The sequence below is a fragment of the Roseobacter sp. HKCCD6576-2 genome (assembly GCF_013179285.1).
Classification (GTDB): Bacteria; Pseudomonadota; Alphaproteobacteria; order Rhodobacterales; family Rhodobacteraceae; genus Rhodophyticola; species Rhodophyticola oceani.
Genome location: NZ_WVNW01000001.1, coordinates 845,403 through 901,649, shown reverse-complemented (window position 1 = coordinate 901,649; position 56,247 = coordinate 845,403). Strand labels below are relative to the sequence as shown.

Genomic DNA, 56,247 nt, shown 5'->3' with positions numbered 1-56,247 from the left:
CCGTCAGCCGATCCAAAATTGCACCTGCGGGTTCCAGCCGGTCGCACCAGGCGGCCGCCGGCCCAAGCGACAACACCCCTTGGCTCCAATCCCCGGTTTCATAGGCCTGGCGCTGCATGTAGCCGCCAATCAAAGGCCCCAGTGTTTCGTAGTCGCGCACGCCCTCAGCCTCCAACGCGGCCACCGCCGCCGCAGTGTCATTGGCAAGGCAGCGATAGGTATTTTTCAATGCGTGCAGGACGGTGGTTGAGCCGGTCTCGTCCAGGCTCAGCAAGTGCGTCTTATAGGCGTCATGCGCCCAAATTTCATCGGCCACCAGCATGCGCGAGCCAATCAAAACCCCATCTGCCCCAAGCGCCAACGCGGCGGCCAACTGCCGTCCCGACCCGATGCCACCGCCGACCAAAACGGGCACATCGATCTGCTCCAAAGCCCGTGCGGCCAAGACCATCGCCGGAATATCCCCCTGCCCTGGGTGACCACCGCATTCCGCGCCGATCAGCACCACCGCATCGACCCCCGCCTTTGCCGCCGATGCGGCATGGCGGACGCTGGTCGCCTTGTGCACAACCTGGCACCCCGCCGCCTTGAGCGCGGGCAAAAAGGCCACCGGGCTATACCCCGCGGTTTCAACGTGGCGCACACCTTCACCTGCCAGGATCTCGATCCATCGGCGCATCCGCGCGTTTTCCTCTGGTCGGGCCGAGATATAGAGATTGACGCCAAAGGGCCGCCCACCGGTCATCGCGCGACATCGGCGGAGCGCGTCGACAAAGGTCGCCTCGTCTGGATAGGAGCGTGGTGTGATATAGCCCATGGCCCCGGCATTCACGACCGCCGCGACATATTCCGCCGTCGCCAGCCACATCAGGCCACCGCAAAGGATCGGCTTTTCGATCCCAAAGCGCTCCGTGAGTCTTGTCTTCAACACCGCTGCGCTTGTCCCGTCTGCATTGCGTCGCCAATCTGTCCCACAAGCATAGCGCCATTATTCCGCAGTGCAAAATAATATTTCACAAAATATAGGCCACTACCGCTTTGCAAAAAATCGTTTCGCAACTTGAGAAACGGCTGGTTCTAATGTCTAGTGAGACACCCTTGACCCGAGAGGCAGCATGGCCCGACCCCGCGCGACACCAACAGACACCACGGAAGAGGATCCGAAATCCTCCCGCCAATTCGTGACCGCCGTGTCACGGGGCTTTGAGGTGCTGCGCAGTTTTGTGCCTGAGGGCAAACCGCTTGGAAACCAAGAGATCGCTGCCCGCTCCGGGCTGCCGAAACCCACCGTCAGCCGGATCGCCTTCACGCTGACCGAGCTTGGCTATCTCGTCTATTCCGCCGAGACCGAGAAGTATCGCCTCGGCCCCGGCGTTCTGGCCTTCGCGCAGGCGTTCGGAAACGGCACCGGCATAAAGGACCTGGCAAAAGGCCCCTTGCAACAACTGGCCGATGACACCCGTGGAACCGTGGCCATTGGTCAGGCCGACCGTCACGAGATGGTCTATATCGCGCTGCACCGATCAGTGTCGCGGATCATGCTGCGTCAGGATATCGGCAGCCGCATTCCAATGGCGACGACCGCGATGGGCCATGCCTATCTCCACGCCCTGCCCGCGCCGCGCCGCAAAGTCAGAGTTGAGAAACTCGCCGAGATCATGGGCGATGAACGCCAAAAGTTTCTGGAGATACATGAACGCACCGGTGAAGAACTGCAGACGCGCGGGTTTTGCGTGGTCGCCGGCGTTTGGGAACATGAGATCAACGGTGCCGCGACTGCCTTCAATCTGGATGACGGGCGTAGCGTTCTGGCGATGAATATCGGCGGCCCGTCCTTCTGGCTCACCGAAGAAAACCTCTATGGTGAGATCGGCGGCCGGATGATGGAGACACGGGAAGCCCTGATCGATGCAGGCATTTTGCGGCTGAACCTGATGTAGAGCACGGTCTTCGGCTTCACGTTATTGCGGGCTCGGTAAACCGCTCTGAACCGCGTGGCGCATCGCTCCGCACGGCACAGCTTCGGTCCGAGTTCTTCCGACAAATACCAAGACAACACGAAAAACCTATCGCGGGAAAAGGAACTTCCCTGGCGTCACGGTGAATATTCCTTCTTTTTCTTATGGCGGAATGGGCTAACCTCGGCGAAGGGGAGAAAAAGGGAGACACGATGTCGCGCGACGATCGTCCATGGACGGCCTTTTATGGCCCATCAGCCCGCACGGAAATCGAAGACCTAGCCTATCGCTCAATCGGCGACATGATCAGCTCGGTCGCCTCGGTGTATGGCAAGGCACCCGCCTTCACGGCTTGCCTGCCCAATGGCATGAACGGCACGCTCAGTTTCGACCAAGTCGACGAGATGTCGGACGCACTGGCGGTTTATCTGCGCGAGATCGCCGGATTGGCGCAAGGTGACCGAGTTGCGGTGCAACTGCCCAACGGTCTGTCCTTTCCCATCGCCGCCTTCGCAGTTCTGAAAGCTGGCTGCGTGTTAGTGAACGTGAACCCGCTCTACACCGCCGAAGAGATGGCGAAGCAGTTTGAAGACAGCGAACCCCACGCGCTGATCATCGTCGATATGTTCGCCGACAAACTGCCCGAAGCGATGCGCGGCCATCCGATCCCCAATATCATCGTCACGCGCGTGGCTGAGTTCCTCCCCGCGATGCCGCGCGGCATTGTCGGCCTGGTCCAGAAATACTGGGATCGGACAATCCAACCGATTGAGCTGGCTCATATTCGGCTGCCCGACGCCGTCGCAGCAGGGCGGCAGAAGCAACATGATGAGAGCATTGAGGTCGAGCCCTATCATTCCGGCATGTCGCCCGATGATACGGCGGTTTTGCAATATACCGGCGGTACCACCGGCGTGTCGAAAGGCGCGATGTTGAGCCATCGGAACCTGATCATGAACATGGAACAGACCATGGAATTGCTCGCCGGTGACGTCGAGAAGGGCCGCGAGGTCGCGCTGACCGCCCTGCCGATGTACCACGTCTTCGCCTTCACGGTGAACCTGCTCGGCTTCTACTGGCTGGGCGCGCGGAACATCTTGATCCCGAACCCGCGCCCGCTCACCAATCTCAAACGCGCGTTCGAGAATTACAAAATCACCTGGATGAGTGGCGTGAACACGCTGTTCAACGGGCTGACCAATGAGATTTGGTTCACCGACAGCCCGCCGAAACATCTGAAATTCGCCTCTGCCGGCGGCATGGCCCTGCAAACCGCCGTGGCCGAGCGGTGGGAAGAAATCACCGGCAAACCCGTGATCCAAGGCTATGGGCTGACCGAAACCTCGCCGGTTCTGACCTTCAACCCGCTTGGCAAGTCGCGGCCCAATTCCATTGGCGTGCCGGTGCCCTCAACCGAGGTGGCTTGTCTGGATGAAGACGGCAAGCCGGTGCCCCAGGGCGAGACCGGAGAGCTGGCCGCCAAAGGCCCGCAGATCATGACCGGCTATTGGAACAAACCCGAAGAGACCGCCAAAGTCATGAAAGAGGGGTGGTTCTTGACCGGCGATATCGGCGTGATGGACTCCGATGGCTATTTCCAGATCGTCGACCGCAAGAAAGACATGGTCGTCGTCTCGGGCTTCAACGTCTATCCCAATGAGGTGGAGGATTGTTTGGCGACCCATCCGGCGGTGTTGGAATCCGCTGTGATCGGGGTGCCGGATGATGGCACGGGTGAGGCCGTGAAAGCCTTTATCGTCAAACGCGATCAAGGCGTGACGGCCGAAGACATCCGCGCCCACTGCAAAGAGCATTTGACCGCATATAAGGTGCCCAAACGCGTGGAATTCCGCGACGAGCTGCCGAAATCCAATGTCGGCAAAATCCTCAGAAAAGACCTGCGCGCCGAAGAGCTGTCGCAGATCGCGGCGGAGTAGGCGCAGATGGTCGGAGCATTCGAACAGGCGCTTCTGGCGTTGATGATTTTCGTGATCATGCTGGGCATGGGCGCCTCGCTCACCCCGCGAGATTTCTTCTTGGCGCTGAAACGGCCCTATGGTTTGGCAATCGGCGTGATCAGCCAATATGGCTTCATGCCGTTTATCGGCTTTCTGCTGATCAGTTTCCTGACCTTGCCCGAGGCCATCGCCATCGGTGTCTTGATCATGGCTTGCATGCCGGGCGGCACCACCTCGAACATCTTCACGTATTTTTCCAAAGGGAATCTGGCGCTTTCGGTTCTGATGACCGTGACCTCCACGGTGTTCGGTGTGTTGCTGATCCCCGTGATCCTGGTGGTCTATTCCGCCGCGCTGGACCTGCAAATCCCGCGGGAAAACATCATCGCAACGCTGGTCTTGCTGCTGGTGCCTGTCGCCATCGGCATGGGGATGCGCAAGATCAACGCCAATGTCGGCGCGGTGACTGAGTTTCTGGGTTCAGCGCTGGCGCTGTTTTTCATCCTCTTCATCATGGTCTCCTGGGTGCCGCGGAACTGGCAGTTTCTGGTCACCACAACGCCCGCAACCTATGTCGCCGCCATTGGGCTGGGGCTTTTCGGGATCGCCATCGGCTATACCTTCGCGCGCACCTTGCGGCTGCATCCTCGAAACGCGCGCACGGTGGCATTGGAGACCGGCATTCAAAACGGACCACTGGCCATTGCCATCGTGGCCTTCACCTTCTCTGGTGAGCAGGCGCAGAGCTATATGGCCGTTCCCGCGCTCTATTCGCTTTTCATCGTCATCGTCTCGACCCTGGTCACCCTGATCTTCCGGCGCGCAAACACGGCGGCGGAGCAGAAAATGCCGGACGGGTTGCTCTAACCCTCTTGCCAGAGCGCCCTGCCCCGGCCCACCCTGACGCCCGTGCAACAGGGAGGCGGCAGCAATGGCGCAAGTGGATGGCTTTACCCAGATGATCGATGACAGCACCGCGTTTTTCGCGGAGCTGGCGCAGAACAACCGTAAAGACTGGTTCGATCCGCGCAAAGATCACTACACGCAAGCGATCAAGAAACCGGCGGAACTGTTTTCGGAGTTGATGGCCGAAGAACTGACGAAGCTCTTGGGCCGCTCGATGAAGGGCAAAGTCTTCCGCATCTATCGCGACGTCCGGTTTTCCAAGGACAAGACGCCTTACAACACGCACCTGCATATCCTCTGGTCCGGCACCGGCGATGGGCCGTTCAATCCCGGTGTATTTTTTGCCGCCGATACCGATGGCCTTTGGGTCGGCTATGGGTTGCCTGGTCTCAAAGGTGATGCGCTCACCCGGTTTCGGGCCTTCATTGACGCCAAAGGTGCGGCGTTGGCAGAGACGCTCGCCGCGACGGACATGACGCTGTCCACCTGGGGACCGGAGCCGTTGAAACGCGTGCCCGCACCATATGCAGCCGATCATCCGCAGGCCGATCTTTTGAAGCGAAAAAATCTGGTGATCGGTGCCCCGGTCGCCTCAGATTGGCGGGATCACTCCAACGGATTGATCGGCGCGGTGTTGGACGCCGTGCGGGTCACGCTCCCGCTCGATCGCCTGTTTGCCACGCATCTAATCGGTGGCTCCTAACCGCTGACGCGGCATCACCTCGGTCAAAACTTCCGCTATTTGGGCACCAAGCCTCGTCTTTTGGCCCAATTTGCGGTTTAACGGTGGGGACCCAAGGTCACATTTGCCAAACAAGCGGTCGAAGCCGCGCCGGAGAGTGACCGTTTAAAGAGTGAGCAGGAACCACCCCAAGGGGCGATATGGCCAAGCATCAATACACAATTCTGTCGATGATGAAGAATGAAGGCCACTGCCTTCTGGAATGGGTCGCCTATCATCACTTGATGGGGTTCGATAACATCTGCGTCTATACCAATAATTGCTCGGACGGCACCGATGAGATGCTGATCCGGCTCGAAGAAATGGGCATCACGCAGCATTTCCGCAATGACGTGCCTGAAGGCAAAAAACCCCAGCCCAACGCGCTCAACCTGGCGCAATCCAATCCTGAGGTCTGCGACAGCGAGTGGATCATGGTGATGGATGCCGATGAGTTCCTGAACATCAAGGCGGGCGACGGCACCGTCGGTGCTCTGATGGAGGCGATGCCGAAACCCATCGATGCGATCAATATCACCTGGCGCTTCTTCGGCTCCAACGATGTGACGCCATGGAACCCTGGACTCGTCACCGAAAGCCTCACGCGCGCCGCGCCCGATGCGTTCAAGAAGGGCTGGGGCGTGAAAACAATGTTCCGCCCGTATGACGAGATGAAGCTCGGCATCCACCGCCCGCATATCAAAAAAGCCAAGCTCTACCCCGAACGCCCCCGCGCGATGATGGCGCAGACCTGGGTCAACGGCTCGGGTAAGGAGATGCAGAATGATTTCAAGCTCTCCGGCTGGCGCTCGACCAAACCGACGCTTGGCTATGACCTTGTAGAGTTGAACCACTATGCGGTGAAAAGCTACGAGGCCTATCTGCTCCGCCGGATGCGCGGCAATGTGAACAACAAGACCGACAAATATAACGCCAGCTATTTCTCGATCTTCGACCGCAATGAGATCGAAGTGCGTGGCGCGGCCGACCGTGGCCCGGCGGTGCGCGCCAAGATGGATGAATGGCTGCAAGATGAGCAGCTGGCCCAGCTTCAGAAAGAAGCGCTGGCGTTCCATGAAGCCCAGGTCAAGAAACTGCGCGAAACTGGCGAATATGACGAGTGGTTGGCGCAGTTGAAACAGGCAGGCAAGCTCTCGATCAAAGAGCTCGATGAGGTGCTCTTCACCCTGCATCTGCCGATGAAATACCAAGAGGTCGTCAAACAACTGCGCGCACGCGGCGTGCCGGACAAGGTCATCGCAAAGATGATCAACTCCGAGCAAACCGGGCGCAAAGCGGCGGCCAGGCGGAGCCTCCATAGCGTCGCCACAGATGGCGATGAAGCGGCCTCAGATACAGAGGTCGAGGAAATCGCTCCTGATCGCGCAGACCCCGATCACAGCGGCAAGTCGGCCGATGAGATTGCAGACGAGATCTTCAAAGCCCTCACCCAACCCAAAGCGACGATCAATGTGATCGCGCAGAAGGCCAAAGCACCGGCACCGGAGGCGGCTCAACCTGCGCCTACCCCGTCGGCGACGCCAGAAACACCGATCGAATCCGCCCGCCCAACCCCCGCCCCCGATCCCAACCGGTTCGCCATCCGCCCGCGCCCCGAAGACGCCAAGAACAGGCGGATCGTGGTCTCAACGATGAAGAACGAAGGACCTTACGTCGTTGAATGGATCGCGCATTACCTGAACCTCGGGTTTGATGGATTCGTCCTGTTTTCGAACGACTGCACCGATGGCACCAATTTGATCTTGAACCGCCTCGACGCGATGGGGATCGTGCAGCATTTCGACAACCCGCTTGGCCCCCGGATGGACCCGCAACGCCGCGCCTATTCCCGGGCGAATCGGATGGACGTGGTGAAAAATGCCGAATGGGTGATGATCGTCGATGCGGACGAGTTCTTGAACATCCATACCGGCGACGGTAGTTTGGACGCCCTGCTTGAGGCGCTCCCCGACGAAACCGATGCGGTGTCGATCAACTGGCGGCTTTTTGGCTCCTCCGGGGCCAAACATATGGACCCGAGTCCGGTCACCAAGCGTTTCACCCGCGCCTGCAATGTGGTGCAGCCAGAGAATGGCCTTGTCTGGGGTTTCAAAACGCTCTTCCGCCCGAAAAGCTTCGACTATTTTGGTGTGCACCGCCCCCGTTTCAACAAGGATCGGGAGGTCAACCCGAAGGAAGTCACCTGGGTGACCGCGAGCGGCAAGCCGATCGGAGATCAGTATCTTGAGACAGGCTGGCGCTCAAACGCGCGGGTGGTGAGCTATGAATTCGGGCAGGTGAACCACTACGCCGTGAAATCGCGGGAAGAGTTCGTGCTCAAAAAGCTGCGGGGCACGGCAAATTCTAAGGATAAAAACCGGATCGACCTGGAGTATTGGGACAAGTTCGATCTCAATACATTTGAGGATACCTCGATCCGTTCGGGTGACCTACAGGGCCGGATGGGCGCGCTTTTGGCTGATCCTGAACTGCGGGTACTGCATGATGCGAGTTTAGATGTCTCGCTCCGTGCTATCGAACATCAGTTGGAGGCGTCGGAGCAGGCGGATTTTATCAATGGAGTCACGCCAAGCGCCCCGAAAGACGCCGCCGAATAACGCCGTTCAAAGCGGGTGCGGCTGCCCATCCCAGGTTTCAAACACGCCTGTGGTGTCGGGACCAAGGGCGTCGAAACGCTGGATCAGACCAGTGGCCGCCTGAGTGGCGGTGATATCGGCCGCTGAGCCCCCCATATCGGTTTGCACCCAACCGGGATGATAGATCCCCACCGCGATCCCCTCGGGCGCCAAATCATGGGCCAGATTGCGCCCCAGATTGAGGGCCGCGGATTTGGAGGCGCGATAGATGTATCTCCCGCCCGTGGCCCGTGTGTTGCTACCAAGCTGTGACGACAGGATTGCGATCTTCGCCGCACCGGCGGCGCGGAGCTGCGGCAGGAGCGCCTGGATCATCAAAAACACACCTGTCACGTTGACTGCAAAGGTCTCTGCCCACATCTCCGGCGGATAGCCCGTTTCGAGAGCCTCCTCCCGGTCGTGCAACACCCCGGCATTGCAAATCAGCAGATCAAGCGGCCCCTCGACCCGCTCTGCCAGGGCAGAGATCGAGGCCGGATCGGCCATATCCGCCTGTTCCCATTGAACATTTGCCAAAGGCATCGCGGAACGCGTGGTTGCAATGACGTGGTCGCCTCGGGCCGCCAATGCCTCGGCCATCGCAAGGCCGACGCCGCGATTGGCCCCGGTGATCAACGCCCGCATCTCAGTTTGCTTTCGATTTTGGCACGCCCGGCAATGGCGCAATCGGCACGCCATCTTCGATCAGGGCCTTGGCCTCTTCCGGTTTCGCCTCGCCATGGATCATCCGCTCGGGCGCATCGCCCAGATGGATCGCGCGCGCCTCATCGGCGAATTTGCCGCCCACATAGGTGGAGTGTTTCTCCACATGGGCTTGCATCGCCTTCATCGCCTGTTCCACCGGTGTGGCGGGCGTGCTGAGCGATGGCGCAGGCGCATCGGCAGCCGGTGGCTCCGGGGCCACAACCCCGCCCTTCTTCCTGACACGCGGGGCCATGATCGCCTTCTTGACATCATCGGCACCACAGACCGCACAAGACAGAAGCCGCTTTGCCGCCAGCGCATCAAACGCTTCGGCAGATTGGAACCAACTGTCAAAGGCATGCCCTTCGACACATTTCAGCGAATATCGGATCATGATCGCGCCAACCTAAGCAAATCTCTCCGGCAATCAAGCGCTTGCTGTTAGCGGAGCCGGGACGGGTCAAACTCCCGCAGGATGAGTTTCAACTCCAACTCCCGCACCCGCGCGGCCGCCTTTTTCGGCGTGAACCATTTGCGTTTCCGCATGGTCATCTCTGGGAATTCGGCTTCGAGTTTCTTGACCTCGACCGGGAACACCGCAACGATGCAGGGCAGGTCCGGCCCATCCTCCATCTTCTTGTTATAACTATAGATTCCGGCAACATGGTCATGCGCGTTGCCTTTGACACCGGCCTCTTCCCAAGCCTCCTGCGCCGCTGCATCCGCCGGGGTCAGACCATCCATCGGCCAGCCCTTTGGAATGATCCAGCGTCTGGTGTCCCGCGAGGTGACCAAGAGCACCTCGACCCCGGTCTTCCGCGTTCGATAGCAGAGTGCTGCAAATTGCGTGCGGGTTTCACGTTTTGGAACGCCCCCGATTTGCAAGGGGGCCTGAAATGTCTTTGGACTGCCCATATACCGTTTTTTCATCCTGTTCTGGCCACAACATATGCGATTTCTAGAAAGAATCCAGCATAACAAGGCATTGTGACATCTGTTGCGGCATCTGCCTCGGCTTGATCCTCCGCCAAACGCACTTAATTTTCGGTTAGCTTGAGGAGCCCGACATGCAGAACCCGCCCCTGTTTCTGGGCTCCGAGATTTATCGTGGCTCCAGCTACGGGCAATGGCATCCGCTCCGCGTGCCACGCGTTTCAACGGTGATGGACCTCTCCCGCGCCATGGGTTGGCTGCCGGAGACACAATATCGAAACTCGCCGCGCGCCAAGCCGAAAGCCCTGCATATTTGGCACACCGAGGCCTATGTCGCAGCGTTGGAGCAAGCGGAGCGCGACCAAGCGGTGAGCGCGGAGACACGCGAGCGCCATGGCCTCGGCACCGTCTCGAACCCGATCTATCCCGAGATGTTCCGCCGCCCCGCCACCGCCGCCGGTGCATCGCTTTTGGCCGGCGAACTCTTGGCGGATGGCGGCATCATCTACCACCCCGGCGGCGGCACGCATCATGGAATGCCTGACCGGGCGGGCGGATTTTGCTATCTGAATGACCCGGTCCTCGCGATGCTCTCGCTCCGTCGGGCGGGTGCCAAACGCATCGCATATGTGGATATCGACGCGCACCATGCGGATGGTGTGGAGGCCGGATTTGCCGGCGATCCCGAGACGCTGTTGATCTCCGTCCATGAGGAGCGGCGATGGCCCTTTACAGGCGGGCTGGACGAAGATGGGGGTGGCAACTGCCTGAACCTGCCGGTACCGCGCGGCCTAAATGACAACGAAATGGGCTTTATTCTCAACGAGTTGATATTGCCAGCCGTCGGGAACTTCACCCCTGACGCCCTTGTCTTGCAATGCGGCGCGGACGCTGTCGACGAGGATCCGCTGAGCCGCCTCAGCCTGTCGAACAATGCTCATTGGGATGTTTTGCGCGGCCTGACGAGCCTCAAGGCGCCGCGCCTTTTGGTACTTGGCGGCGGCGGGTACAATCCTTGGTCTGTCGGGCGGCTTTGGACGGGCATTTGGGCGACCCTGAATGGCCATGACATCCCCGATCGCGTGCCACCTGACGCAGAGGCCGTGCTCCGCGCGCTGACGTGGGACAAGGCGCGCGCGGGCCGCAACCCGCCGGCGCATTGGTTCACGACATTGCGCGATGTGCCCCGCCCAGGGCCGATCCGACCGGAGATTGCCGAACGCGTGACGCAGCTGCGTCAACGTCCAGCGGCACGCGGAAATATTCCGACTGAAAAACTCAGGCATTGACATACCCGACGCTTTTGCTCAGGAATGAACCTCATGATGACTGAGGAGCCAGACATGACCTTCCATTCACTTGTAGAAGCCGATTCGGCCTCGCCGCGCCTGCCCACACCAGACATGCCCGTTCATGATGCCCGCACACTTACCGGACGCGAAGGCAGCACCGCCCTGATCGTTCTGGATGACAAGACCTACACCCTGCGCATCACCCGCGCCGGAAAGCTCATCCTCACAAAGTAAAAGTAACAACAAGGCCAGGTTATGTCGAAACACCCCAGCCCCTGCATTGATGTCTGCAAATTCCGCCGCGCCGGGCATTGCATCGGATGCTCGATGACCAAAGACCAAAAGGCGATGTATAAGACGCTGAAGAAAGCCGACCACCAAGAGGCTTTCATCAAGATGCTGATCGCGCAGCAGGAGGTGATGGGCAAATACTCCGCCTGGCAGCCCGCCTATGTCCGGAAATGCATGAAAAAAGGGGCGAAACCGCCCCTTGGTCTTGGCAAAGCTGCGAAAAAGGCCGCCTAGTCGGCAGCCTCGTGTCTCAGCGCAGGTGAGAGCGCAGAATCCAGGCGAATTTCTCATGCACCTGACCACGTGCGATGCACAGATCCTCGGTCAGAGTATCGCCATGCTCGGCGGCAAGCGCGCCTGCCTCGGCCAAAGTCGAAGCCAGAGTCTCTTGGGCCTTTTGCAGCGCCGCCACCATGGTTTCGGCATCGGCATGACCGTCATGCTCTTCGACTTTTGAGCGCTCCAGCATCACCGAAAGCTGCCCCAATGCATGGCCGTCCAGCGCTTTGACACGCTCGGCCAGGTCGTCTTGGGCCACGAAATGGTCCTCATAAATCTCTTGGAACAGCGCGTGCAGCGGGCCAAAGCCCATGCCGGTCACATTCCAATGAAAGTTTTGCGCCAACATCGTGGTCACGGCGGTTTCCGCCACGCCTTGGGTCAGTGCCTCCACGATTGCGCCCTGTGCGGTCGGGCTCATCTGCGCGGCAGGTTGAGTCATAGGTCTATCCTCTTGATGATAATCAAAGCGGGCTGGCGCATCGGCTGGCTGGCGATACGATCAATTTAGAGACATTCTAAAAACTGTCGAGGGCAATTCGGCACTTTTTACCGATTATGCCGAAATTTTCTCGCGCGCTTCGATGTTTGGGCGATCATCCAATGCAGCGGCCAGGCTATGCACCAAAAACGCCACTTGCCGCTCCGCATGGCGTGGGATGCGCCGTTTGATCAGAAATGTCAGGCTATCGGCGTCTCCTGCCCGCGCCCGGTCGAGCAGTTGCAGCAGCCAGGCTTCATCAAATGAGACCTGGTCATCGCCGGGCCGATAAAGCCGAAACCCGTTCGGCAGCAATGTCGGCAGGGCCCGAAACAGCGCCTGCACATAGGCCAACGCCGCCTGCTCCCGCGCCATACTCAACACAGCGCAGGCCTCAAACAAGTCGCTCCGCCGCATCACCCGGCAGCGGGCGCCCGCGACGCGCAACCACGCCAACTCCGACCGGTCACATCCGGGATTTCGCGCATCTGAAACGGTGTATTTCTGAGCAAGCATAGGCGGCCTGAATCAATATCTGACTGTTCTTATCAGATATAATCTGCAATGCCATCTGCAAGACCGTCGCAGGGCTAGAAAAACACCAGCCAGTTGCGCATCACAAACAGCTCCGCGCCCAGGATCACACCAAACCCCAGACGGGGACCCCATGTCTCATAGCGGCGCCAGAGCACAACATAGCAAGCCGCGGCCAAAAGCGCTTCCAGCGGGGCCACAATCCGCGCGCCATTGCGACTGTCCCAATAGCTGACCGGGCTTTCAAAGATCCAATTGCTCAGAGGCCAGAAATGCGGTCGCCCGTCGTCATGATGCAAAGCAAAATCCGTCACCAAATGGATCAGCGCTGCGCCACCAAGGGCCACAATCCACGGGGTTCGACGCCAAAGCCCGAAGGCCAAAACCGCGCCCCAGACGAAAACCGAATTGTCGATTGCGAAGACGTGCTGCCAGGCATCGGAGAAATATAGCTCGTCAAACACCACCTGAGGCGGGATTTGCAACACGATCAGCGCCACGCCAGCCATTAGGTAAAGCGATAGATCGGGTGCCAGGGCTCCAATGATCGCGGCGGTCGTGGTATGTCGCCGCTCTGGGTCGCCAAACGCCGCTGCACCCAGCAAGAGATGTGCAGGCGTATTCATGCTCCGCCCCGAAGCAGACAGAGCGGCGCAAACATCTGATCAGCCGATCTTCGGCAGCAGCGTGTCCAATGAGGCTTTCGCATCGCCATAGAACATCCGCGTGTTTTCCTTAAAGAATAGCGGATTCTCGATGCCGGAATACCCTGTCCCTTGGCCGCGTTTCGACACGAAAACCTGTTTCGCTTTCCAGACTTCCAGAACTGGCATCCCCGCTATGGGGCTGTTCGGATCATCCTGCGCCGCCGGGTTCACGATGTCATTGGAGCCGATGACAATCGCCACGTCAGTCTCTGGGAAATCCTCGTTGATTTCATCCATCTCCAGCACGATGTCATAGGGTACCTTCGCCTCTGCCAAAAGCACGTTCATATGCCCCGGCAGACGGCCCGCGACCGGGTGGATCGCAAAGCGCACGGTCTTGCCCGCCGCCCGCAGCTTGCGGGTCAACTCGCTCACCGATTGCTGCGCCTGCGCCACAGCCATACCATAGCCGGGGACGATGACGACGCTATCGGCCTCGTTCAATGCCACGGCCACGCCATCAGCATCGATCGCCACCTGTTCGCCATCGATCTCCATCGCCGGGCCGGAGGCACCGCCAAACCCGCCAAGGATCACGCTGACAAAACTGCGGTTCATCGCCTTACACATGATGTAGCTGAGGATCGCACCAGACGAGCCGACCAGCGCGCCGACCACGATCAGGAGATCATTACCGAGCGAGAAGCCAATCGCCGCCGCGGCCCAGCCGGAATAGGAGTTCAGCATCGACACCACCACGGGCATATCCGCGCCGCCGATCCCCATGATCAGGTGATACCCGATGAAAAGCGCGAGAAGCGTCAGAAGCACCAGCGTCCAACTGCCCGCATCGCCCAGATAAAGCGCAGCCAGGATCAGCGAGCCCGCCGCCGCACCCGCATTCAGCAGATGACCACCCGGCAATTGCTTCGCCGTGCTGTCCACCCGGCCTGCCAACTTGCCATAAGCGATGACAGAGCCGGTGAAGGTGACCGCCCCGATCCAGATGCCCAGCATCAGTTCGATCCGCAGGATGGTGATCTCAACGCCTGTTTTCTTGGCCACAATGCCCGCAAACCCGGTGAACGTGCTTGCATAAGCGGCCCCCTCGGTCGTGACCTCTTCGGGCCGCGGGAAGGGGAAGCCAGCCTCGACAAAGGCCGCCGTGACACGTCCGATCTCAATATCAGCGTTGAAACCGACGAAGACCGCCGCGAGGCCCACAAGCGAGTGCATGATCGCCACAAGCTCGGGCATTTGGGTCATCTGCACCCGTGTGGCGAGTTGATAACCCACCGCCGCGCCGAGGCCGATCAAAATGACCGAGAGAAGCCAGAGCCCCTGCCCTGGGCCCACCATCGTGGCCAGCACAGCGATCGCCATGCCGACGATCCCGTACCAGACCGCGCGTTTCGCGCTTTCCTGGCCCGAGAGCCCGCCAAGCGACAGGATGAAGAGAACCGCCGCGACCGCATAGGCCGCAATCGTAAATCCGAAATCCATTATCTCTACCCCTGCCCGCTCAAGATTTCTGGAACATGGCGAGCATGCGCCGTGTCACGAGGAAACCGCCGAAGATATTCACCGACGCCATAAAGATGCCCAAGGCCGCCAAAAGCGTGATCAGGAAGGAACTGGACCCAATCTGAATAAGCGCACCGAGGATGATGATCGAAGAGATCGCGTTGGTCACCGCCATCAGCGGCGTATGCAAACTGTGCGCGACGTTCCAGATCACCTGGAACCCGATGAAGATCGACAGGATGAAGACGATGAAATGCTGCATGAAGCTCGCGGGTGCCACGAGACCCACGGCCAGCACAGCAGCCCCGCCGGCGGCGATCAGCGCCACCTGGCGCTTGGTCTGCTCCTTGAAGGCCGCGATTTCTTCGGCGCGCTTTTCCTCCGCCGTCAACTCGCGGGCCGCCTCTTTCTTCGGCGCTGCTGCTATGGCCGCAACCTTGGGTGGCGGCGGCGGGAAGGTGATCTCGCTATCAAACACCGCCGTCGCACCGCGGATCACGTCATCTTCCATGTCATGATTGACCTGGCCGTCCTTCTCGGGCGTCAGATCGGTCATCATGTGCCGGATATTGTTGGCGTAAAGCGTCGAGCTCTGCGCCGCCATCCGGCTTGGGAAATCGGTGTAGCCGACGATGGTCACGCCATTATCGCTGACGATTTTCTCATCCATAACCGTGAGTTCGCAGTTTCCACCGCGCTCGGCCGCCAGGTCGACGATGACCGATCCCGGCTTCATCGCCTCGACCATATCCTTGGTCCAGAGCACCGGCGCGTCGCGGCCCGGGATCAACGCAGTGGTGATCACGATGTCAATCTCTGGTGCCAACTCGCGGAACTTCTCGAGCTGTTTCTCACGGAATTCCGGGCTGGAGGGGGCCGCATAGCCGCCGGTCGCCGCGCTATCCTGGCCGGTTTCTTCGAACTCCAAGAAGACGAACTCCGCTCCCATCGATTCAATCTGCTCGGCCACCTCAGGGCGGACGTCAAACGCATAGGTGATGGCGCCCAAAGAGGTCGCCGTCCCGATTGCCGCCAGTCCGGCGACGCCTGCGCCGACCACCAGAAGCTTTGCGGGCGGCACTTTGCCGGCCGCCGTCACCTGACCTGTGAAGAACCGGCCGAAATTGTTGCCCGCTTCGATCACCGCGCGATACCCGGCGATATTCGCCATCGAGCTTAGCGCATCCATCTTCTGCGCCCGGCTGATCCGCGGCACCATATCCATTGCGATCACATTCGCGCCTTTGGATTTAGCCAACTCCATCAGGGCTTCATTCTGCCCTGGATAGAAGAACGAGATCAAAAGCTGCCCATGTTTCAGCCGCTTGACTTCGGTGTCGGTGGGCGGACGCACCTTGGCGACGACATCGACAGCCTTGTAAAGCCCCGCCGGGGTCTTGATGATCTCCACCCCTGCCGCTTCATAAGCCGCGTCCGAGAAGCCTGCGGACGCTCCGGCGCCTGCCTCAATCGCGCATTCATATCCCAGTTTTTGAAGCTGCGCCGCACTCTCCGGCGTCATCGCCACCCGAGATTCCCCGGCCTCAACCTCTTTCGGTGCCCCGATTTTCACTGGCATCCCCCCTTTTTGGTTCCGTCCTTGCTAAGCCCCGATGTAGCAACATGGCAGATGTTGCGCAACAGCACGACTTGGCGACATAATCTTTCCCACGCGGCAAGCGGATTTGATCAAACCCGCCCGCCCGGTTCGGCTGAATAGACGCCCTCACGTAAGGGAATGTCCACCCCCCGCATCCGCGCATATTGCCGCTTGTGGCGTGACGCGTAGGATGCGCCGCAGGGAGGACTGATTTATGGAGCATCAAGGACGTCACGCGCTGGTCACCGGCGGCGGCACCGGCATCGGGCTTGGCATCGCGACCGGACTCGCCAAGGCCGGGGCCGAGGTCACCATCACCGGGCGCAACCTGGCCCGGCTTGAGGAGATCGCAAGCGCTCACCCCCGCTTGCACGCGCTGGCGATGGATGTGAGTGATCCAACCTCCGTCCAGACAGGTATAAACGCCGCCGCCGCCGCGCACGGCCCCGTCGCCATCTGCGTCGCCAATGCTGGCATCGCCGAACCCGCCCCCTTCGCCAAGGAAACGCCCGAACACTGGCGCAGCATCATGGCGACCAATCTCGACGGCGCGTTTTTCACGTTTCAAGCGGCCCTGGCGACACTTGGCAAAGAGGATTGGGGCCGGATGATCGTGGTCAGTTCCATCGCTGGTGTCCGTGGCCTGAAAAACGCCATCGCTTATACCGCGTCTAAACATGGTGCGATTGGCCTGATCCGCGGCCTATCGGAAGAATACATGCGCTCCAACATCACCTTCAACGCCCTTTGCCCCGGCTACGTCGATACCGAGATCGTCTCCCGCAACGCCGCGCAAATCGCCGCTCATCAAGGGATCAGCGAGGCCGAAGCGCGGGGCTATCTTGCCGGCGGCAACCGTCATAAAACCCTGCTAGACACCGATGAGATCACCGGCGCCGCGCTCTGGCTCTGCTCTGACAGCGCGCGCAGCGTCAATGGCCAAACCATCCAAATCGCGGGCGGCCAAGTCTCCTAAACTCTCGCCGCACCAAACGCGCGGCGATCCGTGTGCCGCCCTCGCGTCCCGTCCATGGCAATGCGGGCTAAGGAGGGCTCCCGTCAGGGGGCGTGACGCGGCCCGCTGCCCCGCCCGAAAGTGAGCCGATGCCCGATATCCGCCCCTTCACCCCCGATATGGCCGCCGCCTGCGGCACGCTCTTCTATAACGCCGTGCAAATCGGCGCGGCCGCCCACTATGGCCAATCCCAACGTGATGCCTGGGCCGGCGCGCCGATCCCAGCGGACCGATTTCTCACCCGCTTCGCCGACCAAAAAGTGTTAACCGCCTGGAACGACACCCAGCTTACCGGGTTCATGACCCTCCGCGCTGACGGCTATCTCGACATGGCCTTTGTTGCGCCGGAGGCGCGCGGCACCGGCACCGCCGATGCGCTTCTGGCCGGGCTGCTCAGCCACGCCAAAGCAAACGGGCTTTCCCGGCTTTTCACCTTCGCCAGCTTCCCCGCGCGTTCGTTTTTCGCCCGCCACGGCTGGTGCGTCATTCGGCCCAACATTGTCACAATCGGCAATGTCACATTAGAGAATTTCGAAATGGAATTCAGGCTCTAGCAGCTTTCCCGAGACAACGGCATACGACGGTGTGCAGATAACCACCTCATTTCATTGAATATTTTTGTTTACAGGGCGCAAAACTCTGTTAGTCACGCTGAAACGCAGCCTCGAACAGACCTCGCCCATGCCCCCGATTGACGACCACCCCTTGCGCTACGCGCTCGCCAATGAACTTCACGCCCGCCCGTTCCCCGTCCTCAGCAGCCCCGGCCAGGCGGCGTTTCTCGCGATCAAACACCCCGTCGATGCCGCGAAACGCGATCGGGCTCTGGACCGGGCCCATCTGATCGCGCTGCTCGACCGTCACGGCGCGCCGCACCCGCCCGAAGACGCCACGCATTACACCGGCCAAATCGGCAAATGCCATCTGAAATGGGAGCAACATACGGAGTTCGTGACCTACTCGGCCTTTCTCGACGGCCAAGCCGAGCGCGCGTTCGACCCCGAGATTTGGGAGGTCTTCCCTGAAGACTGGCTCGCCGCCGCGCCCGGAGCCCGGATCACCTCCGCCCATATCCACATCGCCAATGCGCCGAAATCCGAGGCCGAGATTGCCAAGCAGATTGACCGCTGGTTCCTGCCCGAAAGCCTCGCGGTCAGCCAGGTGCTGGACGCGGCCGCAGTGATCGCGGGCGACTTTCGCATCACCCCTCAGGGCCACATGAACTTCGCCCTGTTCGTGAACCCCAAAACCGGCCCGCGCCGGATTGGCCGCGTCGTGCAACGGATTTGCGAGATTGAGACCTATAAGGCCATGTCGATGCTCGGCCTGCCCCGCGCGCGCGCCATCAGCACCCGCATGGGTGCCGTGGATCGCGATCTGGCCGCCCTTCTGGATGACATGGCGGGGGACCTTGCAGAGCCTGACGCGACACTTGGCAAACTGCTGACCATCGCCGCCGATCTGGAAAACCAAATGGCGCGGGCCAGTTTTCGGTTCGGCGCCACCCGCGCCTATGAGGCTCTGGTGCATCAGCGGATCGAGGTTCTGCGCGAGACCCGGTTTCAGGGCCGTCAGACCTTTGCCGAATTCATGATGCGCCGGTTCGACCCCACGATGCGCACGGTGCAAGCCACCGAAAGCCGGTTGCAGCAGATGACCGAGCGGGCTTACCGCGCCGGTGATCTGTTACGGACCAGGGTCGATGTCGACCGTTCGGCGCAGAACCAAGCCCTCTTGGAGAGCATGGACAAGCGCGCCGCGTTGCAACTGCGCCTGCAAAAAACTGTCGAAGGCCTCTCGGTCGTTGCGATCAGCTATTACGCCGTGAACCTGATGGTCTATCTAACCACACCGCTTGCCGAACAAGCGGGTATCTCCAAGACAATCCTGGCATCCCTGCTCGCCCTGCCGGTTATTGCCGCCGTTTGGCTCATCGTTCGGGCGATCCGCCGCAAAGTCGATTAACCCGGGATCACCGTCAGCGGCACCAGATCGGTCAGCGACACGCCCAAGGCCTGCATCGCGGCCAGCGATATCCGGCTGCCTGCGCCCGGCTCTGCCTCAATCGGGATCAAGGTGAGGGTGACGGACGCGCCGCCCTCGGTCATCACCCGGCCCTCTTGCTCGACCCGCACCAACGGCGTGCGCAGCCAAAGCCCTGGCTCGGTCGGGTCGCCCAATGTGGCAACGGTCTCGCCGCCGCCACCGGCGGGCAAGGGCATGGGATCGTCCAAACCGGCGGTCCCTTCGGTCGTTGGCCGTTCCATCGGGCGCGGCGTATCTGTCCCCGGTTCCGAGGCCGACGACGCATCGCCTTGGAGCAGGCCAATACCATCAGCGCAGGCGGCCAAGCCCAACATCATCAAGGCGCAGAAAACCATTCTCATCATAGGATAAACCTAAGGAGATTGGTCACCGGCATCAACGCCGCAATCACGGCTTGCGGCGGCTCTCCGCCAGTCCTACCTTCGGGGCATGGAAAACACTGCCCCTCTCATCGACCCCTTTGCCCGCGCGATCAACTATCTGCGCGTCTCCGTCACCGATCGTTGCGATTTCCGCTGCGTCTATTGCATGTCGGAGAATATGACCTTCTTGCCGAAGAAGGAGCTTCTGACGCTAGAAGAACTGGATCGGATGTGTTCGACCTTCATCCGCATGGGCGTCCAGAAACTGCGTATCACCGGAGGTGAGCCACTGGTGCGCCGCGATATCATGACTTTTTTCCAGTCCATGACGCGGCATCTCGACTCGGGTGCGCTCAAAGAACTGACGCTGACCACCAATGGCAGCCAACTTTCGCGCTTCGCCGATCAACTCTATGCTGCGGGCATACGTCGGATCAACGTCTCGCTCGATACGCTGGATGAGACGAAATTCGCCGAGATCACCCGGTGGGGGCGCCTGAAGCAGGTTCTGGAAGGGATCGACGCGGCGCAAAAAGCCGGGCTGCGGGTGAAAATCAACGCGGTGGCGCTGAAGGACTTCAACGAGGACGAACTCTTCACCCTGCAAGAGTGGTGCGCCTCACGGGATATGGACCTGACCTTCATCGAAGTCATGCCAATGGGCGATCTGGGCAATGAGGACCGGATCACACAATACTGGTCTCTGAAAGACCTGCGCGCCCGCCTGGCCGAACGCTTCAACCTGATCGACTTGGCCGAACGCACGGGCGGCCCGGCGCGCTATGTGAAACTCGAAGAGACCGGCCAGAAGATCGGTTTCATCACCCCGCTCACCCATAATTTCTGCGAAAGCTGTAACCGGGTGCGCCTGACCTGCACGGGCGAGCTGTATATGTGTCTCGGCCAGGAAGACATGGCCGACCTCCGCGCGCCGCTTAGGGACTCCCGCGACGACGTTTTGCTAGAAGAAGCGATCCGCGCCGCAATCGAGCGCAAGCCCAAAGGCCATGATTTCGACTATTCCCGCCAGAAGGTGGATGGTCAGGTCTCACGCCATATGAGCCATACGGGTGGATGAGCCAACACGTCTAAGATCCGCCACTGGTCTCGCTATCTGGGGTTCTCTAAGTCTGACCGCGGCTGTCTTAGCCCATGAAATCATCAGTTTCGGCCCCTGGGGCCACGATGCGATTGCAGGCTGGGGCACCAGGTGCATCGACTGGACCTGTGTCACACCCGATCTGATCATCGTCACCCATATCGCTAAGGCTCTGTCGGCTGCGTTGATCTTTGGGCTGTTTGGAATGGTGGTGCGCTCTGACCCCGCGCGCATCATTGGGGCGGCGGTCCTTTGGCTGATCCAATATGGCTGGTCGATGGCGACCATCGCATCAGGCTACAAGGCTATTTTCGGGACGACGTGGCGCTTATGGGAACCATTTGTCGAACTGGCATTTGACCCGGCCCTCACCACAACCCTGGCGCTCGTGGGCCTCGCCAGTCTCTACCTGACGCGCGGGCGACCGGCGTGATCCACGCGAAGACGGGTCAGTGGTTGAATTCTACTCCGCTGCTCACCGCGAAAATACGCTGATCTCCACCGCAAAGATCAGCCCGAAGACAGCCTAACACTGGTCGGATAACAGGTATAACGAGACAGATGTGGACGTCGGGCTGACAAAGTGGTCGTCATGGCGACGTGACTTTGGCGCGCGGTCGGAGTGGCTTCCGAATTGGCGGGGCAGGCTCACTTATATAAGAAACCACCGATATTGCTGGTCAGATATTCCAGCGCGCGGCCAAGTTTGGCGCGCGCTGGTTTCTCACATCACCCGAATGTTGACGCCGGGCGTCTCGCTTAAGCCGCCGGCATCCGCTTCTCGACGATCTCGGCCCACCAGGAACATCCTGCCGGGATCGTTTCGTCGTTGAAGTTGTATTTCGGGTGATGCACCGCCGCCGTGTCACCATTGCCGACGAGGATATAGGCCCCGGGCCGAGCGTTCAGCATGAATGCAAAGTCCTCACCGCCCATGACCAGCGGTGCGTCCTCGCAGTCACCGGAAACGGACTTGGCCACCTCGGCGGCGAACTCGGTCTGCTCTTCGGAGTTCACCATCACCGGATAGCCGCGCCGATAGTCAACCTCGGCTTTGCCCCCCATCATCGCCGCCGTGCCTTCGGCAATTTCTTTCAACCGCGCTTCGGCCAGATCCTGAATACCCGGATCCATGGTCCGCACAGTGCCGCGCAGGTGCACGGTTTCGGGGATCACATTATGGGCGTTTGAGCCGGTCTCGAAAGACGTCACGGAGACAACCAGTTGCTTCACCGGGTCGGCATTCCGGCTGGCGATTGACTGCAACGCAAGAACCACATGCGCGCCCATCACGGTCGTGTCGACGGTTTCTTGCGGTTTCGCCGCGTGGCCACCTTGGCCGGTCAGATAGATGTCGAACTGATCCGCTGCGGCGAAAAACGCACCGGGGCGGATCGAGAAGGACCCGACCGGTTTGCCGGGCCAATTGTGCATCCCGTAAACCTCATCGATCTTAAACGTGTCCATGATCCCGTCATCGACCATCTCTTTGCCGCCACCGCCGCCCTCTTCGGCAGGCTGAAAGATCACCGCAACCGTGCCGTCGAAATTGCGGGTCTCGGCCAGGTATTTCGCGGCCCCAAGCAACATTGCGGTGTGCCCATCATGGCCGCACGCATGCATCGCACCCGGCGTCTTCGAGGCATAGTCCACGCCGGTCTCCTCATGGATCGGCAGCGCATCCATATCCGCGCGGAGACCAATGGTTTTGCCGGAGCTGTCGGTTTTGCCCTTGATGATGCCCACAACCCCCGTGCGCCCCAGACCCGTCACCACCTCGTCACAGCCGAACTCCTTCAGCTTCTCGGCGACGATGCCCGAGGTGCGGTGCGTCTCAAACAGGATCTCGGGGTTCTCATGTAGGTCACGCCGCCATTCAGTGATCTCGGGCAGCAATTCGGCAAAACGGTTTTTGACGGGCATGGGTCTCTTTCTCCTGGTTCTAAGTGTTACGCCGCCGGCATGCGGCGTTCGACCAATTCGGCAAAGAAGCTGCACCCGAACGGGATGGCTTCATCGTTGAAGTTATAGGCGGGGTGGTGGCATTGGGCGCTGTCGCCATTGCCCAAGAACAGATAGGCCCCGGGGCGTTCCTCCAACATATAGGAGAAATCCTCCGACGGCATGATCGGTGCGGCCTCCGCATCCACTTTCAGGCCAGCGGCTGCGGCGGCCTCGGCAGCATAGTCCACAGAAGTGGCATCATTCACCGTCACCGGATAGCCCGGGGTCCAGATCACCTCGGCCTTGGCGCCAAAGGCGGAGGCCGTGTCTTCGGCCACCCGCCGCACCCGCTCTTCGGCCAGCGCGCGGGCTGCCGGCTCAAGACACCGCACCGTACCCTCCATCCGCGCTGTATCGGGGATGATGTTGGACTGGTTCGAATCCGTTTTAAACGTCCCAACCGTCAGCACGACGCGGCCCAACGGGTCGACATTGCGCGACACAATCGTATGCAGCGTCACGACGATTTGCGCCGCAACCAAGGTCGTATCGACGGCCTTATGAGGCTCCGCCGCATGACCGCCCTGACCGGTCACAATGATCTCAAACTCATCGGAAGACGCCTGAAGCGGGCCGGGGCAGGTGACGATCTCCCCCACGGGCACCCCCGGCGCATTATGCACGCCATAGACCTCATCAATCTTCCATCGCGTCATCAACCCGTCATCGATCATCGCCTTGGCCCCTGCCCCGCCCTCTTCGGCGGGTTGGAAGATCAACACCACGGTCCCATCGAAATTCCGCGTCTCGGCCATATACTTCGCCGCACCCAACAGCATCGCCGTGTGCCCATCATGGCCGCACGCATGCATCACTCCCGGCGTTTTCGAAGCATAATCGAGCCCAGTGATCTCATGGATCGGCAGCGCATCCATGTCGGCGCGGAGCCCAATGGCCTTGCCCGCGCTATCCGTCTTGCCCTTGATCACCGCCACAACGCCGGTCTGGCCAATCCCTTCGACCACTTCGTCACAGCCAAAGGCGCGCAAGCGCTCCGCGACCAAGGCCGCCGTGCGCGGCAGTTCATACATCAGCTCAGGATTCTCATGCATATCGCGCCGCCATTCGGTGATCTCGGGCAACAACTCGGCAAAACGATTCTTGATTGGCATCGGTCAGGCTCCTTGATCAGGCCGCAGGCATCCGGCGTTCCACAAGCTCAGCAAAGAAGCTGCAGCCATACGGGATCGCCTCATCGTTGAAGTTGTATTTCGGGTGATGGACCTTGGCGGTGTCACCATTGCCGATATTCACAAAGGCACCAGGTCGGGAGAGAAGCATATAGCTGAAATCCTCCGCACCCATCCGTGGCGGGCGCCCGTAATGCACGCGTCCCTGCCCGGCAACCGCCTCGGCAATCTCGGCCGCAATCTCGGCGTTTTTCTCATGGTTGACAGTCACGGGGTATCCCCGGTGATACTCGATATGTGCCGTGCAGCCATAGGCGGCGGCGGTGGATTGCACGATCTCGATCACGCGGACCTCGGCCATATCGCGAATGCCTTCATCCAGCGTCCGTACCGTGCCGCGCAATAGGACGGAATTGGGGATCACATTCGAGGCTTCCGAGCTGGTCTTCATCGTGCAAACCGACACCACCACCTGTTTCAACGGGTCGACATTGCGGCTCGACACGGTTTGCAGCGCCATCACCGCAGCACAGGTCGCAGGCGTCGGGTCGATGCAGTTATGCGGTTGCGCCGCATGGCCGCCCTTGCCGGTGATGGTGATCTCGAAATCATCCGCCGCCGCCATGATCGGGCCCGGCGCCACGCCAAACTCGCCCACGGGCAGGCCCGGCTCATTATGCATGCCATAGACTTCTTCGATGCCGAACCGGTCCATCATCCCGTCATCGACCATCGCCTTGCCGCCCGCGCCGCCTTCTTCGGCGGGCTGAAAGATCACACAGACCGTGCCGTCGAAATTGCGGGTCTCAGCCAGATATTTCGCTGTGCCAAGCAGCATCGCGGTATGCCCATCATGACCGCAGGCATGCATTTTCCCATCGGTTTGAGAGGCATAGGCCAGCCCGGTTTCCTCCGTCATCGGCAGCGCATCCATATCGGCACGCAGGCCAACGCAGCGATCGCCCGTGTTCGTCTTGCCCCGGATCACCCCGACAATGCCCGATTTGCCGATCCCCGTGACCACCTCGTCGACGCCAAAGGCCTTAAGCTGCGCCTCGACCAGCGCGGTCGTCTTCGGCAAGTCGTATTGTAGTTCAGGGTTGGCGTGAATCTCGCGACGCCACCCCGTGATCTCGTCATGCAGCTCGGCAAGGCGATTCTTCACGGGCATCGGGTTACTCCTCTGTCAGAATGTCCAACAGGCGCGCCATGAAACGCTCGCCTTGCTGAAACTGGTCAATGGTTATGAACTCATTTGGCTGATGCGCCTGTTCGATATTGCCCGGGCCGCAGACCACGGCGGAATAGCCGCCCGCCTGAAACTGCCCGGCTTCGGTGCCGAAGCTCACCACATGGGTGGCATTGTCACCGGTCAGGCGGCGCACCATGGCTTCGGCGGCGCCGTCAGTCTCGGGGCTCAGGCCCGGCACATCCCAAAGCGGGTCGGCCTGAATGAAGCAAGACGGCTCAACCGCCTGCATCTCCGCCTCCAGTTTGCGAACCTCGGTCAGATAGCGGTCGGCCCAGTCCTGCGGCGACTCGTTGGGGACGCAACGAAATGACAGGATAAACCGGCAATCCTTCGCCGTGATGTTATGCGCTGTGCCACCTTCGATCTTACCGACATGGATCGTTGTGTAGGGTGGATCAAACGGGTTGCCCGGATCGGCGTTGGCCCGGTTTTCGGCATTCATCCGGTTGGCCCAATTGATCAGCTTGGCCCCTTCCATAATCGCCGAGACGCCGCGATCTTGCAGCGAGCTATGCACCTCGAACCCGCGGACATGCATATCGAATCCGGTGCCGCCCTTATGGCCGGTCACCGTCCGCATTTCGGTTGGTTCGCCAATGATCGCAAGGGCCGCCTTCGGCATATGCGGCTGCATCGCGGCGATCATCGGCGGCGCACCGATGCACCCGATTTCTTCATCGCGGGTCAGGCAGATTTGCAGCGGGTGTTTCAACCCGCGCTCCAATGCCGGCGCGACCAGGCTGAGTGCCAGCGCATCGAAACCCTTCATGTCGCAGGTGCCGCGCCCATAGAGCTTGCCGTCGCGTTCCGTCACCTGAAACGGGTCGGTGTCCCAGGCCTGTCCATCGACCGGCACAACGTCGGTATGGCCCGACAGAATGACGCCGCCCGCGTCTTCCGGCCCCAAATGCGCGTAAAGCGAAGCCTTGGACCCATCTTCGTTGTAATCGCGATGACAGGTGACGCCGAGATCGGTGAGATACCCTTCCACCCAATCGACCAGTTCCAAGTTCGAATCCCGACTGACGGTTGGAAAAGAAACAAGCTTTTCAAGCAGTTCCCGCGCGGAAAGGGCGGTTCGCATCCTCGACTCCTATAGGTGAATACGGCTGACCCTGTGCCGAACCCGCCGCGTCGTCAAGCCCAGCGCATGGCAAGTGCCTAAGTCTTGTGCATCTGCCTGAACGTCACGCAAGAGGCCCCCGATTGCCGCTTGCGGGCTGCGATTTTCCTGTTACCGTCACTCTCATTGCTTGCACCCGCCCATCAGAGGCCGGGACAATACCAACTGGCGAGGAGCGTCACACGATGCCCGATGGGGGTCTGCCCTCTGTCCTTGATGTCAAGGACCTCAAAACTGTTTTCCGCACCCGGCGCGGCGAAGTCCATGCCGTGAATGACGTGAGCTTCCACCTGGAACCAGGGGAACTTCTCGGTGTGGTTGGCGAAAGCGGCTCTGGAAAATCGGTGACGATGATGTCGCTGATCGGCCTTTTGCCGATGCCCCCGGCCGAAGTGCGCAATGGCCAAGTCCTGTTCGAAGGGCAGGATTTGCTGACCTGCAACGAAGACGAGTTGCGCGCCGTGCGTGGCGCCCGCATCGGCTTTGTGTTCCAGGATCCGATGACCTCGCTGAACCCGGTGTTCAATGTCGGCTATCAGATCACCGAACCGCTCAGAAAGCATATGGGGCTGAACAAATCCCAGGCCCGCAAGCGCGCGGTCGAGCTTCTGGAACTGGTCGGTATTCCCGATGCGGCCCGCCGCTTGGGCGACTATCCGCACCAGTTTTCCGGAGGCATGCGCCAGCGGGTGATGATTGCCATCGCACTGGCCTGCGACCCGAAAGTGTTGATCGCCGACGAGCCGACCACCGCGCTTGATGTGACGATCCAAGCGCAAATTCTCGAACTGGTGAAAGAACTGCGCCAGAAGCTCGGCATGGCCATCGTCTGGATCACCCATGATTTGGGCGTGATCGCCGGCATCGCAGACCGGGTTATGGTGATGTATGGCGGCCAGGTGGTCGAGCAAGGCCCAGTGCGCGAGTTATTCGCCAACCCCAAGCATCCTTATACAAGAATGCTGTTGGAAACGGTGCCCTCCGTCACCGGTGAGCGCTCCGAACGCTTGCAGGTCATCGAAGGTCAGCCGCCGATTTTGGGCCATGCGCCCGATAGCTGCCCGTTCCGCGCCCGCTGTCCCCTCGCATTCGACCGCTGCGCAAGGGAAAACCCGCTGCGCGTTCCGGTTGGCCCGTCACATGACGCAGCCTGTTTCTGGGACGTAGATAAAGGGGCGCCCCGCGATGTTTGACGCCAGCGCGAACAAGAAGCTTGTCGAGGTCGACGGGCTGAAAATGTACTTCCCGATTTATAGCGGGTTGCTGCGCCGCCATACCGGCAATGTGAAGGCCGTGGATGGGGTCAGTTTCGATATTTTCGAGGGGGAAACCCTCGGCCTGGTTGGCGAAAGCGGCTGCGGCAAATCCACCTGCGGGCGCGCTATCCTGCGGCTCTATGAACCGACAGAAGGGTCGATTCGCATTGATGGCGAAGAGATTGCTCATGTCGGTTTCGACAAGCTCCGCAAGATGCGCCCGACCATGCAAATGGTGTTCCAGGATCCGCAAGCGAGCCTCAACCCGCGGATGACGGTGGCCGCGATTATCGGCGAGCCTCTTTCAGAGCATTCCGGCAAGTCGAAAGACGAGCAACTTGAGCGCATCTATGAGTTGATGGATGCGGTCGGCCTGAACCGCGATTTCGCCAATCGCTACCCGCATGAGTTTTCCGGCGGTCAGCGACAGCGTATCGGCATCGCCCGCGCCCTGGCGCTGAACCCGAAATTCATCGTCTGTGACGAACCGATTGCCGCGCTGGATGTGTCGATCCAGGCACAAGTCGTCAATCTTCTAGAAGATTTGCAGCAGAAGCTCGGCCTGACCTATCTGTTCATCTCCCATGACCTCTCGATGGTGCGCCATATCGCGGACCGGGTCGCGGTGATGTATCTGGGCAAAGTGGTCGAGCTTGCCCCGCGTGAAGGGCTCTATGCCGACCCGCTCCACCCCTATACCAAGGCGCTTCTGTCGGCCGTGCCAGAGCCCGATCCGGTTGCGCATGACAATGCCAATCGCACGATCCTGGAAGGCGATGTCCCAAGTCCGTCAAACCCACCGCAAGGCTGCAACTTCTGCACGCGCTGCCCCGCAGTGATGGATATCTGTCGCCAGATTGACCCCGAATTCAAAGAGGTGAAACCCGGCCGCTACGTCGCCTGCCACCTCTATGACGACACCAAGACGACCGCTGAACCAACGGCGGCGGCTGAGGCCTGAAATGAGCAACCCAACAAGGAGAGAGACATGAACTCTAAGACACTTCTACTAGGGGCGGCGGCAGCCTTTATGCTGTCCCCCGTGGCAGCGATGGCCGAACGCGGCTCATCGGGCCATCTCAACATCATCTATTGGCAAGCGCCCTCGACGCTCAATCCATATCTCTCGGGTGGTACGAAAGAGGTGGAATCGGCGTCTCTGGTCCTCGAAAGCCTGGCGCGTTTTGACAACGCCGGGACCATGGTGCCTTGGCTCGCAACCGAAATTCCAACCATTGAGAATGGTGGTGTGGCCGAGGATCTGACCTCGATCACGTGGACCTTGGCCGAAGGCGTTATGTGGTCTGATGGCACGGCGCTGACGCCTGCCGACCTCATATTCACCTGGGAATACTGCACCCATCCCGAAGGCGGCTGTGCACAGGCCAGCTATTTCGATGGCGTCACCAGCGTTGAGGACTTGGGCGATAACCAAGTGCGCGTAAACTTCGCGGCCCCGACACCATTCCCTTACACCGCCTTTGTCGGCGCTGAGAGCCCGATCATCCAAGCTGCGCAATTCGCGGAGTGCCTTGGCGCGCGGGCACCGGAATGCACCGACGCCAACTTTGGACCGATTGGCACCGGCCCGTTCGTTGTGACCGATTTCCGGCCCAATGACGTCATTGAGTTCGTGGCCAACGAAAACTTCCGCTTCCCCGATCGTCCGTATTTCGAAACCGTGACCTTCAAGGGCGGCGGTGATGCGGCGGCGGCGGCGCGGTCGGTTCTGGAAACTGGCGAGTTCGACTATGCATGGAACCTCCAAATCGACCCAACCATCCTGGCGCAGATGGAAGCGCAGGGGAACGGTACGGTCGTGACCGCGTTCGGCACCTCGGTTGAGCGTCTGCACTTGAACCAGTTCAATCCTGATCCAGCTCTTGGCGATGTGCGCTCGACAGCCGATGCCGGCCCGCATCCGTTCCTGACAAACCCGGTGATTGGCCAAGCAATGTCGATGGCGATCGACCGCGCGCTTCTCGTGGAAGTGGGATATGGGGCCGGCGGTCAGCCGACCTGTAACGTGCTGCCAGCGCCCGAGCTCTATGCCTCGACCGCCAATGACAGCTGCTTGGTCCAGGACATCGCGGGGGCCAATGCGCTCTTGGATGAAGCCGGCATTGTCGACACCAATGGCGACGGTATCCGCGAAGCCGATGGTGTACCGCTCCAGGTCCTCTATCAGACCTCGACCAATGCCGTCCGTCAGGACACCCAAGCCTTGGTGAAGCAGTGGTGGAGCGAGATCGGTATCGACGCCGAGCTGCGCAACATCGACGCCTCGGTCTTCTTCGGTGGGGATCCGGCCTCTCCGGATACGTTCCAGAAGTTCTACGCCGATATCGAGATGTACACCAACAACTTCGCTGGTGTGGATCCGCAGGCTTATATGGCCAACTGGCGCTGCAACGAGATCCCGGGCCCCGACACCCAGTGGCAGGGTTCCAACATCCAGCGCTTCTGTGATCCGGCCTATGATGCGCTCGTCGATGAGATGGCCATGACAGCCGATCTTCAGGAACGTGGCCGCATCGCGCGTGAGATGAACGATATGATCATGCAGAGCTACTCGATCATTCCGCTCGTTCACCGCGGTGGCGTGTCGGCTCATGCCAACTCGCTCGAAGGCATCCGCATGTCCGACTGGGACAGCGAGCTGTGGAACATCATGGATTGGCGTCGCGCCGAATAATCCCATGATCCTCTGACCTTGCGCCGTCCCGCCCGCTCGGGGCGGCGCAACAAAAGATCGGGCCCCATATATGAGCATCGAGATTTATCTGGCCTATCTGGCGACCGTGGGCGTGTTTTTCGCCTCGCCTCCCGGTCCGAGCCAGCTTCTGATGATCTCCCACTCCATGCGTCATGGCCCGCGTCGCAGCGGCTGGACCGTCGCCGGTGACCTTTCCGCGAATTCCTTACAAATGCTGGCCGCCGGTTTCGGCTTGGCCGCTTTGATCGCCACCACCGATTGGGCGCTTGATGTAATCAAATGGGCCGGTGTCGCCTATCTGGTCTGGATGGGCATTCGCACCTTCCGCGCAGCCCCCACGCTCCCTGGCGAGGCGGCTCCGCTGGCCTCCGCCCGGCAGCTCTATTTCCAGGGCTTCTTTACCTCCGCGTCGAACCCCAAAGCGGTGTTCTTCTTCGCCGCCCTTTTCCCGCAATTCATCACGCCGGAGACCGCGATCTGGCCCCAGCTTCTGATCTTGGGCGCGACCTATCTCGTGATTGATGGCGTGATCCTCTTCATCTACGGCGCGACGGCGGCCCGGCTCTTTGCCCGGCTCGCCTCCCGCGGCCGCCTCCTCAACCGCCTTTCGGGCAGTGCCATGATTGGCGCCGCAGGTCTTCTGGCCCTGCGCGACGCCCAGGCACGATGACCCGCCTCGTTTTGCAAAGGGACCGCACCATATGCTGACCTATACAATCCGGCGATTGCTGCTGGCGATCCCGACCCTGCTGTTCATCAGCTTCATCATCTTCCTGATCGTGAAGCTGTCGCCCTCGGATCCGACGGCGGGCCTACCGCTGACGATCCCGCCAGAGGTGCGGGAACAGATTCGTGAAAGCCTTGGCGTGAACCAACCCGTCTTCGTGCAGTATCTCCGATGGCTGCAACTCATGGTTTGGAACGAGCCGCTGCACCTGATCGAAAGCTGGACCGGCTGGCAGATCGGACCGGAAGGCCCCCGGATCATCTCCTACCAGACCCGCTCGCCCGTGATGGAACTGATCATGCAGCGGATGCCACAAACCCTTTGGGTCGTCGGCATCAGCTATATCGTCGGCATTCTGATCGCCCTGCCGATCGGGATCATCTCGGCCTATCGGCAGTATTCCTGGTTCGACCAGATCGGGACATTCATCTCGATGCTCGGCTTCTCGGTTCCGACCTTCTTCACCGGGGTTCTGTTCATCGTGATCTTCGCGGTCAATCTGGGCTGGTTCCCCAGTGTCTATGACACAACCCATGTGGTGACCGATTGGGATAGCTTCATCGTCCAACTGAAGCAGATCATTATGCCGGTCATGGTCTTGGGCCTATTCAACGCCAGCCAGATCAGCCGCTTCATGCGCGCCTCGATGCTCGACAACCTGAACCAGGACTACGTCCGCACCGCCCGCGCCAAGGGCCTGACCGAGAAGGTCGTGGTTCTGGTCCATGTGCTGCGCAACTCGCTGATCCCGGTGGTCACCGTGATTGCACTCAACGTGCCCGCCGTCTTTGGCGGCGCCATCATCACCGAGCAGGTCTTCAAGGTGAACGGGATCGGTCAGTTGCTGATCATCGCGATCCAGTCGGGTGATGTGCCGACCGTGCAAACCGTGTCCTTTATTTTCGCTGTGTTGATCGTGCTCTTCAACCTCATCGCCGATGTCCTTTATGGCGTGCTCGACCCGAGGATCCGCTATGACTGATGCCCCCATCATTCCGGCCGATGACGGCCTCGAAGACTACCGCCCGCCACGCAACCAGTGGTGGGATGTGTGGGACCAGTTCAAAACCCATAAGGGCGCGATGCTGGGCCTGGGCTTCTTTATCTTTGCCCTGCTCTTCGTCTTTATCGGCCCGCTGGTCTGGACCATCGACCCAACCTATATCGACATCCGCGCGCGCAACTCCGGCCCAAGCCTCGCCCATCCGATGGGCACCGACCAATTGGGCCGCGACACGCTGGCCCGGATGATGGCGGGCGGGCAAACCTCGATTGCCGTGGGTCTCACAGCAATGTTGCTGAGCCTGGTGCTCGGCACATTGATCGGCGTGCTGGCGGGCTATTTCAAGCGGCTCGACGGGCTTTTGATGCGGACCACGGATTTGTTCCTGGCAATGCCGCTTCTGCCACTGCTCTTGGTCATCATCATGCTGTTCCGCGACCAACTCCGCGCGGCCTTCGGCCCTGAGGGCGGCATTTTCATCCTGATCGTCTTTGTGATCGGCATCACCTCCTGGATGCAAACCGCGCGGGTTGTGCGCGGCGACGTGTTGGCGCTGAAAGAACGCGAGTTTGTGCTGGCGGCCAAATCCATCGGCACGCCGTCACACCGGATGATCCTGCGCCATGTGCTGCCCAATGTGATGTCGCCGATCATGGTTTCGGCCACGCTTGGCATCGCAAACGCCATCATCACCGAAAGCGCGCTGTCTTTCCTGGGTCTCGGTTTCCCAAGCGATTTCCCCACCTGGGGTCGGCTGCTCTTTGACGCCACCGATTGGCTGCAACAGAACCCTGAGCGGGTGATCTGGCCCGGCATGGCGATCTCGCTGACTGTGCTGAGCGTGAACTACATCGGCGACGGTCTCCGCGACGCGCTCGATCCGCGTATTCGGGGTCGGTAACTCTCTAATGCGCCGCCCGGTGCCAATCACCGGGCGGCGCAACCTGCGGGGCTAGAGTTCCGCCTCGGCGCGCTCGCCCCATTCGATCTGCCGAAAATCAAACCCATCCTCCAGTGTCGGTTTGACCACCCGGAAATAGGGTGACAGGTCGAAATCCCGCGGTGCAAAGAGCGAATGATGTCGGATGTGGTAAATCTCTCGCGCCGCATATTCCGAGCTCTCCGCCCGCCGCTCCGGCAAAATCGGATAGCGGATTGATTGGAACGCCTGCGCGATCAGCGACGAGCAAATCGCCCGCGTCGGATCGCCTGAGCCAAAGGCCAACATCCGCCGCCGCCAGCGGACCGGCACCGGCGGCGTTGGCAGGAAATACCGCGCCAGATCGAAGATGTTCCGCATGTCATAGCGCAGCCCCAGATTGCCGATCATGAAGTCCGCAACCTGCGCGCGCTCTTCCTCATTCAACCCTGCCGCCCGGCAAATCCGCGTGTTGAAGGTCTGGTATTTGCTCAACGGCACCGCAACGCAGCCCTCACCCAAATTCACCTCCACCAGACGCGGGCGCTCGCTGCCATCCTCCGGTACTGGCAGCACGTCGCCAACATAAAGCGCGGCATGGGACCAGGTCGATTGCGTGAGATATTTGATTGCGTTGGAGATCCGCTCGCTGCCCTCAATCAGGATCACATCGCCCGGCCGCAGAACCCGGCAGAGGGTCGGGAAATCCGAGGGTGTATAGGGTTGATAGCCTGAGCTTTGCCGGTTGAGCTTGCGCGCCATGCGCCGACCAATCCGGTCAAGCAGGCTGTCACGGGCAGGCACGATCTTCTCGGTCATAAGGCCACCCCTCCTCCGGGCTCACTCCTTCATATAAGGGCGCAAGCCGACGGGCTTGTCCACGCCGCTCACCACCTCGTCATCCCCCGAGAGCCGTTTGAAACATTGCTCAAATGTCGATGCGCGACAGGCGGCTTCTGGCAAAATGACAATCTTTGCGCATTTTGTCATGGAAACCCGACACCAGCCGCGCTATCTTCTCTCCAAACCCGACAGGAGGCGCGCCATGACCATCCCGCTGACAATCAACGGCACCACCCATCAAATCGATCTGCCCGAAGAGGTTCCGCTCCTCTGGGTGCTCCGCGACGCGTTGGGCATGACCGGCACCAAATTCGGCTGCGGCGTTGCGTCCTGCGGCGCCTGCACCGTGCATATCGGCGGCGAGGCTGTGCGCGCATGCCAAATCGCGGTCGCGGATGTCTGGGACGAGGTCACCACGATTGAAGGGCTTGGCCAACCGGGCAATCTCCACGCCCTGCAAGCGGCTTGGGTCGAACATCAGGTGGCCCAATGCGGCTACTGCCAATCGGGTCAGATCATGCAGGCCGCCGATCTGCTCAGCCGCACCCCGAACCCCACGGATCAGGACATCGACGACGCGATGGCCGGCAATCTCTGCCGCTGTGGCACCTATGACCGTATCCGCGCCGCAATCAAAACCGCGGCTGCCACCATTCAAGGAGCGTAACGCCATGAGCCGTCTCGGAACCATTGCCCGCCGCACCTTTCTGCTCGGCACCGCCGCCATCGCGGGCGGCGTCGCCTTTGGCTATTACCAATACGCCCGCGCGCTGCCCAATCCGTTGCCGACGGGCGACGGCAATCACCCGATCACGCCCTATGTCACCATCGACCAGGACGGCGTGACGATCATCACGCCCCGCGCCGAAATGGGCCAAGGCGTCTACACCACGCTGGCCGCTTTGGTTGCCGAAGAGTTGGATGTGAATTGGGAGGATATCAGCGTCCAACACGGTCCGCCGGATCAGGCGTACTATAATGGCGGGCTGATGTCCCATGGCCTGCCGGTGAATGACTACGAGCGCTCGGGCTTTCAGGACATGATGATTGAGGCGATGACCGTCATCCCGAAAATGGCGGCGCTTCAGGTCACCGGCGGCTCGACCTCGATGCTGGACGCCTATGAGAAGATGCGCCTTGCCGGGGCCTCAGCCCGCGAAACTCTGAAACAGGCCGCCGCCGACCGGCTTGGCCTGTCGCGGAGCGCGATGGCCACCGAAGGCGGGGCAGTGATCCCGCCCGATGGCACCCCGATCCCCTATACCGATCTGGCCGAAGCCGCCGCAGAGATCGAACCGATCACGCGCGGCATCGAACTGCGGTCCAAGGCCAATTGGCGCTATCTCGGCCAATCCATGCCGCGCACGGATATGCTCCGCAAATCTACTGGCACCGCCATGTTCGGCTCGGATGTCCGGCTGGAGGGAATGAAGTTTGCCACCGTCCGCATGTCACCGCGCCTTGGTGGCGAGATCCTGCGCTTCGATGCCAGCGCCGCCGAGGCCATGGCGGGCGTGGAGAGGGTGATTGATCTCGGCACCGGCATCGCGGTTGTCGCCAACAACACCTGGATTGCGATCCAAGCCGCCGAAACAGTGGAGATCGAATGGGGCCCCGCCCCCTACCCCGAAACCTCAGAAGAACTGATGCAGGTGATCCGCGCCAGCCTCGACAACGAACCAAACTCCACCCTCCGCAATGACGGCGACGCGGATGAGTCTCCTCTGCAATCGGACATCCAGATCGAGGCGGAATATACCATGCCCTGGCTGGCCCATTCGACGATGGAGCCGATGAATGCCACGGCGATCTATTCCAGCGACGCGCTGACGCTCTGGTGCGGGACCCAAGCCCCGATCCTCGCGGAACAAAAAGCCGCTGAAGCCGTTGGACTCGACCCTGAACAGGTCACCTGTCATGTGACTTATCTTGGCGGCGGCTTTGGGCGCCGGGGCGAGTTCGATTACGCCGTCTTGGCCGCCCGGGTGGCCCGTGAGATCCCCGACACACCGGTAAAAGTCACCTGGTCGCGCGAAGAAGATATGCGCCACGACTTCTATCGCCCGGCCGCTGCCGCCCGGATGCGCGGCGTGATCCGTGAAGGCTTCGCCCATACGCTTGATGGCCGCATGGCCGCGCCCTCCGTCACGCAGCAGTCTTTGATGCGGATCGCTGGCTTCTCGCCGCCCGGCCCCGACAAAGGCCATGTGGAGGGGATGTTCAATCAGCCCTATGCGATCCCCAATTACCGGGTCCAAGGCCATCTGACCGATCTCGCCGTGCCAATCGGCTTCTGGCGCTCGGTCGGCAATTCGATCAACGGCTTCTTCATGGAAAGCTTCATCGACGAGATGGCCCATGCAGCAGGCCGCGACCCCCTGGCCTTCCGCCTGGAACTGGCCCGCGGCGAACATGCCGCCTCGGCGGGCGTGCTGGAGGCTGTGGCCGATATGGCGAATTGGTCGGGTGAGACACCCGACGGTATCGGGCGCGGCGTGGCGATGACCTTCTCCTTCCACACACCTGTCGCCATTGCGATGGAGGTCAGCGACCAGGATGGTGTCATCTCCATGGATCGCGCCTGGATCGCCTGCGATGTCGGCACAGCGCTCGACCCCGGCATTATCGAACAGCAGATGGTGTCTGGTCTGGTCTATGGCCTCACCGCTGCCGTGATGGGCGAGATCAGTTTCTCGGGCGGCGAGGTCGATCAGTATAACTTCCCCGACTATGACGCGCTCCGTATCCATCAGGTGCCGGAGACCGAGGTTCGCATTCTCGAAACGCAGCACCATATCGGCGGTGTGGGCGAACCCTCAACGCCGCCTTCGATGCCGGCGCTGGCCAATGCGATCTATGATTTGACGGGTGAACGGGTGCGCGACCTGCCGCTCAATCGGCGTTTCGACTTCGTGTTTTGAAGCGGTGCCGCGCTAGGCGGCGCGGCGCAGCATTCGCCAATGGATCAAAATCGGTGGAACGAAGAGCAAAAGCAGCCCCCAGTGATGAAAACTGAAGATCATCAGCGGCAGCCATAGAACGGCGGTGACGAGACCAACCGCCCCGCAGAGCCGGGTGGCGTGTTCCAAACGCATCACACGCTGCAAGCCCAGATGAAGCAGTTTCCCGCCATCCAGGGGCATCACCGGCAGCATGTTGAAGATCAACAGAAAAAAGTTCACAAGCGCGCAGATATGAACCGCCCAGGCCAGATCGCCTGGCGGCAGGAACGGCCCGATCAAAACCGCACCGGCCCATAGAACCGCCGTCACAATCGGCCCCATGGCGACAATCAACTCTTCCTCATAAGACGGTGCCGGGCGGTCCCTTTCGCAGAACCCGCCACCACCATAAATCATGATCCGTCGCACCGGCTGGCCTTGGATCAAAGCACCCCAGGCATGGCCCAATTCGTGCAAGAAGATCGACACCAGCAAAATCACGAGGAACAGGAAGTCGTAGTAAAGCTCCTGCACCGTGCTGCTAAACAACAGGAAAATCAGGATCAAAAGCAGCAGACTGCTGCCAATTTGCACCGGCACGCCCCATGGCCCGCGAAACTCAAAAAGCGCCGCGTCATTCCGAAACATGACAAAGGTCCATAGATTGGTCGACGTCCACCGGCCGCTCCGAAACGTTTTTCAGATCGTTTTGCACGATGTCCTGGCAAAACTATGGCAATGTCGTCGAAAAACTGGGGATCGAAGACAGCCAATAATGACCAAGCGCCCAATACCTGCGTATGGACGCCTGCCTCCCCAAGATGGTCCAAGATGCGTTAAAGAATTGCCACAAACCCCCGCGACCTTTTTTCATGGCTCTGCTGGTAGTTCTTGAAGGCGCGATAAGATGACTCTGAAAGACCCAATCCTATTTCGTCTACTCGGCATCGGCGGGTGGCCGGTTCAGATCAAATTGAGCATCCTGTTTCTGGCCGCGTTTCTGGTGCATTTCAACGGCACAGTGGCGGATGTTCTGGCCGAGATGGTGGTTCTCCTCCTGCTCTTCCTCGCGCTCTATCTACATGGATTGGGCCAAGCATTGGCCGCGCGATTGTACGGTGTTCCCGTGCGGCAGATCACTCTCTCTGGCGGGATCAGCACCTGCGACGCCGAGCCCACGCAACCATCGGTTCAAATGACGATTTTGGCGATGGGCCCTCTCACGAACCTGACACTCTGGGCGGTCATGACGCTCATCGTCTCGGTATTACCACAGGGCGGGTTGGCCTGGGCTCTCAACGCCTTCGCCATGGTCAATCTCTATCTCGCGGCGCTCAGCCTGATCCCGATGCGACCCCTGCCCGGCGGTGCGCTGTTGCAACTGTCGCTGTCGCCGGCTTTGCCGCAGGTCACGGCCGACCGGGTCGTCGCCGTCACCGGCCTGATTTGCGCCCTCGCATGGATCCCCGCGATGCTGTTGAGCTACATGCTTCTGGGCCTGCTGCTTTTCGTTCTGCCAGCCGTGCCGACGCTCTGGCGGATGTTGCATCTCAACCGCGCGATGAGGTTACGAGAAGGTTAAGAAATCGGCCGATAGGGTTGGGAAATTCACGCCCTGGCCAATTTTTTGTAACCTATTCTTCGTCGAACAAGCTGCCTTGGCTCGGCTTCGGCGCTGACCCACGGGGCGACTTGCCAGCCGGCTTTCGCGCCACACCGCCGCCGGGGATTGCCCCCAATCGGCCATCCGCGAACTCGATCTCCAAATGCGCCGCCTTGGCTGCGGCTGCCTGGGTTGTGACCAGAGTTTCGCCTTCCCGAACAACGGCATAGCCTCGACGGAGTGTCTCGGTGTAGCCAAGTGTCTGGCGCAGCCGCTCCAAGGCCTCCACCCGCTCTCGCCGCGCCGCGACCGATGCCACCGCCACCCGCGTAAACCGTTGATCCACCTCCGCAAATCGCGCCCGCGCCGCCTCCAAACGATCCGTCAAACGCCTCGGCCGCAACCGCCTTGCCTGACTAGACAGCGTTTCCCGCCTTGTTCGCAGCCCGGATGCCAGCCGACCAGGCACCAGCCCAGCCCCGACCCGGCCCGCTTCTATCCGCTTGGCATTCAACGCTTTTTCCAAGGCGGGTGTCAGTCGCCCTGACAACCGATCCGCCAGATTGCGCCGGTCTTGGGTCGCGGCCCTCAGCGCCGGACCAAGCTGCACCACCGCCCGATCCAGCCGCTGCCGCGGCGTTTCGAGCAGCGCATCAAGCCGCGGCAAACCGCGCCCCAAATCGCCAAGCCGTTGTTTTCGAAGCGAGACCGCCTGCGCCACGCCGCGCGACAACCGTCCGCCCTGCCCCTCGACCCAAGCCAGCAACTCCAGTCGCACCGGTACCGCCATCTCCGCCGCCGCCGTCGGCGTCGGTGCACGTTTGTCGGATGCGAAATCGATCAGAGTCGTATCGGTTTCATGGCCCACCGCCGAGATCAGCGGGATGTCACTTCCCGCCGCCGCGCGGACCACAGCCTCTTCGTTGAACCCCCAGAGATCTTCAAGTGACCCGCCGCCACGCGCGACGATCAACAAATCCGGGCGGGGCAGCGCGCCGCCTGGCGTCATCGCGTTGAAGCCCTTGATCGCATTGGACACTTCCGGTGCACAGCGCTCCCCCTGTACCGCCACGGGCCAGATCAGAACTTTGCGCGGAAACCGGTCCCGCAGACGATGCAGGATATCCCGGATAACTGCACCCGATGGCGAGGTCACAACACCGATGACCTCCGGCAGATACGGCAACGGCTGCTTGCGCGCCTCGTCAAACAGCCCCTCAGCCGCCAGGGCCGCGCGCCGTTTTTCGAGCATCGCCATCAACGCGCCCACGCCCGCAGGGCGAATATCCTCAATCACCAATTGGTATTTCGACTGCCCCGGAAAGGTGGTGATCCGCCCGGTGGCGACCACTTCCATGCCTTCTTCCGGCTGATGTGCCAGCCGCGCAGAAATCCCTTTCCAGATCACGCCCGCCAGGACGCTGCGATCATCTTTCAAATCCAGATAGATGTGACCTGAGCGCGGCCGCGACAGTCGCCCGACCTCGCCCCGCACACGCACATGGGAAAACGCGCCCTCGACGGTGCGTTTCACTGCGCCGGAGATTTCCGAGACGCTGAACTCCGGCGCATTGCCCGGGGTTTCATCGTCGTCGATCAAATCGGACATCTTGCCCCTGCCCCCATTGCTTGTCTTGGCCTCGCGCGCAGCTTAGAACGCCCGCAATCAAAGGCCAAGGAGGCGTGCCCATGAACATCCTGATCCTCGGCGGCGGCGGGCGCGAACATGCTTTGGCATGGGCCGTGTTGCAAAACCCGAAATGCGACAAGCTGATCGTCGCGCCCGGCAATGCGGGTATCGCCCAAATTGCACAATGCGCGGATTTGGATGTCGAAAATCCGGCGCTTGTCACCGATTTCGCCTGTGAAGAGGCGATTGATTTTGTGATCGTCGGGCCAGAGGCACCGCTGGCTGCCGGGGTGGCGGATGCCCTTGGCGATGCTGGCATCTTGACCTTCGGTCCGTCACAAGCCGCGGCGCAACTTGAGGCCTCGAAAGCCTTCACGAAAGAGATTTGTGATGCCGCAAATGCCCCGACCGCGGCTTATGCGCATTTCACCGAAGCCGAAGCTGCCAAGGCCTATATCCGGGACCAGGGCGCTCCGATTGTGGTCAAGGCGGATGGGCTGGCCGCGGGCAAAGGCGTGATCGTGGCGATGGACGAGGCGACAGCCTTGGCCGCGATTGACGACATGTTCGGCGGCGCCTTTGGCGGCGCAGGTGCCGAAGTGGTGATCGAAGAATTCATGGAGGGCGAGGAGGCGAGTTTCTTTGTCCTCTCCGATGGCAAAACCGCCCTGCCAATTGGCACAGCGCAGGACCATAAACGCGCCTATGACGGGGATAAAGGGCCGAATACCGGCGGCATGGGGGCCTATTCGCCCGCGCCGGTTCTGACCGAGGCCGTCGCCGCCAAAGCAATGGCCGAGATTATCCAGCCAACGATTGATGAGATGGCCAAACGCGGCACACCCTATCGCGGCGTGCTTTATGCGGGTTTCATGATCAAAGACGGGCAGCCCCGGCTCGTCGAATACAACGTCCGGTTTGGTGACCCCGAATGTCAGGTTCTGATGATGCGGCTTGGAGCGCAGGCCTTGGATTTGATGCTCGCCTGTGCCGAAGATCGGCTGGCCGAGATGCAGGTGAACTGGGCCGATGACCACGCGATGACCGTGGTGATGGCCGCGAAAGGTTATCCGGGCGCCTATGAAAAAGGCAGCGTGATCAAAGGGCTGGAAGGATTGCCCGAGGATAGCTTTCAGATGGTCTTTCATGCGGGCACAACCCGGGCCGAGGGGCAGTTTCGCGCCGCTGGCGGTCGGGTATTGAACGTCACCACACGCGGCGCGACGCTTCAAGAGGCGCGCGACAAAGCCTATGACATGGTGGACAAAATCGACTGGCCCGACGGGTTCGCCCGCTCAGACATCGGCTGGCGGGCGCTTTAACCATGATCGTCCGCGACAAGCCGACCCTGTTGCAACTGCTCTTCGCCGTCAAAGGTTCGGTTTTGCCACGCATTGCCCCGCGGATCGTGATCCTGACCGCACTTGCGGCGGGCGTGACCTTTGTTGACCAGAACGGGCTTTTGCCGCTCGCGCATCCAAGCGCCGCACCCTTCGCGGTGTTCGGTGTCGCGCTCTCGATGTTTCTGGGGTTTCGCAACAACGCCGCCTACGACCGGTGGTGGGAGGGGCGGCGGCTCTGGGGCCAGTTGATCGCCGATCTGCGCGCGCTCGGCCGAGAAACCGACATCTTCATCAGCGAGCCGGACCGACAAAAACAGGTGCTCCGGCTTGCCCTGGCCTTTCTGCATCTTCACCGCGCCAATCTGCGTCAACTGCCCAACGACGCCGCCGCGAAGACGCTGACGGGGGAGGATTTCAGTGCAACGCCCCATCCGCCCTGTGGCGCGCTAAACCAACTGGCCGACGAGGTTTCGGCGGCGCATCAGGCGGGCGAGATCGACGGGTTTGGGGCCAAAGCGCTGACCGAACGGCTTGGCGCAATCACCTTGGCGCAGGCCGGCTGCGAGCGGATCGCCACGACGCCTCTGCCCTATGTCTATTCGCTGCTGATCTTCCGGACGACCTATCTCTATTGCCTGCTCTTGCCGCTCGGCCTTGTGGAACAGGCGGGCTGGCTGACCCCGCTCTTCGTCGCCGTCGTGGCCTATGTGTTTCTGGGATTGGCGGAAGTGACCGAAGAACTGGCAGAACCCTTCGGGACCAGCGTGAACGGATTGCCGCTGGATGCGATGTGCCGGGTGGTCGAGATCAGCCTCGCGCCACGGCTTGGCCTAGAGGTGCCCGAGCCGCTGCTGCCAAAGGACTATCATCTCAGCTGAGCCAAGTTTTGTAGTCTGAGACCAGAAGATGCGTCGGCGCGACATCTTCGTCGATCTCTGCAAAACGCCCAATCGGCGCGCGGAACCAATTGTCCGTCTCGTCATCATTCACCGTTGAAACCTCACCGATCAACACATCGCCACCTTCGCCCCAAAACGCATGCCAATCACCCGGCATCAGCGTCACGCTTTCACCGGGTTGAAAAAGCAGCACCTCGCCGGGCTTGAACGCCCGCGCGATCCCGTCGCAGAGCACGGTGCCGCCAGCGGTTTCGTCGAAAGAACCATCCTCGGCGGACCCGTAGAGCTCAATCGCCATCGTGGCCCCGCCGCGATTGATGATATCTTCGGCTTTCAGATAATGCCGATGCATCGGGCTGATCTGGTCTTTCTTTGAAATCAACAGTTTCTCGGCATAGCACATGCCGCCGCCCGCTTGCAGATCGGAGAGGCGGCCATTGCGCAGGGTGAATAGGAAAAGCCCGAGCTCATCGAATTTCCCTTGCCCATAATCGGTCACGTCCCAGCCCATGCCTCCAGAGACAATCCCATCGATCTCGGCGCGCCTGGCCTTCATCTCATCCGGCGTCCAATAGGCGAATGGCGGCAGAACAAAGCCGAAAGAGCGGATAAACGCATCCGCCTCGGCCATGATGTCGTTGATCTCTGAGCGCTTCATCTGACGATCTCCCGGGGTTTCCGCGCCGATGACCCAAGGTTCGGCGCTTTTGCAAGCGTCTGGTTTAGAACTCCACGCCCTTTTGTGCGACGATCCCATCTTTGAACGGGTGTTTGACCAGCGTCATCTCGGTTACCAGATCGGCAATCTCGATCAGCTCCGGCTTGGCGTTGCGCCCGGTCAGCACCACATGGGTCATCTCGGGCTTTTCGTGCAGCAGGAAATCGACCACCGCGTCGATATCCAAGTAGTCGTAGCGGAGTGCGATATTGATCTCGTCGAGCAGCACAAATTGAATCTCAGGATCGAGGATCAACGCCTTCGCCTGTTCCCACCCGGCTTCGGCGGCCGCCACATCCGCCTCCCGGTCTTGCGTTTCCCAGGTGAAGCCCTCGCCAGAGACGACAAACTTGCATTCTCCGGCAAAGCGGTTGCGCAGCAGCTCTTTCTCGCCGGTCGTCCAGGTGCCTTTGATGAACTGCACCACGGCACACGGGATGCCGTGGCCGATACAGCGCATGATCATCCCAAAGCCGGAAGAGGATTTGCCCTTGCCATTGCCGGTATGCACGACAATCAGACCTTTTTTCTCGGTCTTCGTCGCCATCAGACGATCCCGCGCTTTCTTCAGCTTGCGCATCTTTTCATTATGGCGGCCGGTGACATCATCCATAAGCGCACTCCTGGTCATCAGAGCGCCCAGATTGCCGAACGCGCCTGCTTTGGCAAGGCGCGGATGCCTCCGGCGGGGATATTTGTGAAGCAGAGAAGGGGCAGATCATGCGTCAGATCCGCCCCTTTGGAGAAGGGCGTGCGGGGTTAGGACGCCTCGTCAAGCACGCCGCGCGCGATTTGGTCGGCCTCGATGCTCTCGAAGAGGGCTTTGAAATTGCCTTCGCCAAACCCGTCATCGCCTTTGCGTTGAATGAACTCAAAGAAGATCGGGCCGATCACGGTTTTCGAGAAAATCTGCAGCAGGATGCGGGTTTCCCCGCCATCAACCACGCCTTCGCCGTCGATCAGAATGCCATGTTTGCGCATATGATCGAGCGGTTCTTCATGACCTTGCACGCGCTCATGGCTCAGGTCGTAATAGGTGTCCGGCGGGGCGGGCATGAACTTGATGCCACGCTCAGCGATCTGGTCGGTCGAGGCGTAGATGTCGTTGGACCCAACCGCGATATGCTGGATACCTTCGCCGTTATAGCGTTTCAGATATTCGACGATCTGACCCTTCTCGCCCCGGTCCTCGTTGATCGGGATCCGGATGCGACCGCAAGGCGAGGTGAGCGCACGGCTCAAGAGACCGGTGAACTTGCCTTCGATATCGAAGAAGCGGATTTCCTTGAAGTTGAAGATTCGACCATAGAAGTCGAACCAGATATCCATATAGCCCTTGTGGACATTGTGGGTGAGGTGATCGAGATAAAAGAACCCAACGCCCTGGGGATGCGCATCAGCAACCCAATCGAACTCCTCGTTATAGGGGTTCGCATCGTAATACTGGTCGATCAGATAAATCAGACTGCCACCGATGCCGATGATCGCGGGCACATCCATGGTTTTGTCAGCGCCGGTATATTCCTCGGCCCCTTTCGACAGCGCATGTTTCAGCGCGTGCTCGGCATCCACGACGCGCCAGGCCATCGATGGCGCGCAGGGCCCATGCTCTTCCACGAACCGACTGGCAAAACTGCCCGGTTCGGCATTCAGCACATAGGTGATGTCGCCCTGCTGCCAAAGCTCAATGGCTTTGGTCTTGTGATTGGCTGTATGCACATAACCCATCTTGGCGAAGAGGTCGCGGAGCTCTTGCGGCTCGGGATGCGCGAATTCGACAAACTCGAACCCGTCGGTTCCTGCGGGGTTTTCGTCACTGATGGTGGCACGGGGGGCGTCATGGGGGAACGGGCCCATTTGGTTTCCTCCTTCGAAAGGGAATCTGTTCGCTATGCGCAGAATACAGCATTCCTGGTGCGAATTCCGCGCATTCTACTGGACTTATCCATATATACTCGCAAGATATACGCACCAAAGCCATAATTCACGCGACAGCCCCGCATGCTTGATGACACTGACCGGCGCCTTCTCAAAGCGCTACAACAAAACGCGACCCTGACCGCGCAGGAGTTGGGCGAGAAGCTGAACCTCTCGGCCAGCCAAGCCGGACGCCGACGGCAACGCCTCGAAGCGGCAGGCTATCTGATCGGGGCCCGGGCCGTTATCGATCCGGCGCGTGTCGGCTTGGGCGTGCAAGCCTTCGTGCAGGTGCAGATGGCGGCCCATAGCGATGACACCGATGCCAGTTTCGCCCGCCTCGTCCGGGCGCAAGAAGCGATCACAGCGGCCTTTACGCTGACAGGTGAGGCCGATTACCTGCTCCGCGTTTGGTGCGCCGATCTGCAAGCCTTGCACGAGATCATCCACGGGATACTCTTGCCGCACCCCTCCGTCGCGCGGGTGCAATCGCAGATCGTTATGGATCAGATGAAGCCCGACGCGCCATTGCCCATCTAGGACGTTTATATGGAAGATTTCCTGCTCCAAGCCACCATCTACCTCGCCGCGATGGTGATCGCGGTGCCTTTGTCGGTGCGGTTCGGCATGGGGTCGGTGCTTGGCTATCTCCTCGCGGGGATCATGATTGGCCCGGTTCTGGGGCTGGTCGGGGCCGAAACGGAAGATTTGCAGCATTTCGCGGAATTCGGCGTCGTCCTCATGCTGTTTCTCATCGGTTTGGAACTAGACCCCAAAGGCCTCTGGGAGATGCGCAAGAAGCTGGTCGGCCTTGGCGGCGCGCAAATCGTGCTAAGCACGGCTGCACTGGCAGGTGGCGCGGCGCTGTTGGGCTTTGCCTGGCAAACCTCTTTGGCGATTGGTTTGATCCTGGCGCTTTCCTCCACCGCGATTGTGCTGCAAACGCTGAATGAAAAGAAGCTGATGCAGACAAATGGCGGGCGCTCTGCCTTCTCGGTGCTGCTGACGCAAGACATTGCCGTGATCCCGATGCTGGCGCTTTTGCCGCTTCTGGCCGTGCCCGGATTGGTCAGTTTCGGCGAAGACGGCTCGATCCAACGCGCGGTCGAGGATGACGCGCATCACACGATGTCGCTTGTCGAGGGGTTGCCGGGATGGGGTGTCACCCTGGTGACCCTCGGCGCGGTTGCGGCCGTCATCCTCGGCGGCTATTTCCTAAGCCGCCCACTTTTCCGGTTCATCCATATGGCGCGGTTGCGTGAAATGTATACCGCTGTCGCGCTCGTCATCGTCGTCGGCATCGCGTTTCTGATGATCCTTGTTGGCTTGTCGCCAGCGCTTGGGGCATTCGTTGCTGGTGTGGTGCTGGCCAACTCCGAATTCCGCCATGAGCTTGAAGCCGATATCGAGCCTTTCAAGGGGCTGCTTCTGGGGCTTTTCTTCATCACCGTCGGCGCAGGTATCAATTTCCGGGTCCTCTGGGACAGTTTCTTTGTCGTGGTCGGGCTGACGCTCGCAGTCATGACCGTCAAAGGCGTTCTGCTTTATGGCATCGGTCTGATCTTTCGGTTGCGCGGGCGAAACCTCTGGCTCTTTACCCTCGGCCTGGCGCAAGCGGGCGAGTTCGGCTTCGTGTTGATCTCTTTCTCACTGCAGCAAACGGTGTTGCCGATCCATATCGGTGAAATGCTGCTTTTGGTCGTCGCACTTTCCATGCTGCTGACGCCGCTTTTCTTCATCCTCTACGACTATCTCAGCCGCCGGATGGGCGAGGCAAACGACGAGAACCCCGAGCCGGATCGGATCGATGCCAAGGCCCCGGTGATCATCGCCGGAATTGGCCGGTTTGGGCAGGTCGTCAACCGGATGGTGCAGGCCTCCGGCTTCAAAACCATCGTACTCGACAGTGACCTCTCAACGATCCAACTGATGCGCAAATTTGGGTTCCGGGGCTTCTTTGGCGATCCGACCCGGCCCGAGCTTCTGCATGCGGCGGGGTTGGATGACGCGAGCGTTCTGGTGGTTGCTGTGGATGACAAACAAGCGGCGGTCAATCTGGTGAGCTATGCCAGACGGCTCCGCCCCGATATCGCGATCACCGCGCGGGCGCATGACCGGTTGCATGTCTACGAGCTCTACAATGCCGGGGCCGATCATATCGTGCGCGAGATGTTCGACAGCTCACTCCGCGCGGCGCGCTACGTGCTCGAAGATATGGGGATGACCGATTACGAGGCCCATGAGTTGGAAACCGCGTTTTACCGTCACGATCGGCAAAACCTGCGCAGCCTCGCCGATGTCTGGGTGCCGGGCGTGCCGGTGACGCAGAACGACGCGTATATGGAGCGCGCGCGCGAGCTGAACAACAACCTGGAGACCGCTCTGGTCACGCAGCTTGATGAGATGGCTCATGATGAGCCACCGCAAACCGGCAAGCGCCGCACCCGCAGCGACGCCGGGGCCCTCAAAGGCGTGATCGCCCGGCAAAACGCGACGCAAAACCCAGGCGACGGCTAGGCTCTAACCCGCTGCGACACCGGCCTCTGCAAAGGTTGCCATGCCGGAATGGCAGGCCAAGGCGCCTTTCAGAACCTGGATCGCCAAAGCCGCGCCACTGCCCTCGCCCAGCCGCATGCCAAGCGCCAGAAGTGGCTCTTTGCCAAGCGCGGTTAGGAGCGGCCCATGCGCATGTTCCGCAGAAAGGTGCCCCGCCACCGCATGATCCAGCGCGCCGGGCACGGCCTTGGCCAGGGCGGCGGCGGCAGCGGTACAAATGAACCCATCCAAAATCACCGGTATGCGCAAGACGCGGGCATGGGCAATCGCGCCGACCATCGCGGCCAGTTCGCGCCCGCCAAGACACCGCAGCGCCTCCAGCCCGTCGGTGGCGGCACTTGGATTGGCGGCCAGCCCATCAGCCACCACTTGGGTTTTCAGCGCAAGCCCTGCATCGTCCACACCCGTGCCCCGACCGGTCCAATCGCTGGCCTCGCCCCCATAGAGCGCGAATGCGATGGCTGCGGCGGATGTGGTGTTCCCAATCCCCATTTCGCCGGTGATCAGAAGATCCGCCTCCGGATTGACGGCGGCCCAACCGACACCGATAGCGGCCATTAGCTCGGCCTCACTCATCGCAGGACCTTGGGTAAAATCGGCGGTCGGGCGGTCAAGCTCCAACGGGTGAACGCTCAAATCCGCACCGGCAGACTTGCAGAGTTGGTTGATCGCGGCCCCGCCCGCCTCGAAATTGGCCACCATCTGCACGGTGACCTCCGCCGGGAAAGCACTGACTCCCCGCGCAACCACGCCGTGATTACCTGCAAAGACAAGCGCTTGCGGTGAAGCGATTGTTGGGCGCGGGTTCGACCGCCACCCCGCATACCAGATCGCCAAATCCTCCAACCGACCAAGAGCGCCCGGCGGCTTGGTGAGTTGCCCATTGCGCGCTTGCGCCTCAGCGATGGCCGCCCCGTCCGAACTCGGCGCGGCGGTTAACGCTGCACGAAACGCGGCGGGGCTATCGGGAGCTTGGATCATGGCGGCGATGTCTTTCATTTGCGATCACGTTGGCTTTGGTGTTTATCGCAAGCTTGATCACACGCCACGCGACAGAAAGGCCTATTTGATGTCCGAAGGCGACAGAACATCCGACACGGCGTTGATCCGGGCCGCCGATATCTGGCTGGCCCTGGGGTTGCTGACGCGCTTGCCCTTGCCATGGTCGGGCGACCAAAACCGCGCAGCGCGGGCGGCGTGGGCCTGGCCGCTGGCGGGTGCCGTCCTTGGCATTTTGGGCGCGTTGACGGGTGGGATCGCGATGGCCTTTGGCCTGCCGACTGGCGTCTGCGCGGCCCTGACACTGACCGTTTTGATTATTGCCAGTGGGGCTTTGCATGAAGATGGCTTGGCCGATACGGCGGATGGGTTCTGGGGCGGTTGGACACCCGAGCGGCGGCTGGAGATCATGCGCGATAGCCGGATCGGCACCTATGGTGTTCTGGCCTTGGGCCTCAGCCTGCTGGCGCGATGGTCGCTGATCGCGGCCGCCTTGGATCACGGCAGTGCAGGTCCCGTGCTGATCGCGAGCGCGGCGATCAGCCGTGCGCCGATGGTCGCGCTGATGGCGCATCTGGCCCCGGCGCGCGCCGACGGGTTGGCGCGCGCTGTCGGGCGCCCCGCCGCTGACACCACATGGCTGGCATGTAGCGTGGCCGGTGGCGTGGCGCTGATCTTTGCGGGGTTTGGAGGGTTTTTGGCGCTTCTCGTGGGGTTCACCGTCGCCATCGGGCTTGGTGCACTGGCCAAAACCAAGATCGGTGGACAAACCGGCGATGTCCTGGGCGCCAGCCAGCAATTGGCAGAGATTGCGGCGATGGCGGTTTTGGTTGCGGCTCTGACATAAAAAGGGCCTCCCGGTGAGGAGGCCCAGCTAGAGACTTGACGATGCGCCTCAGATTAGGGGCAGGCAGCGTAGTAGATCGTGCCGTCGCCACGTGCATATGCGCAGCGATTCTGCTGCGTGCTACGAGCCAACAACGTGCCCGCGGCGGCACCGGCCACGCCGGCCACAATGGTCCACTCATCATTGGCATCCAAAGCGTCGGCCAGCAAAACACCGCCCGCAGCACCGCCCAGAAGGCCGAGATTCGCGCGGTCTTGGTCGCTCATCTGGCAGCCTGCAAGAAACAGCGTGCTTGCCGCGATGACGGTCATAAGAAGTTTCGACATGTTACGTCCTTTCCAACGTGCTTTCGTCCGATCCTGTTACCTCAATGGGTCGGACCAACCACAGATCGGGTTCAATCTTCGGCCAGCCCAGAGGCAATGGCCAGTCTGATCGCAACGCTGATCAAAGATCAGCACAATCATGCCGATGTCGCGCCCGCCGCGAAAACAGAAACGCCCGCCGCAATGCAATGCGACGGGCGTTCTCTGTTGAATTTCAAGCGGGTTAGGCGGCGGCGCGCGCCGTCAAGACATCGTCGACGCGCTTCTGCGCACCAGCCTCATCCATGCCGTTCACAGCCGCCAACTCGCGGGTCAGACGCTCAAGCGCCGCTTCGTAAAGCTGACGTTCGGAATAGCTCTGCTCTCGCTGATCATCGGCGCGGTGCAGATCCCGCACGACTTCGGCAATCGCGATCAGATCGCCCGAGTTGATCTTTTGCTCGTATTCCTGCGCCCGGCGGGACCACATGGCCCGTTTCACGCGCGCCTTACCCTTCAGCGTATCAAGTGCTTTCGATACCACATCAGGGCTCGAGAGTGAGCGCATGCCCACTTCGGTGGCCTTGGCGGTCGGCACACGCAGGGTCATTTTGTCTTTCTCAAACGAGATCACGAACAGCTCAAGCGTCATCCCAGCAATCTCTTGCTCTTCGATCGATACGATCTGTCCCACGCCATGCGCAGGGTACACCACGTATTCGTTAGGGCTGAAATCCCGAGATTTGCGTGCTTTGCTCATATATGTCTTCCTCTTTCGGCCCGCGAGCATCAGGCGACAAAAACGCCAGTGGAAAGACAGGCTTTCCACAAGCGGATTCTTATGTCCTGATATCTCATCGCGGGCAGCAGCCCCGCGGCGCGTGTCACAACTCTATTTGTAACAGATATATAGCATAAAAAACGAAGGTTTCAAAATCTGACGCCGCGCACAGGCCAAACAGCCCTGTTTTTACAGGGTTATGCTGCGGTGCAACAGAGATTTCATATCTCTAAATCTGCATCGCAGATGCGAATCGGTCAACCACCTTCGCCCGGCGCCTCGGAAAACAGCTCCATCTTGCCGGGTTTGCCGTCCATCTCATCCGCATTTGGCAGCTGATCTTTCTTGGTGATGATCACCGGCCAGGCTTCGGACCACTTGCGGTTGAATTCGACCCAGGTCTCCATATCCGGCTCGGTATCGGGGCGGATCGCATCAGCCGGGCATTCCGGTTCGCACACGCCACAATCGATACATTCATCAGGATGGATGACCAGCATGTTCTCACCCTCGTAGAAGCAATCCACGGGGCAAACCTCCACGCAATCGGTGTATTTGCAGGCGATGCAGTTGTCGGTAACGATATAGGTCATCAGGAGACTCGGCAGACTTGGTCAATCGTTAGCTACGCAACCCCCACAAAAGTTGCAAGATGGGTGCGACGCCGTTGCCCGATTATGATCCACTCTGGCGGCTAGACCCTATCGGGGTCATCGTCTCGGAACGCCTCCAGATCGCGCCGCGCTTTCTTGGTGGGGCGCGCACCGACACGTTCGGGGATTGGCTCCGCAGGCGGGGTCAGATCGTCATAGAGCGCCTGTGCCTCGGGCGCAGGGCCACGGCGGGTCGCCAAGGCGACGATCCGAACCACGCGGATCATCCGACCCTGCGGGAAGGTCAACACATCACCGGGCCCGATCGAGGTTGCCTTTTTCTGCACCTTCTCGCCATTGACGCGCACATGGCCGCCCGACACGGTTTTCGTGGCCAGGCTCCGGGTCTTGAAGAACCGCGCCTGCCAGAGCCACTTGTCCAGCCGGTCTTTGACCGCCTCAGTCAGCTCTTATCCTTCAGCCCCGCGAGGGCTTGGGCAAAAGGATTGTCCGGGTCGATCCGGTCTTTCTTGCGATCCGGCCTGGCGGAGAAGCTTTGAGGTTTGTTGCCGCGTGGTTTGCCACCGGGCTTGCCCTGCGGTTTGCCCTTCTTACCACGCGGTTTGCCGCCGCCATCATTTCGGCGCTGACCCTGTTGGTTCGGGCGGCGGCGCGCGGCCCAGGCGAAGGTGTAGAACACCTCCATCTCCGGTACCGCATCCGCAGCTTCCGCCAGAGCTGCTGCACTTTCCGGCGGTGTCTCCGTCGGTATCTCCTGCGGCGGCACTGACGGTGCCTCAGCGGGCGGCTCCGCCGGCGTTTCCTGCGGCGGCGCGGGAGGCCCTTCGCCGGGCGCATCGTCCGGCAGTTCGGTGGGAGTCGGATCAGGCGTGTCGGCCCCCTCCGTCGCAGATGTCTCCGCAGCAGGCGTCTCTGTCACTGGTGCCGCTTTCACCTTCACCCGCTCTCCGCGATCCGCCTTATACCCGATGCCCTGCATCAGATCCGCAAACTGTTCCAACGTCATCCCGGTGATCGACAACATATCCGCCGTCGCCTCAAATCCGCCGCGCGTATCTTGCTGGCGCAGCATATCGGCGAGCCGCTCTAGCATGTCGATGCGGATCGCCCGAGCACCCGCTGCTCGATAGCCCGACATCGTATGATAGCCGTCGGGCACCCCCTCGGCATTCGGGATCGTCACCAAACCGGGCGGCGGGCTTTCCGGGAACTCGGTCAGCCCTTTGGCCAAGCCCCAAAGCACCAGCCGCAACCGCGTCGGTGCGGGTTTGAGAAGCAGTTGTTGGAAAATCGTGAATTGGCCAAAGCGCACACCATGCTTGCGCAGAAGCGCCCGCGCGTCTTGGTCCAGCGCTTTCACATCCTCGACGACATCGGCGCGGGGCAGGACACCAAGCGCCTCGACCATGCGGAAGGCGAAACCGCGCGGCAGCCCGGTGAGCGCCTCATCCTTCGACATCGCCAAAAGCGGTTCAAAAAGGGTCGCCACCTTGCGGTCGATGAAATGTTGCAGCCGACGCTGGACCTTTTGCATCACCTCCGGCCCGGCCTCATCATCAACAAAGGCCTCGGCAATAGGCTTCAACGCCTCGGGCCCGGCAACCAGTTTGCCCACCGCTTGGTCGCCCCACATCAGACCACCCTGCTCGGTGTAGTCAAACTCGGTGTCCGGTGCGTTATAGAACCGATCTGCGCGGAGATGGAATTCTGGCCGGAGCGCCGCCACCGCGGCCTGCTGTAGTGTCTTGGCCTCATCGGCCGTGGCGGATGCATCCTGCCGGAACCGGAATCCTTCGAGGCGGCCCACAAATTGGCCCTCTACCGTCACTTCACCCTTGTCGTTCACCTCGGCCACAAGGCTCTCCTTCTGCTTCAACCGGCGCATCAGCACGGAGGTGCGCCGGTCGACAAATCTTTGCGTCAGCCGCTCGTGAAGCGCATCTGACAGGCGGTCTTCTACGGCACGCGTGGCGTCTCGCCAATGGGATTCATCATCGACCCAGCCATTCCGCTGCGCGACATAGGTCCATGTGCGGATATACGCCAATCGTTTAGACAACGTGTCAATATCGCCTTCGGTACGGTCGATGCGTTTCACCTGTCGCGCAAGCCAGTCGTCCGGCACACGGCCCAGATCGTGCAGATAGTCGAAAATCCCCGCCAGAAGGCTCGCATGTTCCGCGTGGCTGATCCCTCGAAAATCGGGAATACGGCAGACATCCCAAAGGAGTTTTACGTCCTGTGCACCGCTGATCCGTTCGGCCACATCCGCTTGCCCCGAGATGGCCTTTAGCGCCATCAGATCGTCGGCTTCTCGCGCCCGCGAAAGCCACTCGTCTTGCGTGTGCTCCTGCAGCGACGCGATCAAGCGCGGGACAGTGCCAAACTCCAATCGCGAGTTCCGCCATTGCAGTTTCCGAACTGGGGCGAAGCGATGGTTGGTGATCGACTCGACCACCTGATCATCCAGCGGCGCGGCCTCGCCCGTGACCCCGAAACTGCCGGGCTCGGTGTATCGCCCTGCCCGGCCCGCGATCTGTGCCAGTTCGTTGGGGGCAAGGTCGCGCATCTTACGCCCATCGAATTTGCGCAGACCCGAAAACGCCACATGGCGGATGTCGAGATTGAGGCCCATGCCGATGGCGTCGGTGGCCACCAACACATCCACATCGCCGTTTTGATAGAGCTCCACCTGCGCGTTCCGGGTCCGTGGGCTGAGCGCCCCCATGACCACGGCGGCCCCGCCCTTCGTGCGCCGCAAAAGCTCGGCAATGGCGTAGACATTCTCGACCGAAAATCCAACGATTGCAGAACGGGACACCATGCGGCTGATCTTCTTTGAGCCTGTGTAGGTCAGCTCCGAAAACCGATCACGTCGCATGAATTGGACGCCAGGCACCAAAGCCGCAATCGCACCGCGCATCGTGTCCGCACCCAGAAACAGCGTCTCATGCAGGCCACGGGCATGGAGCAAACGGTCGGTGAAGACATGGCCCCGCTCGGGATCCGCGCAGAGTTGTATCTCGTCGACGGCCAGAAAATCCGTGCCGTTGCTCTGCGGCATCGCTTCAACGGTACAGACCCAGTATTGCGTGCGCGGCGGCACGATCCGTTCTTCGCCTGTGACCAGCGCCACGACAGAGGGGCCACGCAGCGCGACGATCTTGTCATAGACCTCGCGCGCCAACAGGCGCAGCGGCAGACCGATGACACCGGTGCGATGCGCCAGCATCCGCTCAATCGCGTAATGGGTTTTCCCGGTATTGGTGGGGCCAAGGATGGCGGCAATGCGCCCCTGCCCCGACATGCTGCCTGTCATTCTGCCTGACCACCCGGCGAAGGGCAGCCCCTTTCGGCCCTTATTCTGAAAATCTAGAGGGTTTCGCCCTCAAGCATCCGGTTCAACCGATCCACCGCCTGATTTATGTCGGGCCGGTGTGGATGTATAGCTTGCGCGCTCTCAAAAGCCTCCAACGCGGCGTCGAATTCGCCCATTTCCTCCAACATAAGCCCCAGTCCCGTCAACGCTCCGAAATGGCGTGGATTGAGGGCCAGGACTTGCTGCACATCGGCAATTGAGGGGCCATACATGCCCATCCGGAAATAGGCTGTGGCGCGCGCATTCCAACCTTCGGCGAAATCCGGCGCATGATCCGTCAACGCAGTCAGGTGATCAAGCGCCGCGTCCAGATCGCCCTCATCCAGCGCCTCGCGCCCCCGCATCAACAGGAAATCCGCCGAGGCCGAGCCGGAGATTGACCAGCGTTGGTAAATCTCTTCTTCCACCAACTCCCAATTGCCCAAATCCGGGATTTGGAGCCGCTCAAACAATTCTTCCAAGCGGTCGTTTTGCGCAAAGGCCAAGCCGGTTCCCGCCGACATGGTCAAAACTGCCGCAAGGAGAGTGTTGTGTATGATGACGAATGCTCTCATTCTGCTTTTGACTGTAGCATTCTGACACGCAGGTTCCAGAACAAAGCCGCGTGATCGACGGGAAGGAGATTTTCATGAGCGATGTGATTACCGGTGCCGTAGCGGCTCTAAGCGCGAAACTCGGCGATGGGTTCGACGGCAGCGCCATGTTTGTCATCGAAGGTGAAGGCGCGATTGTTGTCGACGGCTCGGGCGTGCGCGCCGCCGAAGACGGGGCCGAAGCCGATGTGACGATGACCGCCGATGCCGACACATTTCAAGAAATCCTCGCCGGGGACCTGAACCCGACCGCCGCCTTCATGGGCGGGCGCCTGAAGGTTGATGGCGATATGGGCGCGGCCATGCGCCTCGGCGGCGCGCTCGGCTGACATGTGATGTTGGCCGATCCTGTCGACACCGCGATTGAGCCCGCCCCCTATCTGGCCGATGTGGCCGATGGGCCGGATGAGGCGGGCGCCTGGTGGGTCCGCGCCAAAGACGGCACGCGGATTCGGGTTGGTCATTGGCCCGGAGGCGACAAAGGCACCATCCTGATGTTCCCGGGCCGCACGGAGTATATCGAGAAATACGGACGGTTGGCGCGAGACATGGTCGCGCGCGGTTATGGTATGGTCGCGATCGACTGGCGCGGCCAGGGCCTTGCCGACCGCCCTGCGCATCGCCGCGATATGGGCCATGTAGTCAGCTTCGATGAGTATCGCGAAGATGTGGCGGCCATGCGCCAAGTGCTGGACCAGATCGCGCCACCGAAGCCTTGGTTTCTGATCGGTCATTCGATGGGCGGGGCCATTGGGCTCAGGGCGTTGCATGACGGGTTGCCGATCACGCGCGCGGTGTTCACCGCACCGATGTGGGGCATTCAGATGTCGCCGTTTCTCCGTTCGATCTCTGGGATCGTGATGGGGTTGAGCGGCCCGCTTGGCCTTGACACCAAATTTGCGCCCACGACAGGCCCTGCGGAGCCAATGGCGTTTGAAGACAACCCGCTGACCTCGGATCGGGACAATTTCGACTACATGTCACGACAAGTGGCAGAGCATCCGGATCTGGCGCTCGGCGGCCCCTCTATCCGATGGGTTAATGCCGCGCTGCGCGAGAGCAGCACCTTGCTCGCGATGCCTGCGCCTGACACACCGGCGCTGACGATCTTAGGAGAGTTGGAGCGGATCGTGGAACCAAGCGCCATCAAAGCTCGCATGG

At 60.7% G+C, this 56,247-nt stretch carries 56 protein-coding genes (2 of these 56 running past the window's edge); 29 read left to right on the top strand and 27 right to left on the bottom strand.

Translation table 11 applies throughout. The annotated features are described in order from the left end of the window. On the bottom strand, positions 1 to 931 hold the 5' portion of the coding sequence (locus GTF44_RS04485; RefSeq protein WP_171557825.1) for a nitronate monooxygenase. The gene continues 65 nt to the left of window position 1, outside the view; only the first 931 of its 996 coding nucleotides appear in the window; its start codon is at positions 929 to 931; its stop codon lies beyond the left edge, outside the window. Positions 932 to 1,115: 184 nt separating this feature from the next. On the opposite strand from GTF44_RS04485, the gene GTF44_RS04480 reads away from it, so the two are divergent. From GTF44_RS04480 to GTF44_RS22070, 5 genes are all read left to right on the top strand, one after another. Next, entirely contained in the window at positions 1,116 to 1,940 is an 825-nt protein-coding gene (locus GTF44_RS04480; RefSeq protein WP_171557824.1) for an IclR family transcriptional regulator, read from the top strand. Positions 1,941 to 2,170: 230 nt separating this feature from the next. After that, on the top strand, positions 2,171 to 3,895 hold the full coding sequence (locus GTF44_RS04475; RefSeq protein ID WP_171557822.1) for an AMP-binding protein: 1,725 nt from the start codon (positions 2,171 to 2,173) through the stop codon (positions 3,893 to 3,895). 6 nt (positions 3,896 to 3,901) lie between these two features. Next, positions 3,902 to 4,783 carry a bile acid:sodium symporter family protein gene (locus GTF44_RS04470; protein ID WP_171557820.1) on the top strand — a complete coding sequence of 294 codons (882 nt, stop codon included), beginning with the start codon at positions 3,902 to 3,904 and terminating at the stop codon, positions 4,781 to 4,783. 64 nt (positions 4,784 to 4,847) lie between these two features. Continuing rightward, entirely contained in the window at positions 4,848 to 5,525 is a 678-nt protein-coding gene (locus GTF44_RS04465) for a DUF2461 domain-containing protein (protein ID WP_171557819.1), read from the top strand. A gap of 179 nt (positions 5,526 to 5,704) precedes the next feature. Continuing rightward, positions 5,705 to 8,161: a glycosyltransferase family 2 protein gene (locus GTF44_RS22070; protein WP_253261151.1), complete on the top strand. Its 2,457-nt coding sequence runs from the start codon at positions 5,705 to 5,707 to the stop codon at positions 8,159 to 8,161. Positions 8,162 to 8,167: 6 nt separating this feature from the next. Here the strand turns inward: GTF44_RS22070 and GTF44_RS04450 are convergent, their stop codons facing one another. The 3 genes from GTF44_RS04450 to GTF44_RS04440 are packed head-to-tail and all read right to left on the bottom strand — an operon-like array spanning position 8,168 to position 9,814. Then, entirely contained in the window at positions 8,168 to 8,824 is a 657-nt protein-coding gene (locus tag GTF44_RS04450; RefSeq protein ID WP_171557817.1) for an SDR family oxidoreductase, read from the bottom strand. A 1-nt stretch (position 8,825) separates the two neighbouring features. Continuing rightward, positions 8,826 to 9,278, bottom strand: a complete 453-nt coding sequence (locus tag GTF44_RS04445) for a DUF1178 family protein (protein WP_171557815.1) — start codon at positions 9,276 to 9,278, stop codon at positions 8,826 to 8,828. 47 nt (positions 9,279 to 9,325) lie between these two features. Continuing rightward, positions 9,326 to 9,814, bottom strand: coding sequence for an NUDIX hydrolase (locus GTF44_RS04440; RefSeq protein ID WP_253261150.1), 489 nt, complete (start codon positions 9,812 to 9,814; stop codon positions 9,326 to 9,328). A gap of 137 nt (positions 9,815 to 9,951) precedes the next feature. Between GTF44_RS04440 and GTF44_RS04435 the strand changes: the two genes are divergently transcribed. The 3 genes from GTF44_RS04435 (at position 9,952) to GTF44_RS04425 (ending at position 11,634) form a co-directional block, all read left to right on the top strand. Continuing rightward, positions 9,952 to 11,106: an acetoin utilization protein AcuC gene (locus GTF44_RS04435; protein ID WP_171557814.1), complete on the top strand. Its 1,155-nt coding sequence runs from the start codon at positions 9,952 to 9,954 to the stop codon at positions 11,104 to 11,106. Between the two features lie 114 nt (positions 11,107 to 11,220). After that, entirely contained in the window at positions 11,221 to 11,343 is a 123-nt protein-coding gene (gene hemP / locus GTF44_RS04430; protein ID WP_253261172.1) for a hemin uptake protein HemP, read from the top strand. A gap of 21 nt (positions 11,344 to 11,364) precedes the next feature. Continuing rightward, positions 11,365 to 11,634 (top strand): DUF1289 domain-containing protein, encoded by a 270-nt coding sequence (locus GTF44_RS04425; protein WP_171557810.1) that lies wholly within the window; start codon positions 11,365 to 11,367, stop codon positions 11,632 to 11,634. 16 nt (positions 11,635 to 11,650) lie between these two features. On the opposite strand, the gene GTF44_RS04420 is transcribed toward GTF44_RS04425, so the two are convergent. The 5 genes from GTF44_RS04420 to GTF44_RS04400 form a co-directional block, all read right to left on the bottom strand. After that, complete coding sequence (locus tag GTF44_RS04420) at positions 11,651 to 12,121, bottom strand: Dps family protein (protein ID WP_171557809.1); 471 nt, start codon at positions 12,119 to 12,121, stop codon at positions 11,651 to 11,653. Between the two features lie 114 nt (positions 12,122 to 12,235). Next, the gene (locus GTF44_RS04415) at positions 12,236 to 12,676 is read right to left on the bottom strand and encodes a hypothetical protein (protein ID WP_171557807.1); all 441 of its coding nucleotides are present in this window, start codon (positions 12,674 to 12,676) and stop codon (positions 12,236 to 12,238) included. 74 nt (positions 12,677 to 12,750) lie between these two features. After that, a complete protein-coding gene (locus GTF44_RS04410) occupies positions 12,751 to 13,320 on the bottom strand; it encodes a cobalamin biosynthesis protein CobQ (protein ID WP_171557805.1) in 570 nt (189 codons plus the stop codon). A gap of 39 nt (positions 13,321 to 13,359) precedes the next feature. Continuing rightward, positions 13,360 to 14,844 carry an NAD(P)(+) transhydrogenase (Re/Si-specific) subunit beta gene (locus GTF44_RS04405; protein ID WP_171557804.1) on the bottom strand — a complete coding sequence of 495 codons (1,485 nt, stop codon included), beginning with the start codon at positions 14,842 to 14,844 and terminating at the stop codon, positions 13,360 to 13,362. Between the two features lie 19 nt (positions 14,845 to 14,863). Next, positions 14,864 to 16,438: a Re/Si-specific NAD(P)(+) transhydrogenase subunit alpha gene (locus GTF44_RS04400; protein WP_171557802.1), complete on the bottom strand. Its 1,575-nt coding sequence runs from the start codon at positions 16,436 to 16,438 to the stop codon at positions 14,864 to 14,866. A gap of 241 nt (positions 16,439 to 16,679) precedes the next feature. On the opposite strand from GTF44_RS04400, the gene GTF44_RS04395 reads away from it, so the two are divergent. The 3 genes from GTF44_RS04395 to GTF44_RS04385 all read left to right on the top strand — a co-directional run bounded on the left by GTF44_RS04395 (position 16,680) and on the right by GTF44_RS04385 (position 19,445). Continuing rightward, the gene (locus GTF44_RS04395) at positions 16,680 to 17,441 is read left to right on the top strand and encodes an SDR family NAD(P)-dependent oxidoreductase (protein WP_171557800.1); all 762 of its coding nucleotides are present in this window, start codon (positions 16,680 to 16,682) and stop codon (positions 17,439 to 17,441) included. 92 nt (positions 17,442 to 17,533) lie between these two features. Continuing rightward, positions 17,534 to 18,034: a GNAT family N-acetyltransferase gene (locus GTF44_RS04390; RefSeq protein ID WP_171557799.1), complete on the top strand. Its 501-nt coding sequence runs from the start codon at positions 17,534 to 17,536 to the stop codon at positions 18,032 to 18,034. Between the two features lie 127 nt (positions 18,035 to 18,161). Further along, positions 18,162 to 19,445, top strand: coding sequence for a DUF3422 family protein (locus GTF44_RS04385; RefSeq protein WP_171557797.1), 1,284 nt, complete (start codon positions 18,162 to 18,164; stop codon positions 19,443 to 19,445). On the opposite strand, the gene GTF44_RS04380 is transcribed toward GTF44_RS04385, so the two are convergent. Further along, positions 19,442 to 19,870 carry a hypothetical protein gene (locus GTF44_RS04380; protein ID WP_171557796.1) on the bottom strand — a complete coding sequence of 143 codons (429 nt, stop codon included), beginning with the start codon at positions 19,868 to 19,870 and terminating at the stop codon, positions 19,442 to 19,444. The two genes, GTF44_RS04385 and GTF44_RS04380, sit on opposite strands and share 4 nt — an antisense overlap. An 85-nt stretch (positions 19,871 to 19,955) precedes the next feature. Between GTF44_RS04380 and moaA the strand changes: the two genes are divergently transcribed. Next, positions 19,956 to 20,966, top strand: a complete 1,011-nt coding sequence (gene moaA / locus GTF44_RS04375) for a GTP 3',8-cyclase MoaA (protein ID WP_145211422.1) — start codon at positions 19,956 to 19,958, stop codon at positions 20,964 to 20,966. Next, the gene (locus GTF44_RS04370) at positions 20,959 to 21,420 is read left to right on the top strand and encodes a hypothetical protein (protein WP_171557794.1); all 462 of its coding nucleotides are present in this window, start codon (positions 20,959 to 20,961) and stop codon (positions 21,418 to 21,420) included. The genes moaA and GTF44_RS04370 overlap by 8 nt, the downstream gene beginning before the upstream one ends. A 326-nt stretch (positions 21,421 to 21,746) precedes the next feature. Here GTF44_RS04370 and GTF44_RS04365 read toward each other — a convergent pair whose 3' ends face one another. Genes GTF44_RS04365 through argE form a run of 4 tightly spaced genes read right to left on the bottom strand, consistent with a single transcriptional unit; the run spans position 21,747 to position 26,457 of the window. After that, complete coding sequence (locus GTF44_RS04365; protein ID WP_145211428.1) at positions 21,747 to 22,910, bottom strand: M20 aminoacylase family protein; 1,164 nt, start codon at positions 22,908 to 22,910, stop codon at positions 21,747 to 21,749. A 26-nt stretch (positions 22,911 to 22,936) separates the two neighbouring features. Then, positions 22,937 to 24,103 (bottom strand): M20 aminoacylase family protein, encoded by a 1,167-nt coding sequence (locus GTF44_RS04360; protein ID WP_171557792.1) that lies wholly within the window; start codon positions 24,101 to 24,103, stop codon positions 22,937 to 22,939. A gap of 16 nt (positions 24,104 to 24,119) precedes the next feature. Further along, a complete protein-coding gene (locus GTF44_RS04355; RefSeq protein WP_171557790.1) occupies positions 24,120 to 25,292 on the bottom strand; it encodes a M20 aminoacylase family protein in 1,173 nt (390 codons plus the stop codon). Between the two features lie 4 nt (positions 25,293 to 25,296). Then, positions 25,297 to 26,457 (bottom strand): acetylornithine deacetylase, encoded by a 1,161-nt coding sequence (gene argE / locus GTF44_RS04350; RefSeq protein ID WP_171557788.1) that lies wholly within the window; start codon positions 26,455 to 26,457, stop codon positions 25,297 to 25,299. Between the two features lie 224 nt (positions 26,458 to 26,681). On the opposite strand from argE, the gene GTF44_RS04345 reads away from it, so the two are divergent. From GTF44_RS04345 to GTF44_RS04320, 6 genes are all read left to right on the top strand, one after another. Beyond that, on the top strand, positions 26,682 to 27,689 hold the full coding sequence (locus GTF44_RS04345; RefSeq protein WP_171557786.1) for an ABC transporter ATP-binding protein: 1,008 nt from the start codon (positions 26,682 to 26,684) through the stop codon (positions 27,687 to 27,689). Then, positions 27,682 to 28,713, top strand: a complete 1,032-nt coding sequence (locus GTF44_RS04340) for an ABC transporter ATP-binding protein (RefSeq protein ID WP_171557785.1) — start codon at positions 27,682 to 27,684, stop codon at positions 28,711 to 28,713. Before GTF44_RS04345 ends, GTF44_RS04340 begins: the two co-directional genes overlap by 8 nt. A gap of 27 nt (positions 28,714 to 28,740) precedes the next feature. After that, positions 28,741 to 30,447: a peptide ABC transporter substrate-binding protein gene (locus tag GTF44_RS04335; protein ID WP_171557783.1), complete on the top strand. Its 1,707-nt coding sequence runs from the start codon at positions 28,741 to 28,743 to the stop codon at positions 30,445 to 30,447. A 70-nt stretch (positions 30,448 to 30,517) separates the two neighbouring features. Then, positions 30,518 to 31,138: a LysE family translocator gene (locus GTF44_RS04330; RefSeq protein WP_171557781.1), complete on the top strand. Its 621-nt coding sequence runs from the start codon at positions 30,518 to 30,520 to the stop codon at positions 31,136 to 31,138. A gap of 31 nt (positions 31,139 to 31,169) precedes the next feature. Next, on the top strand, positions 31,170 to 32,177 hold the full coding sequence (locus GTF44_RS04325; protein WP_171557779.1) for an ABC transporter permease: 1,008 nt from the start codon (positions 31,170 to 31,172) through the stop codon (positions 32,175 to 32,177). Then, a complete protein-coding gene (locus GTF44_RS04320) occupies positions 32,170 to 33,099 on the top strand; it encodes an ABC transporter permease (protein ID WP_171557778.1) in 930 nt (309 codons plus the stop codon). The genes GTF44_RS04325 and GTF44_RS04320 overlap by 8 nt, the downstream gene beginning before the upstream one ends. A 51-nt stretch (positions 33,100 to 33,150) precedes the next feature. Here the strand turns inward: GTF44_RS04320 and GTF44_RS04315 are convergent, their stop codons facing one another. Continuing rightward, positions 33,151 to 33,936 carry a YiiX/YebB-like N1pC/P60 family cysteine hydrolase gene (locus GTF44_RS04315; protein WP_171557776.1) on the bottom strand — a complete coding sequence of 262 codons (786 nt, stop codon included), beginning with the start codon at positions 33,934 to 33,936 and terminating at the stop codon, positions 33,151 to 33,153. Positions 33,937 to 34,162: 226 nt separating this feature from the next. Here GTF44_RS04315 and GTF44_RS04310 point away from each other — a divergent pair, with 226 nt between their 5' ends. Continuing rightward, positions 34,163 to 34,627 (top strand): (2Fe-2S)-binding protein, encoded by a 465-nt coding sequence (locus tag GTF44_RS04310; protein ID WP_171557774.1) that lies wholly within the window; start codon positions 34,163 to 34,165, stop codon positions 34,625 to 34,627. Positions 34,628 to 34,631: 4 nt separating this feature from the next. Continuing rightward, entirely contained in the window at positions 34,632 to 36,881 is a 2,250-nt protein-coding gene (locus GTF44_RS04305; protein ID WP_171557772.1) for a xanthine dehydrogenase family protein molybdopterin-binding subunit, read from the top strand. Between the two features lie 12 nt (positions 36,882 to 36,893). On the opposite strand, the gene GTF44_RS04300 is transcribed toward GTF44_RS04305, so the two are convergent. Next, a complete protein-coding gene (locus GTF44_RS04300; protein WP_171557771.1) occupies positions 36,894 to 37,550 on the bottom strand; it encodes a site-2 protease family protein in 657 nt (218 codons plus the stop codon). Positions 37,551 to 37,809: 259 nt separating this feature from the next. Between GTF44_RS04300 and GTF44_RS04295 the strand changes: the two genes are divergently transcribed. After that, a complete protein-coding gene (locus tag GTF44_RS04295; RefSeq protein ID WP_171557769.1) occupies positions 37,810 to 38,484 on the top strand; it encodes a hypothetical protein in 675 nt (224 codons plus the stop codon). Between the two features lie 52 nt (positions 38,485 to 38,536). Here GTF44_RS04295 and xseA read toward each other — a convergent pair whose 3' ends face one another. After that, the gene (xseA, locus tag GTF44_RS04290; protein ID WP_171557767.1) at positions 38,537 to 40,114 is read right to left on the bottom strand and encodes an exodeoxyribonuclease VII large subunit; all 1,578 of its coding nucleotides are present in this window, start codon (positions 40,112 to 40,114) and stop codon (positions 38,537 to 38,539) included. 80 nt (positions 40,115 to 40,194) lie between these two features. Here xseA and purD point away from each other — a divergent pair, with 80 nt between their 5' ends. After that, positions 40,195 to 41,457 carry a phosphoribosylamine--glycine ligase gene (gene purD, locus GTF44_RS04285; RefSeq protein WP_171557766.1) on the top strand — a complete coding sequence of 421 codons (1,263 nt, stop codon included), beginning with the start codon at positions 40,195 to 40,197 and terminating at the stop codon, positions 41,455 to 41,457. A 2-nt stretch (positions 41,458 to 41,459) separates the two neighbouring features. Beyond that, positions 41,460 to 42,356: a bestrophin family protein gene (locus GTF44_RS04280; RefSeq protein WP_171557764.1), complete on the top strand. Its 897-nt coding sequence runs from the start codon at positions 41,460 to 41,462 to the stop codon at positions 42,354 to 42,356. Here GTF44_RS04280 and GTF44_RS04275 read toward each other — a convergent pair. The 3 genes from GTF44_RS04275 to hppD all read right to left on the bottom strand — a co-directional run bounded on the left by GTF44_RS04275 (position 42,349) and on the right by hppD (position 44,952). Next, positions 42,349 to 43,035: a D-lyxose/D-mannose family sugar isomerase gene (locus tag GTF44_RS04275; RefSeq protein ID WP_171557763.1), complete on the bottom strand. Its 687-nt coding sequence runs from the start codon at positions 43,033 to 43,035 to the stop codon at positions 42,349 to 42,351. The two genes, GTF44_RS04280 and GTF44_RS04275, sit on opposite strands and share 8 nt — an antisense overlap. Before the next feature lie 64 nt (positions 43,036 to 43,099). Further along, positions 43,100 to 43,708: a cob(I)yrinic acid a,c-diamide adenosyltransferase gene (gene cobO / locus GTF44_RS04270; RefSeq protein WP_171557761.1), complete on the bottom strand. Its 609-nt coding sequence runs from the start codon at positions 43,706 to 43,708 to the stop codon at positions 43,100 to 43,102. 146 nt (positions 43,709 to 43,854) lie between these two features. Beyond that, a complete protein-coding gene (gene hppD / locus GTF44_RS04265; protein ID WP_171557759.1) occupies positions 43,855 to 44,952 on the bottom strand; it encodes a 4-hydroxyphenylpyruvate dioxygenase in 1,098 nt (365 codons plus the stop codon). Between the two features lie 144 nt (positions 44,953 to 45,096). Between hppD and GTF44_RS04260 the strand changes: the two genes are divergently transcribed. Both GTF44_RS04260 and GTF44_RS04255 read left to right on the top strand, forming a co-directional pair. Further along, on the top strand, positions 45,097 to 45,552 hold the full coding sequence (locus GTF44_RS04260) for an Lrp/AsnC family transcriptional regulator (RefSeq protein ID WP_171557758.1): 456 nt from the start codon (positions 45,097 to 45,099) through the stop codon (positions 45,550 to 45,552). 9 nt (positions 45,553 to 45,561) lie between these two features. Beyond that, positions 45,562 to 47,529, top strand: a complete 1,968-nt coding sequence (locus GTF44_RS04255) for a monovalent cation:proton antiporter-2 (CPA2) family protein (protein WP_171557756.1) — start codon at positions 45,562 to 45,564, stop codon at positions 47,527 to 47,529. Between the two features lie 3 nt (positions 47,530 to 47,532). Here GTF44_RS04255 and cobT read toward each other — a convergent pair whose 3' ends face one another. Next, positions 47,533 to 48,549 carry a nicotinate-nucleotide--dimethylbenzimidazole phosphoribosyltransferase gene (gene cobT / locus GTF44_RS04250; RefSeq protein ID WP_171557750.1) on the bottom strand — a complete coding sequence of 339 codons (1,017 nt, stop codon included), beginning with the start codon at positions 48,547 to 48,549 and terminating at the stop codon, positions 47,533 to 47,535. Positions 48,550 to 48,637: 88 nt separating this feature from the next. On the opposite strand from cobT, the gene cobS reads away from it, so the two are divergent. Next, on the top strand, positions 48,638 to 49,414 hold the full coding sequence (gene cobS / locus GTF44_RS04245) for an adenosylcobinamide-GDP ribazoletransferase (RefSeq protein ID WP_171558620.1): 777 nt from the start codon (positions 48,638 to 48,640) through the stop codon (positions 49,412 to 49,414). A gap of 53 nt (positions 49,415 to 49,467) precedes the next feature. On the opposite strand, the gene GTF44_RS04240 is transcribed toward cobS, so the two are convergent. From GTF44_RS04240 to GTF44_RS04215, 6 genes are all read right to left on the bottom strand, one after another. After that, on the bottom strand, positions 49,468 to 49,740 hold the full coding sequence (locus tag GTF44_RS04240; RefSeq protein WP_171557748.1) for a glycine zipper 2TM domain-containing protein: 273 nt from the start codon (positions 49,738 to 49,740) through the stop codon (positions 49,468 to 49,470). 223 nt (positions 49,741 to 49,963) lie between these two features. Then, positions 49,964 to 50,479, bottom strand: a complete 516-nt coding sequence (locus GTF44_RS04235; RefSeq protein WP_145211502.1) for a CarD family transcriptional regulator — start codon at positions 50,477 to 50,479, stop codon at positions 49,964 to 49,966. A gap of 278 nt (positions 50,480 to 50,757) precedes the next feature. Further along, a complete protein-coding gene (gene fdxA, locus GTF44_RS04230) occupies positions 50,758 to 51,093 on the bottom strand; it encodes a ferredoxin FdxA (RefSeq protein WP_145211505.1) in 336 nt (111 codons plus the stop codon). Positions 51,094 to 51,194: 101 nt separating this feature from the next. Continuing rightward, positions 51,195 to 51,560, bottom strand: a complete 366-nt coding sequence (locus tag GTF44_RS04225; protein WP_171558618.1) for an RNA-binding S4 domain-containing protein — start codon at positions 51,558 to 51,560, stop codon at positions 51,195 to 51,197. Continuing rightward, positions 51,557 to 54,433 carry a helicase-related protein gene (locus GTF44_RS04220; RefSeq protein ID WP_253261149.1) on the bottom strand — a complete coding sequence of 959 codons (2,877 nt, stop codon included), beginning with the start codon at positions 54,431 to 54,433 and terminating at the stop codon, positions 51,557 to 51,559. The genes GTF44_RS04225 and GTF44_RS04220 overlap by 4 nt, the downstream gene beginning before the upstream one ends. 53 nt (positions 54,434 to 54,486) lie before the next feature. Next, positions 54,487 to 54,996 (bottom strand): tetratricopeptide repeat protein, encoded by a 510-nt coding sequence (locus tag GTF44_RS04215; RefSeq protein WP_253261148.1) that lies wholly within the window; start codon positions 54,994 to 54,996, stop codon positions 54,487 to 54,489. Between the two features lie 125 nt (positions 54,997 to 55,121). Here GTF44_RS04215 and GTF44_RS04210 point away from each other — a divergent pair, with 125 nt between their 5' ends. Both GTF44_RS04210 and GTF44_RS04205 read left to right on the top strand, forming a co-directional pair. Beyond that, entirely contained in the window at positions 55,122 to 55,415 is a 294-nt protein-coding gene (locus tag GTF44_RS04210; RefSeq protein WP_145211516.1) for an SCP2 sterol-binding domain-containing protein, read from the top strand. A 6-nt stretch (positions 55,416 to 55,421) separates the two neighbouring features. Further along, positions 55,422 to 56,247, top strand: partial view of an alpha/beta fold hydrolase gene (locus GTF44_RS04205; RefSeq protein ID WP_171557746.1) — the 5' portion only. Its footprint extends 125 nt past the window's final position; the window shows 826 of its 951 coding nt (coding positions 1-826); it begins with the start codon at positions 55,422 to 55,424; its stop codon lies off the right edge, out of view.

Coding starts and splice junctions, on each gene's coding strand:
- GTF44_RS04480 (WP_171557824.1), top strand. CDS start 1,116: ATGGCCCGACCCCGCGCGACACCAACAGACACCACGGAAGAGGATCCG.
- GTF44_RS04475 (WP_171557822.1), top strand. CDS start 2,171: ATGTCGCGCGACGATCGTCCATGGACGGCCTTTTATGGCCCATCAGCC.
- GTF44_RS04470 (WP_171557820.1), top strand. CDS start 3,902: ATGGTCGGAGCATTCGAACAGGCGCTTCTGGCGTTGATGATTTTCGTG.
- GTF44_RS04465 (WP_171557819.1), top strand. CDS start 4,848: ATGGCGCAAGTGGATGGCTTTACCCAGATGATCGATGACAGCACCGCG.
- GTF44_RS22070 (WP_253261151.1), top strand. CDS start 5,705: ATGGCCAAGCATCAATACACAATTCTGTCGATGATGAAGAATGAAGGC.
- GTF44_RS04450 (WP_171557817.1), bottom strand. CDS start 8,824: ATGCGGGCGTTGATCACCGGGGCCAATCGCGGCGTCGGCCTTGCGATG.
- GTF44_RS04445 (WP_171557815.1), bottom strand. CDS start 9,278: ATGATCCGATATTCGCTGAAATGTGTCGAAGGGCATGCCTTTGACAGT.
- GTF44_RS04440 (WP_253261150.1), bottom strand. CDS start 9,814: ATGAAAAAACGGTATATGGGCAGTCCAAAGACATTTCAGGCCCCCTTG.
- GTF44_RS04435 (WP_171557814.1), top strand. CDS start 9,952: ATGCAGAACCCGCCCCTGTTTCTGGGCTCCGAGATTTATCGTGGCTCC.
- hemP (WP_253261172.1), top strand. CDS start 11,221: ATGCCCGTTCATGATGCCCGCACACTTACCGGACGCGAAGGCAGCACC.
- GTF44_RS04425 (WP_171557810.1), top strand. CDS start 11,365: ATGTCGAAACACCCCAGCCCCTGCATTGATGTCTGCAAATTCCGCCGC.
- GTF44_RS04420 (WP_171557809.1), bottom strand. CDS start 12,121: ATGACTCAACCTGCCGCGCAGATGAGCCCGACCGCACAGGGCGCAATC.
- GTF44_RS04415 (WP_171557807.1), bottom strand. CDS start 12,676: ATGCTTGCTCAGAAATACACCGTTTCAGATGCGCGAAATCCCGGATGT.
- GTF44_RS04410 (WP_171557805.1), bottom strand. CDS start 13,320: ATGAATACGCCTGCACATCTCTTGCTGGGTGCAGCGGCGTTTGGCGAC.
- GTF44_RS04405 (WP_171557804.1), bottom strand. CDS start 14,844: ATGGATTTCGGATTTACGATTGCGGCCTATGCGGTCGCGGCGGTTCTC.
- GTF44_RS04395 (WP_171557800.1), top strand. CDS start 16,680: ATGGAGCATCAAGGACGTCACGCGCTGGTCACCGGCGGCGGCACCGGC.
- GTF44_RS04385 (WP_171557797.1), top strand. CDS start 18,162: ATGCCCCCGATTGACGACCACCCCTTGCGCTACGCGCTCGCCAATGAA.
- GTF44_RS04380 (WP_171557796.1), bottom strand. CDS start 19,870: ATGATGAGAATGGTTTTCTGCGCCTTGATGATGTTGGGCTTGGCCGCC.
- moaA (WP_145211422.1), top strand. CDS start 19,956: ATGGAAAACACTGCCCCTCTCATCGACCCCTTTGCCCGCGCGATCAAC.
- GTF44_RS04365 (WP_145211428.1), bottom strand. CDS start 22,910: ATGCCCGTCAAAAACCGTTTTGCCGAATTGCTGCCCGAGATCACTGAA.
- GTF44_RS04360 (WP_171557792.1), bottom strand. CDS start 24,103: ATGCCAATCAAGAATCGTTTTGCCGAGTTGTTGCCCGAGATCACCGAA.
- GTF44_RS04355 (WP_171557790.1), bottom strand. CDS start 25,292: ATGCCCGTGAAGAATCGCCTTGCCGAGCTGCATGACGAGATCACGGGG.
- argE (WP_171557788.1), bottom strand. CDS start 26,457: ATGCGAACCGCCCTTTCCGCGCGGGAACTGCTTGAAAAGCTTGTTTCT.
- GTF44_RS04345 (WP_171557786.1), top strand. CDS start 26,682: ATGCCCGATGGGGGTCTGCCCTCTGTCCTTGATGTCAAGGACCTCAAA.
- GTF44_RS04340 (WP_171557785.1), top strand. CDS start 27,682: ATGTTTGACGCCAGCGCGAACAAGAAGCTTGTCGAGGTCGACGGGCTG.
- GTF44_RS04335 (WP_171557783.1), top strand. CDS start 28,741: ATGAACTCTAAGACACTTCTACTAGGGGCGGCGGCAGCCTTTATGCTG.
- GTF44_RS04330 (WP_171557781.1), top strand. CDS start 30,518: ATGAGCATCGAGATTTATCTGGCCTATCTGGCGACCGTGGGCGTGTTT.
- GTF44_RS04325 (WP_171557779.1), top strand. CDS start 31,170: ATGCTGACCTATACAATCCGGCGATTGCTGCTGGCGATCCCGACCCTG.
- GTF44_RS04320 (WP_171557778.1), top strand. CDS start 32,170: ATGACTGATGCCCCCATCATTCCGGCCGATGACGGCCTCGAAGACTAC.
- GTF44_RS04315 (WP_171557776.1), bottom strand. CDS start 33,936: ATGACCGAGAAGATCGTGCCTGCCCGTGACAGCCTGCTTGACCGGATT.
- GTF44_RS04310 (WP_171557774.1), top strand. CDS start 34,163: ATGACCATCCCGCTGACAATCAACGGCACCACCCATCAAATCGATCTG.
- GTF44_RS04305 (WP_171557772.1), top strand. CDS start 34,632: ATGAGCCGTCTCGGAACCATTGCCCGCCGCACCTTTCTGCTCGGCACC.
- GTF44_RS04300 (WP_171557771.1), bottom strand. CDS start 37,550: ATGTTTCGGAATGACGCGGCGCTTTTTGAGTTTCGCGGGCCATGGGGC.
- GTF44_RS04295 (WP_171557769.1), top strand. CDS start 37,810: ATGACTCTGAAAGACCCAATCCTATTTCGTCTACTCGGCATCGGCGGG.
- xseA (WP_171557767.1), bottom strand. CDS start 40,114: ATGTCCGATTTGATCGACGACGATGAAACCCCGGGCAATGCGCCGGAG.
- purD (WP_171557766.1), top strand. CDS start 40,195: ATGAACATCCTGATCCTCGGCGGCGGCGGGCGCGAACATGCTTTGGCA.
- GTF44_RS04280 (WP_171557764.1), top strand. CDS start 41,460: ATGATCGTCCGCGACAAGCCGACCCTGTTGCAACTGCTCTTCGCCGTC.
- GTF44_RS04275 (WP_171557763.1), bottom strand. CDS start 43,035: ATGAAGCGCTCAGAGATCAACGACATCATGGCCGAGGCGGATGCGTTT.
- cobO (WP_171557761.1), bottom strand. CDS start 43,708: ATGGATGATGTCACCGGCCGCCATAATGAAAAGATGCGCAAGCTGAAG.
- hppD (WP_171557759.1), bottom strand. CDS start 44,952: ATGGGCCCGTTCCCCCATGACGCCCCCCGTGCCACCATCAGTGACGAA.
- GTF44_RS04260 (WP_171557758.1), top strand. CDS start 45,097: ATGCTTGATGACACTGACCGGCGCCTTCTCAAAGCGCTACAACAAAAC.
- GTF44_RS04255 (WP_171557756.1), top strand. CDS start 45,562: ATGGAAGATTTCCTGCTCCAAGCCACCATCTACCTCGCCGCGATGGTG.
- cobT (WP_171557750.1), bottom strand. CDS start 48,549: ATGATCCAAGCTCCCGATAGCCCCGCCGCGTTTCGTGCAGCGTTAACC.
- cobS (WP_171558620.1), top strand. CDS start 48,638: ATGTCCGAAGGCGACAGAACATCCGACACGGCGTTGATCCGGGCCGCC.
- GTF44_RS04240 (WP_171557748.1), bottom strand. CDS start 49,740: ATGTCGAAACTTCTTATGACCGTCATCGCGGCAAGCACGCTGTTTCTT.
- GTF44_RS04235 (WP_145211502.1), bottom strand. CDS start 50,479: ATGAGCAAAGCACGCAAATCTCGGGATTTCAGCCCTAACGAATACGTG.
- fdxA (WP_145211505.1), bottom strand. CDS start 51,093: ATGACCTATATCGTTACCGACAACTGCATCGCCTGCAAATACACCGAT.
- GTF44_RS04220 (WP_253261149.1), bottom strand. CDS start 54,433: ATGACAGGCAGCATGTCGGGGCAGGGGCGCATTGCCGCCATCCTTGGC.
- GTF44_RS04215 (WP_253261148.1), bottom strand. CDS start 54,996: ATGTCGGCGGGAACCGGCTTGGCCTTTGCGCAAAACGACCGCTTGGAA.
- GTF44_RS04210 (WP_145211516.1), top strand. CDS start 55,122: ATGAGCGATGTGATTACCGGTGCCGTAGCGGCTCTAAGCGCGAAACTC.